This window comes from Streptomyces fungicidicus (genome assembly GCF_003665435.1).
GTDB classification, from domain to species: Bacteria; Actinomycetota; Actinomycetes; order Streptomycetales; family Streptomycetaceae; genus Streptomyces; species Streptomyces fungicidicus.
On record NZ_CP023407.1, the window covers coordinates 4247652 to 4303827 of the forward strand.

56 protein-coding genes (2 of these 56 only partly in view) are annotated in these 56176 nt (G+C 72.6%); 33 read left to right on the forward strand and 23 right to left on the reverse strand.

Translation table 11 applies throughout. The annotated features are described in order from the left end of the window. The 4 genes from CNQ36_RS19440 to CNQ36_RS19455 all read left to right on the forward strand — a co-directional run. Positions 1-79, forward strand: the 3' portion of a protein-coding gene (locus CNQ36_RS19440; RefSeq protein WP_121546931.1) for an aldehyde dehydrogenase family protein. Its footprint begins 1382 nt before the window's first position; the window shows 79 of its 1461 coding nt (coding positions 1383-1461); the start codon falls outside the window, past its left edge; its stop codon occupies positions 77-79. A 61-nt stretch (positions 80-140) separates the two neighbouring features. Further along, the gene (locus CNQ36_RS19445; RefSeq protein ID WP_121546932.1) at positions 141-782 is read left to right on the forward strand and encodes a PadR family transcriptional regulator; all 642 of its coding nucleotides are present in this window, start codon (positions 141-143) and stop codon (positions 780-782) included. A gap of 73 nt (positions 783-855) precedes the next feature. After that, positions 856-1830, forward strand: coding sequence for an ATP-binding cassette domain-containing protein (locus CNQ36_RS19450; protein ID WP_163013303.1), 975 nt, complete (start codon positions 856-858; stop codon positions 1828-1830). A gap of 5 nt (positions 1831-1835) precedes the next feature. Continuing rightward, positions 1836-2594, forward strand: coding sequence for an ABC transporter permease (locus tag CNQ36_RS19455; protein ID WP_121548522.1), 759 nt, complete (start codon positions 1836-1838; stop codon positions 2592-2594). Between the two features lie 99 nt (positions 2595-2693). Here the strand turns inward: CNQ36_RS19455 and CNQ36_RS19460 are convergent, their stop codons facing one another. Next, a complete protein-coding gene (locus CNQ36_RS19460; protein WP_121546934.1) occupies positions 2694-3971 on the reverse strand; it encodes an ion channel protein in 1278 nt (425 codons plus the stop codon). A 101-nt stretch (positions 3972-4072) separates the two neighbouring features. On the opposite strand from CNQ36_RS19460, the gene CNQ36_RS19465 reads away from it, so the two are divergent. Together CNQ36_RS19465 and CNQ36_RS19470 are read left to right on the forward strand one after the other, a co-directional pair. Beyond that, a complete protein-coding gene (locus tag CNQ36_RS19465; RefSeq protein WP_121546935.1) occupies positions 4073-4834 on the forward strand; it encodes a MerR family transcriptional regulator in 762 nt (253 codons plus the stop codon). A 190-nt stretch (positions 4835-5024) separates the two neighbouring features. Beyond that, positions 5025-5921, forward strand: a complete 897-nt coding sequence (locus CNQ36_RS19470; RefSeq protein WP_121546936.1) for a DedA family protein — start codon at positions 5025-5027, stop codon at positions 5919-5921. 66 nt (positions 5922-5987) lie between these two features. On the opposite strand, the gene CNQ36_RS19475 is transcribed toward CNQ36_RS19470, so the two are convergent. Both CNQ36_RS19475 and CNQ36_RS19480 read right to left on the reverse strand, forming a co-directional pair. Continuing rightward, complete coding sequence (locus CNQ36_RS19475; RefSeq protein WP_121546937.1) at positions 5988-7682, reverse strand: threonine/serine exporter family protein; 1695 nt, start codon at positions 7680-7682, stop codon at positions 5988-5990. Positions 7683-7821: 139 nt separating this feature from the next. Next, a complete protein-coding gene (locus tag CNQ36_RS19480) occupies positions 7822-8313 on the reverse strand; it encodes an inorganic diphosphatase (protein WP_030828087.1) in 492 nt (163 codons plus the stop codon). Between the two features lie 79 nt (positions 8314-8392). On the opposite strand from CNQ36_RS19480, the gene dacB reads away from it, so the two are divergent. The 6 genes from dacB (at position 8393) to folE (ending at position 16090) form a co-directional block, all read left to right on the forward strand. Next, the gene (gene dacB, locus CNQ36_RS19485) at positions 8393-10033 is read left to right on the forward strand and encodes a D-alanyl-D-alanine carboxypeptidase/D-alanyl-D-alanine endopeptidase (protein ID WP_121546938.1); all 1641 of its coding nucleotides are present in this window, start codon (positions 8393-8395) and stop codon (positions 10031-10033) included. Positions 10034-10134: 101 nt separating this feature from the next. Further along, positions 10135-11268: a zinc-dependent metalloprotease gene (locus CNQ36_RS19490; protein WP_004928124.1), complete on the forward strand. Its 1134-nt coding sequence runs from the start codon at positions 10135-10137 to the stop codon at positions 11266-11268. Between the two features lie 191 nt (positions 11269-11459). Further along, positions 11460-12485 (forward strand): tRNA lysidine(34) synthetase TilS, encoded by a 1026-nt coding sequence (gene tilS, locus CNQ36_RS19495; RefSeq protein ID WP_121546939.1) that lies wholly within the window; start codon positions 11460-11462, stop codon positions 12483-12485. 68 nt (positions 12486-12553) lie between these two features. Further along, entirely contained in the window at positions 12554-13114 is a 561-nt protein-coding gene (gene hpt / locus CNQ36_RS19500) for a hypoxanthine phosphoribosyltransferase (protein WP_037723004.1), read from the forward strand. 187 nt (positions 13115-13301) lie between these two features. Then, the gene (ftsH, locus tag CNQ36_RS19505) at positions 13302-15341 is read left to right on the forward strand and encodes an ATP-dependent zinc metalloprotease FtsH (protein ID WP_040906502.1); all 2040 of its coding nucleotides are present in this window, start codon (positions 13302-13304) and stop codon (positions 15339-15341) included. Between the two features lie 143 nt (positions 15342-15484). Then, entirely contained in the window at positions 15485-16090 is a 606-nt protein-coding gene (gene folE, locus CNQ36_RS19510; protein WP_004928113.1) for a GTP cyclohydrolase I FolE, read from the forward strand. Positions 16091-16097: 7 nt separating this feature from the next. Here folE and CNQ36_RS19515 read toward each other — a convergent pair whose 3' ends face one another. The 5 genes from CNQ36_RS19515 to folP all read right to left on the reverse strand — a co-directional run bounded on the left by CNQ36_RS19515 (position 16098) and on the right by folP (position 19274). Next, complete coding sequence (locus CNQ36_RS19515) at positions 16098-16586, reverse strand: DUF3180 domain-containing protein (RefSeq protein ID WP_004928110.1); 489 nt, start codon at positions 16584-16586, stop codon at positions 16098-16100. A gap of 59 nt (positions 16587-16645) precedes the next feature. Next, positions 16646-17257, reverse strand: a complete 612-nt coding sequence (gene folK, locus CNQ36_RS19520; protein ID WP_004928107.1) for a 2-amino-4-hydroxy-6-hydroxymethyldihydropteridine diphosphokinase — start codon at positions 17255-17257, stop codon at positions 16646-16648. Then, entirely contained in the window at positions 17254-17613 is a 360-nt protein-coding gene (folB, locus tag CNQ36_RS19525; RefSeq protein WP_040906501.1) for a dihydroneopterin aldolase, read from the reverse strand. Before folB ends, folK begins: the two co-directional genes overlap by 4 nt. Before the next feature lie 237 nt (positions 17614-17850). Further along, positions 17851-18363 carry a nuclear transport factor 2 family protein gene (locus tag CNQ36_RS19530; RefSeq protein ID WP_121546940.1) on the reverse strand — a complete coding sequence of 171 codons (513 nt, stop codon included), beginning with the start codon at positions 18361-18363 and terminating at the stop codon, positions 17851-17853. After that, positions 18360-19274: a dihydropteroate synthase gene (gene folP, locus CNQ36_RS19535; protein WP_121546941.1), complete on the reverse strand. Its 915-nt coding sequence runs from the start codon at positions 19272-19274 to the stop codon at positions 18360-18362. Before folP ends, CNQ36_RS19530 begins: the two co-directional genes overlap by 4 nt. Positions 19275-19592: 318 nt before the next feature. Here folP and CNQ36_RS19540 point away from each other — a divergent pair, with 318 nt between their 5' ends. Further along, the gene (locus CNQ36_RS19540; protein WP_121546942.1) at positions 19593-20846 is read left to right on the forward strand and encodes a hypothetical protein; all 1254 of its coding nucleotides are present in this window, start codon (positions 19593-19595) and stop codon (positions 20844-20846) included. A 341-nt stretch (positions 20847-21187) separates the two neighbouring features. Here CNQ36_RS19540 and CNQ36_RS19545 read toward each other — a convergent pair whose 3' ends face one another. Both CNQ36_RS19545 and CNQ36_RS19550 read right to left on the reverse strand, forming a co-directional pair. Continuing rightward, entirely contained in the window at positions 21188-22522 is a 1335-nt protein-coding gene (locus CNQ36_RS19545; RefSeq protein WP_121546943.1) for a PH domain-containing protein, read from the reverse strand. After that, positions 22519-23049 (reverse strand): PH domain-containing protein, encoded by a 531-nt coding sequence (locus CNQ36_RS19550; RefSeq protein ID WP_121546944.1) that lies wholly within the window; start codon positions 23047-23049, stop codon positions 22519-22521. The genes CNQ36_RS19545 and CNQ36_RS19550 overlap by 4 nt, the downstream gene beginning before the upstream one ends. A 31-nt stretch (positions 23050-23080) precedes the next feature. Between CNQ36_RS19550 and CNQ36_RS19555 the strand changes: the two genes are divergently transcribed. Then, entirely contained in the window at positions 23081-24232 is a 1152-nt protein-coding gene (locus tag CNQ36_RS19555) for an NADH-quinone oxidoreductase subunit D (protein WP_121546945.1), read from the forward strand. Here the strand turns inward: CNQ36_RS19555 and CNQ36_RS19560 are convergent. Continuing rightward, entirely contained in the window at positions 24197-25255 is a 1059-nt protein-coding gene (locus CNQ36_RS19560) for an SAM-dependent methyltransferase (RefSeq protein ID WP_121546946.1), read from the reverse strand. The genes CNQ36_RS19555 and CNQ36_RS19560 overlap by 36 nt on opposite strands. 118 nt (positions 25256-25373) lie before the next feature. Between CNQ36_RS19560 and CNQ36_RS19565 the strand changes: the two genes are divergently transcribed. The 3 genes from CNQ36_RS19565 (at position 25374) to CNQ36_RS19575 (ending at position 27984) form a co-directional block, all read left to right on the forward strand. Beyond that, positions 25374-26576: a sensor histidine kinase gene (locus CNQ36_RS19565; protein WP_121546947.1), complete on the forward strand. Its 1203-nt coding sequence runs from the start codon at positions 25374-25376 to the stop codon at positions 26574-26576. 75 nt (positions 26577-26651) lie between these two features. Then, positions 26652-27323, forward strand: a complete 672-nt coding sequence (locus tag CNQ36_RS19570) for a response regulator transcription factor (RefSeq protein WP_121546948.1) — start codon at positions 26652-26654, stop codon at positions 27321-27323. Between the two features lie 31 nt (positions 27324-27354). Beyond that, positions 27355-27984, forward strand: coding sequence for an AAA family ATPase (locus tag CNQ36_RS19575; protein WP_121546949.1), 630 nt, complete (start codon positions 27355-27357; stop codon positions 27982-27984). Positions 27985-28002: 18 nt separating this feature from the next. On the opposite strand, the gene CNQ36_RS19580 is transcribed toward CNQ36_RS19575, so the two are convergent. Continuing rightward, entirely contained in the window at positions 28003-29109 is a 1107-nt protein-coding gene (locus tag CNQ36_RS19580; RefSeq protein WP_121548523.1) for a DUF5937 family protein, read from the reverse strand. 97 nt (positions 29110-29206) lie between these two features. Continuing rightward, positions 29207-30433 (reverse strand): threonine aldolase family protein, encoded by a 1227-nt coding sequence (locus CNQ36_RS19585; protein WP_228313017.1) that lies wholly within the window; start codon positions 30431-30433, stop codon positions 29207-29209. A gap of 183 nt (positions 30434-30616) precedes the next feature. Here CNQ36_RS19585 and CNQ36_RS19590 point away from each other — a divergent pair, with 183 nt between their 5' ends. From CNQ36_RS19590 to CNQ36_RS19635, 10 genes are all read left to right on the forward strand, one after another. Further along, positions 30617-31573: a Rossmann-like and DUF2520 domain-containing protein gene (locus CNQ36_RS19590; protein WP_121546951.1), complete on the forward strand. Its 957-nt coding sequence runs from the start codon at positions 30617-30619 to the stop codon at positions 31571-31573. A 70-nt stretch (positions 31574-31643) separates the two neighbouring features. Next, the gene (gene panC / locus CNQ36_RS19595; protein WP_121546952.1) at positions 31644-32642 is read left to right on the forward strand and encodes a pantoate--beta-alanine ligase; all 999 of its coding nucleotides are present in this window, start codon (positions 31644-31646) and stop codon (positions 32640-32642) included. Further along, entirely contained in the window at positions 32639-34369 is a 1731-nt protein-coding gene (locus tag CNQ36_RS19600) for an L-aspartate oxidase (RefSeq protein WP_176117884.1), read from the forward strand. Before panC ends, CNQ36_RS19600 begins: the two co-directional genes overlap by 4 nt. 5 nt (positions 34370-34374) lie before the next feature. Further along, a complete protein-coding gene (gene nadC, locus CNQ36_RS19605) occupies positions 34375-35349 on the forward strand; it encodes a carboxylating nicotinate-nucleotide diphosphorylase (RefSeq protein ID WP_121546953.1) in 975 nt (324 codons plus the stop codon). Between the two features lie 8 nt (positions 35350-35357). Beyond that, positions 35358-36155: a type III pantothenate kinase gene (locus CNQ36_RS19610; protein ID WP_121546954.1), complete on the forward strand. Its 798-nt coding sequence runs from the start codon at positions 35358-35360 to the stop codon at positions 36153-36155. Positions 36156-36515: 360 nt separating this feature from the next. Then, positions 36516-37097 (forward strand): hypothetical protein, encoded by a 582-nt coding sequence (locus CNQ36_RS35030; protein ID WP_121546955.1) that lies wholly within the window; start codon positions 36516-36518, stop codon positions 37095-37097. A gap of 27 nt (positions 37098-37124) precedes the next feature. Next, positions 37125-37301 (forward strand): hypothetical protein, encoded by a 177-nt coding sequence (locus tag CNQ36_RS19620; RefSeq protein ID WP_121546956.1) that lies wholly within the window; start codon positions 37125-37127, stop codon positions 37299-37301. Positions 37302-37465: 164 nt separating this feature from the next. Then, positions 37466-37843 carry a BlaI/MecI/CopY family transcriptional regulator gene (locus CNQ36_RS19625; protein WP_004928058.1) on the forward strand — a complete coding sequence of 126 codons (378 nt, stop codon included), beginning with the start codon at positions 37466-37468 and terminating at the stop codon, positions 37841-37843. A gap of 9 nt (positions 37844-37852) precedes the next feature. After that, positions 37853-38386: an amino-acid N-acetyltransferase gene (locus CNQ36_RS19630; RefSeq protein WP_004928055.1), complete on the forward strand. Its 534-nt coding sequence runs from the start codon at positions 37853-37855 to the stop codon at positions 38384-38386. Positions 38387-38585: 199 nt separating this feature from the next. Then, positions 38586-38921, forward strand: a complete 336-nt coding sequence (locus tag CNQ36_RS19635) for a histone-like nucleoid-structuring protein Lsr2 (RefSeq protein ID WP_004928054.1) — start codon at positions 38586-38588, stop codon at positions 38919-38921. On the opposite strand, the gene CNQ36_RS19640 is transcribed toward CNQ36_RS19635, so the two are convergent. Then, on the reverse strand, positions 38900-39763 hold the full coding sequence (locus tag CNQ36_RS19640; RefSeq protein WP_228313019.1) for an SCO3374 family protein: 864 nt from the start codon (positions 39761-39763) through the stop codon (positions 38900-38902). The genes CNQ36_RS19635 and CNQ36_RS19640 overlap by 22 nt on opposite strands. A 456-nt stretch (positions 39764-40219) precedes the next feature. Between CNQ36_RS19640 and CNQ36_RS19650 the strand changes: the two genes are divergently transcribed. Next, on the forward strand, positions 40220-42745 hold the full coding sequence (locus tag CNQ36_RS19650) for an ATP-dependent Clp protease ATP-binding subunit (RefSeq protein ID WP_004928050.1): 2526 nt from the start codon (positions 40220-40222) through the stop codon (positions 42743-42745). Positions 42746-42833: 88 nt separating this feature from the next. On the opposite strand, the gene CNQ36_RS19655 is transcribed toward CNQ36_RS19650, so the two are convergent. Next, positions 42834-43472 carry an HAD family acid phosphatase gene (locus CNQ36_RS19655; RefSeq protein ID WP_121546958.1) on the reverse strand — a complete coding sequence of 213 codons (639 nt, stop codon included), beginning with the start codon at positions 43470-43472 and terminating at the stop codon, positions 42834-42836. Between the two features lie 443 nt (positions 43473-43915). Here CNQ36_RS19655 and CNQ36_RS19660 point away from each other — a divergent pair, with 443 nt between their 5' ends. Beyond that, complete coding sequence (locus CNQ36_RS19660) at positions 43916-44632, forward strand: M23 family metallopeptidase (protein ID WP_040906489.1); 717 nt, start codon at positions 43916-43918, stop codon at positions 44630-44632. 20 nt (positions 44633-44652) lie between these two features. Here CNQ36_RS19660 and CNQ36_RS19665 read toward each other — a convergent pair whose 3' ends face one another. Next, positions 44653-45249 (reverse strand): TetR/AcrR family transcriptional regulator, encoded by a 597-nt coding sequence (locus tag CNQ36_RS19665; protein WP_206278474.1) that lies wholly within the window; start codon positions 45247-45249, stop codon positions 44653-44655. A gap of 138 nt (positions 45250-45387) precedes the next feature. Here CNQ36_RS19665 and CNQ36_RS19670 point away from each other — a divergent pair, with 138 nt between their 5' ends. Beyond that, a complete protein-coding gene (locus CNQ36_RS19670; protein ID WP_121546959.1) occupies positions 45388-46974 on the forward strand; it encodes an MDR family MFS transporter in 1587 nt (528 codons plus the stop codon). A 96-nt stretch (positions 46975-47070) separates the two neighbouring features. On the opposite strand, the gene cseC is transcribed toward CNQ36_RS19670, so the two are convergent. From cseC to CNQ36_RS19695, 5 genes are all read right to left on the reverse strand, one after another. Then, on the reverse strand, positions 47071-48417 hold the full coding sequence (gene cseC, locus CNQ36_RS19675; RefSeq protein ID WP_121546960.1) for a two-component system sensor histidine kinase CseC: 1347 nt from the start codon (positions 48415-48417) through the stop codon (positions 47071-47073). Positions 48418-48427: 10 nt separating this feature from the next. After that, complete coding sequence (gene cseB, locus CNQ36_RS19680) at positions 48428-49123, reverse strand: two-component system response regulator CseB (protein ID WP_121546961.1); 696 nt, start codon at positions 49121-49123, stop codon at positions 48428-48430. Positions 49124-49325: 202 nt separating this feature from the next. Beyond that, positions 49326-49976, reverse strand: a complete 651-nt coding sequence (locus CNQ36_RS19685; protein ID WP_040906487.1) for a hypothetical protein — start codon at positions 49974-49976, stop codon at positions 49326-49328. Further along, positions 49964-50503 (reverse strand): SigE family RNA polymerase sigma factor, encoded by a 540-nt coding sequence (locus tag CNQ36_RS19690; RefSeq protein ID WP_004928027.1) that lies wholly within the window; start codon positions 50501-50503, stop codon positions 49964-49966. Before CNQ36_RS19690 ends, CNQ36_RS19685 begins: the two co-directional genes overlap by 13 nt. 268 nt (positions 50504-50771) lie before the next feature. Continuing rightward, the gene (locus tag CNQ36_RS19695; protein ID WP_121546962.1) at positions 50772-51707 is read right to left on the reverse strand and encodes an HhH-GPD family protein; all 936 of its coding nucleotides are present in this window, start codon (positions 51705-51707) and stop codon (positions 50772-50774) included. A 130-nt stretch (positions 51708-51837) separates the two neighbouring features. Here CNQ36_RS19695 and CNQ36_RS19700 point away from each other — a divergent pair, with 130 nt between their 5' ends. Together CNQ36_RS19700 and CNQ36_RS19705 are read left to right on the forward strand one after the other, a co-directional pair. After that, positions 51838-53421, forward strand: a complete 1584-nt coding sequence (locus tag CNQ36_RS19700) for a sensor histidine kinase (RefSeq protein ID WP_121546963.1) — start codon at positions 51838-51840, stop codon at positions 53419-53421. Next, a complete protein-coding gene (locus CNQ36_RS19705) occupies positions 53418-54083 on the forward strand; it encodes a response regulator transcription factor (protein ID WP_121546964.1) in 666 nt (221 codons plus the stop codon). The genes CNQ36_RS19700 and CNQ36_RS19705 overlap by 4 nt, the downstream gene beginning before the upstream one ends. A 6-nt stretch (positions 54084-54089) precedes the next feature. Here the strand turns inward: CNQ36_RS19705 and CNQ36_RS19710 are convergent, their stop codons facing one another. Beyond that, positions 54090-54743 (reverse strand): phosphatase PAP2 family protein, encoded by a 654-nt coding sequence (locus CNQ36_RS19710; RefSeq protein WP_206278476.1) that lies wholly within the window; start codon positions 54741-54743, stop codon positions 54090-54092. A gap of 174 nt (positions 54744-54917) precedes the next feature. Here CNQ36_RS19710 and CNQ36_RS19715 point away from each other — a divergent pair, with 174 nt between their 5' ends. After that, positions 54918-55793 (forward strand): hypothetical protein, encoded by an 876-nt coding sequence (locus tag CNQ36_RS19715; protein WP_121546966.1) that lies wholly within the window; start codon positions 54918-54920, stop codon positions 55791-55793. Positions 55794-55836: 43 nt separating this feature from the next. On the opposite strand, the gene disA is transcribed toward CNQ36_RS19715, so the two are convergent. After that, positions 55837-56176, reverse strand: the 3' end of a protein-coding gene (disA, locus tag CNQ36_RS19720; protein ID WP_004928018.1) for a DNA integrity scanning diadenylate cyclase DisA. 785 nt of this gene lie beyond the right edge of the window; 340 of the gene's 1125 nt are visible here — the last part of the coding sequence; its start codon lies off the right edge, out of view — the gene reads right to left on this strand; its stop codon occupies positions 55837-55839.

Below are 56176 nucleotides of genomic sequence, written 5' to 3' on the forward strand. Positions count from 1 at the left end.
CGGCGACACGATGCTGGACGCCTTCACCACGACCAAGTGGATCTCGGTCCAGCACGGCAGGAGCGGCTTCCCCTTCTGAGCGCCTCCAACAGTGCGGGGCCGCTCCAGTCAGCGGCCCCGCGCGGCCTACCCTGGACCGCATGTCAGTGATCCGTCTCCTGGTGCTGGGCGCGGTGCGGCAGCACGGGCGGGCCCACGGCTACCAGGTGCGCAACGACCTGGAGTACTGGGGCGCGCACGAGTGGTCCAACGCCAAGCCCGGCTCGATCTACCACGCGCTGAAGCAGATGGCCAAGCAGGGACTGCTGCACGCGCACGAGATCGCCCCGTCCACGGCCGGCGGCCCGCCGCGCACGGAGTACGAGGTCACCGAGCGGGGCACCGAGGAGTTCTTCCGGTTGCTGCGCGAGGCCCTGACCTCCTACGACCAGAAGCCGGACGTGCTCTCGGCCGGACTCGGCCTCATGGTCGACCTGGAGCGCCGGGAGGCGCTCTCCCTGCTGGAGCAGCGGATGCGTGCGATCGGTGAGTGGCGCAAGGCCGTCACCGAGTACTACACGCCCGAGGAAGGGCCCGCGCAGCTCGGCCACATCGGGGAGATCATGGACTTCTGGGTCCACTCGGCCGACACCGGCGCCGCCTGGACCCGCGGCCTCATCGAACGCATCCGGGGCGGCGCCTACACCTTCGCGGGCGAGGGCGAGCCGTTCGTCGGCGTGCTGGCCGAGGGCGAGGAGAACCCGTACGCGACGGGGGAGCGGCATCCCGGGGATCGTCACTAATCAAGTTTGACCAATGGGGGGTGCGGGTATACGGTCGCCCGAGTAGTCAAGTTTGACTAACGAGGGAGTCCCAGTGTCCGACGCGGCGATCACCGTCGAGGAAGCACGCAAGACCTACGGCGGCAGCGGCGGCAAGAACGGCAGACCCGCACTGGACGGGCTCGACCTCACGGTCGCGCGCGGCACGGTGCACGGAGTGCTCGGGCCGAACGGCGCGGGCAAGAGCACCCTGGTGAAGATCCTGGCCACCCTGCTCCACCCCGACGCGGGCCGGGTCGAGGTGGCGGGCCACGACGTCGTGCGCGAGGCCTACGCCGTACGGCTGCGCATCGGGCTGCTCGGCCAGCACGCGGCGCTCGACGAGGAACTCGGCGGCCTGCAGAACCTGGAGATGTTCGGCCGCCTGCACCACCTGGGCGCCCGGCGGGCCCGCGCGCGTGCGGAGGAACTCCTGGAGCGCTTCGCGCTCTCCGGCACCGGGCCCAAGGCCGTCAAGCAGTACAGCGGAGGCATGCGGCGCCGTCTCGACCTCGCCGCGTCCCTGATCACCGAACCCGAGGTGCTCTTCCTGGACGAACCGACCACCGGCCTCGACCCGCGCGGCCGCGCGGAGGTGTGGGACTCGGTCCGCTCCCTGGTCGGCGGCGGCACGACGGTCCTGCTCACCACCCAGTACCTGGAGGAGGCCGACCAGCTCGCCGACCGCATCTCGGTCGTGGACGCCGGCCGGGTCATCGCCGACGGCACCGCCGACGAGCTCAAGGCGGCCATCGGCGGCGACCGCATCGACGTCGTTCTGCGCGACGCCGGGCAGCTGGCCGCGGCCGTCGCCCTGCTGCCCGTGCCGGAGGACGCGGTCACCGTGGACGCCGACCGGCGGCTGCTGAGCGCCCCGGTCACCGACCGCATGGCGGCCCTCGCCGGGGTCGTCCGCGCGCTGGAGGAGGCCGGCGTCGAAGCCGAGGACATCGCCCTGCGCGGACCCACGCTCGACGAGGTGTTCCTGCACCTCACCGGGGACGACGAACGAGTGAAGGAGGCCGCGTGACCACCATGACTCACACGCTGACCGACTCCTGGACCATGACCCGCCGGGAGCTCGCGCACTGGGGGCGGCAGCCGGTGGCGGTGGTGGTGAACCTGGTCTTCCCGGTGATGCTGCTGCTGATGTTCGGCTATCTGGTCGGCGGCGGCCGGGGGGTGACCGGGGAGTACCTCGCCTTCCTGGTCCCCGGCATGCTCGCGCTCACCATGGCCTTCGGCCTGGAGGGCACGATGATCGCCGTCACCCGGGACCTCGACAAGGGAGTCATCGACCGCTTCCGCTCCATGCCGATGGCCAATGGCGCGGTCCTGGTCGGCCGTTCCGTCGCCGACATGCTCCAGTCGGCGCTCGGTCTGGGCGTGCTGCTCGCCGTCGCCGCCGCGCTGGGCTGGCGCACCGAGGGCGGCCCAGCCGGCTTCCTGGGCGCCGTGGGACTGCTCCTGCTGTTCCGGTTCGCGATGCTGTGGATCGGCATCCACCTGGCGCTGGTCGCCGGGAAGCCGGAGCTGGTGCAGGCCGTGCAGATCCTGGTCTGGCCGGTCGGCTTCCTGTCCAACGCCTTCGCCACCCCGGACTCCATGCCCGGCTGGCTGGGCACGGCCGTCCAGTGGAACCCGCTGTCCCACACCGCCACGGCCGTACGCGACCTGTTCGGCGCTCCCGGCGGGCAGCCGGACCACGTGGGGGCCGCCGTCCTGTGGCCCCTGGCCCTGCTGGCGGTGTTCCTCCCGCTGGCGGTACGGCGGTTCACGCGGCTCGGCCGGTAGCGGCGCCCGTGCCGGTGGCCGGCGGCCGCGCTCCCGGAGAAGGGGACCCGGCCGCCGCCCACCACCGGCGTCGGCGCGCCGCACACGGGCGGGGCACGCTCAGCGCGCGGACGTCCCGTCCGCCCTCAGCCGCATGAACGGGCGGCCCGTGACGAGCAGCCAGGCCGGCAGGGAGGCGACGCACAGCAGGGCGAGGATGCCGGGGGAGACGACCAGGACGGCGGCGACGAACAGACTCAGCCAGCCCTGCCGGGTGACCGCCAGCAGGACGCCCAGCACGCCCGCCGCCACGCCCACCGCCGGGTGCACCCCGGACACCAGCGCGTGCGCGCACAGCCCGAGCGCCGTGCCGACGAACACCGCCGGGAAGATCCGCCCGCCCCGGAAGCCGCAGGACGCGGCGACGAGCATCGCGGCCAGCTTCACCACCGTCATCGTGGCGAACTCGCCCGCCGACCAGCCGTCCGGATCGCGCGCCAGCTCCGCGATCTGGTCGAGCCCCTTGAACAGGGTCAGCTGCCCGCCCAGGGCCGCCAGGGCCCCCAGCACCAGCCCGCCGGCCGGAAGCATCAGCATCGGGTGCCGCAACCGTCCGAAGGCCCCGTGGACGAACGGGAACGCGTACACGACGCACATGCCGAGCACCGCGCCCACCGCGGCCACCACCACGGACGCCAGCAGGTCGCCCCAGCCGGGCTGTCCGAACGGCGGCAGATGGAGGTCGAAGCTCGGCCGCGACACCAGCGTGATGGTGAGCGCCCCTGCCGCGCCGGCGGCCAGCGGCGCGAAGACGCTGTCCCACAGCTGCCCCTTGGTCCGCTCCCCGGCCAGCGCCTCGGAGATGATCAGCGCGGCGGCGACCGGCGTGCCGAACAGCGCGCCGATCGTCCCGGCCTCCGCCAGCGCCACCCAGCCACGCTCGGGGGCACCCGGGAAGGCCCGGGTGCCCACCAGGACCGCCAGCGAGACGTTCACGGCGATGATCGGGTTCTCGGGTCCCAGACTGGGTCCGCCGGCCAGCATGAGCGCGGTCGCCAGCAGCAGTCCGGGCAGCACGGTGGGCGGCAGCACGGGTGCGTCGAGTCCGGTGCTCGCCGGATCGGGGCCCGCGTGGCCCGGGACCTTCCACACCACCAGCCCGACCGCGACCCCGGTGGCGAAGAGCATCACGAACATCCACGGCACGGAGTACCTGCCGACGCCGAGCGCGTCCGGCAGGTTCTGCCAGAGCACGTACTGCAGCTGCTCGGCCGCCGTGCTGACCCCCACCAGGATCAGGCTCGCCACCATGCCCACGAGCAGCGCGGGGACGAGGGTCGGCAGCAGGGTGCGTGCCGTGGCGGCGGGGGATGCCTGTTCTGCGCTGTCCTGGGCCACGCGCACACGATAAGGGGGCAAAGGCGGCAAACCCGGAAGCGGCTTGCACCTCACGCGGCGTGAGGACCCACGCTGGAGCGCGTACCGAGAAGGGAGCGGAAGTGAGCTACTCCGTGGGACAGGTGACCGGATTCGCCGGTGTCACCGTGCGCACCCTGCACCACTACGACGACATCGGCCTGCTCGTCCCGAGCGGGCGCAGCCACGCGGGACACCGGCGCTACAGCGACGCCGACCTCGACCGGCTGCAGCAGATCCTGTTCTACCGCGAGCTCGGCTTCCCGCTCGACGAGGTCGCCGTCCTGCTCGACGACCCGGACGCGGACCCGCGCGCGCACCTGCGCCGGCAGCACGAACTGCTGACCGCCCGGATCGAGAAGCTGAGGAAGATGGCGGCGGCCGTGGAGCACGCCATGGAGGCACGCAAGATGGGGATCGATCTGACGCCCGAGGAGAGGTTCGAGGTGTTCGGGGACAAGGACCCCGAGCAGTACGCCGAGGAGGCGGAGGAACGCTGGGGCGGCACCGAGGCGTACGCCGAGTCGCAGCGCCGCGCGGCGAGCTACACCAAGGAGGACTGGAAGCGCGTCCAGGCAGAGGTCGACGACTGGCAGGAGCGGTACACCGCCCTGGTGGCCGCCGGAGGGCAGCCGTCCGGCGAGGCGGCCATGGACCTGGCCGAGGAGCACCGGCAGCACGTCAGCAAGTGGTACTTCGAGGTGCCGTACGAGATGCACACGTGCTTCGCGGAGATGTACGTCTCCGACGAGCGCTTCAAGGCGTACTACGACTCCATGAGGCCCGGTCTCGCCGAGCACCTCAGGGAGGCGATCCTCGCCAACGCCGCGCGGCACACCGCCTGAGCGTCGTGGCCCGGCTCACATCCGGGCCACGACCTGCGGGTTGCCTCCCGCACCACGGCTCACAGCTTTCTCCGGGGCGGGTCACAGGGCATCCTGGGTACCCCCGCGGAACCCGGGCCACGTCGGCTGCGTTCATAATTTGGGCAGCCAGCCCCCCACCCCGACCCCCAGCTGCAGGAGCCACATCCCCGTGACCACGCTTGCGCTCGGCCCTGAGTGGCTGAGCCCGGACTACCTCATCGAGACCTTCAGCCTGCCCGGCATCCTGCTGATCGTCTTCGCGGAGTCCGGACTCTTCGCGTTCCTGCCCGGTGACTCCCTGCTGTTCACGGCGGGTCTCTTCGTGGCCGAGGGCACCTACATCAGCCAGCCGCTGTGGCTGGTGTGCACGCTGATCGTGCTGGCCGCCGTGATAGGCGATCAAGTCGGTTACATGATCGGCAAGTTCTTCGGGCCCAAGCTGTTCAGCCGGCCGAACTCCAAGCTCTTCAAACAGGAGAACCTGGAGAAGGCCCACGAGTTCATGGAGAAGTACGGCCCGAAGGCGATCGTCCTCGCGCGCTTCGTCCCGATCGTGCGCACGTTCGCGCCGATCGTGGCCGGCGCCGGCCGGATGAAGTACCGCACCTTCCTCACGTACAACGTCATCGGCGGTGTCGCCTGGGGCTGCGGTGTCACCCTCGCGGGCTACTGGCTCGGGCAGATCGAGCTCATCAAGACCAACATCGAGCCGATCCTCATCCTGATCGTCCTCATCTCCGTGGTGCCGATCATCATCGAGTACCTGCGCGAGCGCGGGAAGAAGAAGCGCGCCGCCGCCGAGGCCCCGGCCACCGCCCCGCAGGCCCCGGTCATGGACGACGCCACGACCCAGCTGCGCCGCATCACCCCGACCGGCCCCCAGCAGCACTACGGCAACCAGGGCTACCCCCAGCAGCCCCAGCAGCACTACGGCAACCAGGGTTACCCCCAGCAGCCGCAGCAGCCCCAGCAGCCGTACGGCAACCAGGGCTATCCGCAGCAGCCCCAGCAGCCGTACGGCGACGAGCACTACAACCCCCAGCAGCCGTACAACCGCGGCCACTGAAACCCCCCAGGGGCGCGGGGAACTGCGCGAAAGGCCCCCGCGCCCCACCGCCGGACGGCACCCGCGTCAGAAGCCCCGCGTCCGCTTGGCGGCCCGCCGCTTCTCCGCGGAGCCGATCCGCAGGAAGAGCCGGGAGATCTCCGACCCGAGGTTCACCCCGATCGCGATGGCCATGGCCAGTGCCACGGCCTTCGTGAGGGACGTCAGACCCGAGTCGATCTCGCTCTGGGCGATGCCCAGCAGTCCGAAGTACGTGGCGGAACCGGGCAGCAGCGGCCCGATCGCCGCCGTGGTGTACGGCAGCGCGGAGGCGAACCGGTACCGGGCCATCAGCTGCCCGAACAGGCCCACCACGCCCGCCGCCACGGCCGTGGACGCCACCGGCGAGATCTCGCCCGTGTAGTGCATCGCCCCGTACACCACCCAGGCCACGCCGCCGTTCAGGGTCACCATCAGCACGGTGGACCGCTCCTGCTGGAGCAGCACGGCGAAGGCCAGCGACAGCGCCAGTGACGCGGCGATCTGGAGCAGCGGCTGCGGCTTGCCGCCGAGCGCCGCGTCCGGGACCAGGTTGGCGCCCAGCTGAACGCCGAAGTACAGCACCGTGAGCACCCCGGCCACGATGCCCACGAAGAAGTACAGGACCTCCAGCAGACGCGCGGACGCGGTGATGTAGAAGCCGGTCAGACCGTCCTGCACGCCCGCCACCAGGGCCCGCCCCGGCAGCAGCGCGAACAGCCCACCGGTGATCACCGCGGACGCCTTCACGTCCGCGTGCGCCAGCGTCAGCGCCACCCCGATCGCGGCCGGCGGCATCGCGGCCGCCGTGAACTGGTAGAACTCCGGCAGCCCGCGTCCCGCGCACAGCCAGGCCAGCCGGTCGCCGAGCATCGCGCCGATCGCGGCGGCGACGAACACCAGTGCGCCACCGCCGACCAGCACCGAGGCCGCTCCCGCGAGCAGCCCGCTCGCCGCGGTCAGCGTCCAGCCGGAGTACGGATGCCGGTTGCGGCGGATCTCCGCCAGCCGCCGGTAGGCCTCCTCCAGCGAGACATGGGTCTCGACGTCGCTGAGGTCGTCCACCAGCTGGTAGACCGCCGCCAGCCGGGTGTAGTCGGGGCTGCGGCGGCGCACCGTACGGGAGGCCGACACCGGGTCGTCGACCAGGGACGGCTGGTAGGAGATCGCCAGCAGGGTGAAGGTGACGTTGGGCTCGCAGCGGTCCAGGCCGTAGGAGCGGCACACGGCGAACATCGCCGCCTCCACGTCCTCGGCGCCCTCACCGCCGGCCAGCAGCAGCTCCCCGATACGCAGCGTCAGGTCCAGCACGCGGGGCACGGCCGGCCCCGTCTCGTCGTGCCGGTGCGGCGCCTCCGGTGCCGGCCGCTCGGTCACCGGCATGCGCAGCATCGCGCGCATCCGGTCCTGCCACGGCACGTCCTGGGCCAGCCGGACCAGCGGTATGCCGCTCGCGGGAGTGAACGCCGCCGCATGTTTCGCGTTGTACGTCCTCGGCGTGCTGAACGCCGACCCCTCCCCGTCGGCCGGCGGCGGCGGGGCCACGTCCAGGCCGTCCGGGACGGCGAACTCGGACGTCGTCTCGGACTCCGAGCCGGTCTTCGGGACGGCCAGCCCGCGCGGTACGGCGAACTCGGACGTCGTCGACGAATCGGGCTCGGCCGGCGCCGCTACAGCCGCCGGAGGCGTGTACGCGCTCCTCGCCTCGTCCGAATCCGGTTTGCGGTCCTCCGCGTCCTTCACCTGCTCCGCTCTCCCTGTACGACACCGTCCGGGCGACGTCCGTAAGCCTGCCCCCTACCGCCTCAGTATGCGCACGGACAGCAGAACGGGCCGCACGCCCACGCGTACGGCCCGTTCCGCGTTCCGCGGCGGGAGGGGCTCAGTGGCCGCCCGTCTCCTTGAAACGCTTGTAGGACCGCTCGATCTCCGCCTCGGCGTCCACCCGGCCGACCCAGTTGGCGCCCTCGACCGACTTGCCCGGCTCCAGGTCCTTGTAGACCTCGAAGAAGTGCTGGATCTCCAGGCGGTCGAACTCCGACACGTGGTGGATGTCGCGCAGGTGCTCCACCCGCGGGTCCGTCGACGGGACGCACAGCAGCTTGTCGTCGCCGCCGGCCTCGTCCGTCATCCGGAACATGCCGATCGCGCGGCAGCGGATCAGACAGCCCGGGAACGTCGGCTCGTCCAGGATGACCAGCGCGTCCAGCGGGTCGCCGTCCTCGCCGAGGGTGTTCTCGACGAAGCCGTAGTCGGTCGGGTAGGCGGTCGAGGTGAAGAGCCGACGGTCCAGGCGGATCCGACCCGTCTCGTGGTCCACCTCGTACTTGTTCCGCGAACCCTTCGGGATCTCGATCGTGACGTCGAACTCCACCGGACGCTCCTCCATGATCAGCACATAGTTCTGGTGGTTAAGTGTCCCTCACGCAGGTGTGTGATCGCGAAAGGGGCTGGTGGTCGTGCCAGAGCGGAGGCCTTGGCGGGCCGCGGGACCGCACGTCGTGCGGATCGCGGACGCCGTCCGGCCGCGTCTCGCCCGGGCCGCGGAGACCGTACGGCCGCGTCTGGCGCGCGTCGCCGCGGCCCTCGGGCCACGGTTCGGGCGGCCGGACCGGCCCGGATCACCGCAGGTCCCGCGCGTCGCGCGGCCGAGGACCTGGCAGTTCACCGCGACCGCCGCCACCGCCGGTCTGGCGCTGGCCGCGGGAGTGGTGACCGCCGCCGGTCCCTGGGACTCCTCGGGTCAGCGTACGGCCGAGCGGGACCGGGCCGTGGCCCTCGGCGCCGCGCGTGGCACAGATCACGGCGGCGCCCGCGCCAACGCCGGCACTCCGCCCCGCGGACCGCGGGCCGCCCCGCCTGCCGCCTCCGTGCTCACCGGCCTCGGCGGCACCGCCACCACCGTGAAGTCCGCGCCCGGCGGCACCGCCCTGGCCACCGTCCTCGACCCGCTGCTGAAGAACCCCGCGCTCGGCGACCGCTCCGCCGCCGTGGTCGACGTCGCCACCGGCACCCGGCTCTACGGCACCGGCCCGGGCACCGGGAAAGCCCTCACCCCGGCCTCCACCACGAAGATCGCCACCGCCGTCGCCGCGCTCTCCGCCATGGGCGCCGACCACCGCCTCACCACCCGGACGGTGTACGAACCCGACACCGAGGAGGTCGTCCTGGTCGGCGGCGGCGACCCCACCCTCACCGCGCGCAAGGACAAGGACGCCGCGGGAGGGCCGGCGAGCCTGCGCGAGCTCGCGGACCGGACCGCCGCCGCGCTGGCCAGGAAGGGCGTGCGCGAGGTGACGCTGTCGTACGACACGACCCTCTACAAGGGCGGCACGATCCACCCGATCGGGGTCAACCCGAACCTCGCCGCGGTCACCCCGCTGATGGCCGACGAGGGCCGCACCGACGGCTCCTCCAGCGGGCCGGCCGCGCGGGTCGCCGACCCGGCGGCGGACGCCGCGCGGAAGTTCGGCGACCTCCTCAAGGAACACGGCATCAAGACCACGCCCCCCGGCCCCTCGAAGGCCACCACCCGCGCCTCGACCCTGGCCACGGTCTCCTCGCCCCCGCTCTCCGCCCTCGTCGAGCGGATGCTGACCCACAGCGACAACGACCTCGCCGAGTCCCTCGCCCGGCACACCGCGCTCGCCACCGGCAGGCCCGCCGACTTCGCCGGCGCCGGCGAGGCGATCACCGCCCGGCTGAAGCAGCTCGGCCTCCCCGTGAAGGGGGTCGACGTCAAGGACGGCAGCGGCCTCGACCGGCGCGACAGGCTCACCGCCGACCTGCTCACCGCGCTGCTCGTCAAGGCCGGCGACCCGGCCCACCCCGAGCTGCGGTCCGCCCTGACGGGGCTGCCCGTCGCGGGCTTCACCGGCACCCTGGCCGGCCGCTACGGTGACGGCGCGGCCGGCGTCGTACGCGCCAAGACCGGCACGCTCACCGGCGTGAACACCCTGGCGGGCACCGTCGTCGACAAGGACGGACGCCTGCTGGCCTTCGCCTTCCTGGCGAACGCCACCACCGACCCCGCGGCCGCCCAGTCCGCGTTGGACAAGGCCGCCACAGCCCTGGCCACCTGCGGCTGCCGGTGACCCCGGCAGGGGCGCGGGGAACCGCGCGAGGGGGCCCGGGGGCTTCGCCCCGTCACCTCGCCGCCCTGCCCCCAACCGGCCCACTCACGTACCGTTGACGCATGACGAGCATCGGTGGTGCCGCTTCTTCCGGGATGGTCGACTGGAACCTCGCGGTCGCGACCGCGACCCGCCTCATGCGACCGGGCCCCGACGTGAGCCGCGACGAGGCCCGTGCCGTCGTCGCGGAACTGCGCCGGCACGCGAAGGCCTCGGAGGAACACGTCCGGGGCTTCACCCGTCTGGGCACCGAGGAGACCCACGACACCCCCGTCCTCGTCGTCGACCGCCCCGGCTGGGTCCGGGCCAACGTCGCCGGCTTCCGCGAACTGCTCAAACCACTCCTCGACAAGATGCAGGAGCGGCGCGGCACCGGCCCCGGCAACGCGGTCCTCGGCGCCGTCGGCGGCAAGGTCACCGGCGTCGAACTCGGGATGCTGCTCTCCTTCCTGGCCTCCCGCGTCCTCGGCCAGTACGAGACCTTCGCCCCCGCCACCCGCGACCTCCCGGCCGGCGCGAACGGCGCCGGGCGGCTGCTGCTCGTCGCCCCCAACATCGTCCACGTGGAGCGCGAACTCGACGTGGAACCGCACGACTTCCGGCTGTGGGTGACCCTCCACGAGGAGACGCACCGCACCCAGTTCACCGCCGTGCCCTGGCTGCGGGACCACCTGGAGGGCGAGATCCAGTCGTTCCTCGAGGAGACCGACGTCGACCCCATGACCGTCCTGGAACGCATCCGCGAGGCCGCGCAGTCGCTGGCCGGCGGGCGTCCCGAGGGCGAGGAGGGCGACGAGGGACGCTCCCTGGTCGAGGTCGTGCAGACCCCCGCGCAGCGGGAGATCCTCGGCCGGCTCACCGCCGTGATGTCGCTGCTGGAGGGGCACGCCGACTTCGTCATGGACGGCGTCGGCCCCGCGGTCGTGCCGAGCGTCTCCGAGATCCGCGAGAAGTTCCAGCAGCGCCGCGCCAAGGGCGCCTCCCGCCTGGACATGGCCCTGCGCAAGCTGCTCGGCCTGGACGCCAAGCTCCGCCAGTACCGCGACGGCGAACGTTTCGTGCGGGCCGTCGTCGAGGAGGTCGGCATGGACGGCTTCAACCGCGTCTGGACCTCGCCCAACACCCTCCCCACCAAGGCCGAGATCGCCAAACCTGCGGACTGGATCACACGGGTGCACCGCAAACCGGAAGCCTGAGCCCCGCGCCCCGTCATGCGCCGCGCACGGCCGACGGCAGACGGACGCCCCTCCAATCACCCGTCCGAGGGACCGTGAGTCCGGAGTAGGCGTGCAATGCTCGGGGAACGGCCCGGTTCTGTCACCATCTACACACTCTGAGTGACCGATCTCGGGCTCACCCCCCGAAAACTTCATGAAGGGAACCGGACATGGGTCCCCATCCTGCGGTCGCGGCGATACGCCTGGCGGTCCGCCGCGTCCTGACCGACATCCGCGACGGCCAAGGCCGGACACCGGGCCGCCCCCCGCACGAGCAGCCCCCCTCGCCGCTCGTGCTCGTGGCGTGTTCCGGCGGCGCCGACTCCATGGCGCTCGCCTCCGCCCTCGCCTTCGAAGCCCCCCGCCTCGGCGTCCGCGCCGGCGGCGTCACCGTCGACCACGGCCTCCAGGCCGGCTCCGACCTGCGCGCCGCCGAGGTCGTCCTGCGCCTGACCGAACTCGGCCTCGAACCCGCCGAGTCCGTCGCCGTCACCGTCGGCCGCGACGGCGGCCCCGAGGCCGCCGCCCGGGACGCCCGCTACGCCGCCCTGGACGCCGTCGCCGAGCGGCACGGCGCCTGCGCCGTCCTGCTCGGCCACACCCGCGACGACCAGGCCGAGACCGTCCTCCTCGGCCTCGCCCGCGGCTCCGGCATCCGCTCCCTGTCCGGAATGGCCGCGGTCTCGGGGGCCGACGGCCGTTACCGGCGCCCCTTCCTCCAGGTCGACCGGCAGACGGCCCGCAAGGCCTGCATGGCCCAGTCCCTGCCCGTCTGGGACGACCCGCACAACACGGACCCCGCCTACACCCGCTCCCGGCTCCGCCACGAGGGCCTGCCCGCCCTGGAGAAGGCCCTCGGCAAGGGCGTCGTCGAGGCCCTCGCCCGTACGGCCCAGCTCTCCCGTGACGATGCCGACGCCCTCGACGCGTGGGCCGGCCGGGCCGAGGCCGGCGTCCGCGACGCCGACGGCCGCCTGGAGTGCGCCAAGCTGTACGAACTGCCGCCCGCCGTGCGCCGCCGAGTGCTGCGCCGCGCCGCCATCGAGGCCGGCGCGCCGGCCGGTTCGCTGTTCGCCCGCCACATCGAGGAGGTGGACCGGCTGATCACCGGCTGGCGCGGCCAGGGGGCCATCAATCTCCCCGGCCGGGTCGTCGCCCGCCGGCAGGGTGGCAGACTGGTGATTCGGCAGGGCTGAATCCGGACCCCACCGACCCGTACGAGTCGCGGGGCGGACCGGACCGGCCGGTGGGACGACCGAAAGTGATGCGGGTGGACGCGAACGACATGGGTGCCGACCTCGAGAAGGTGCTCATCACCAAGGAAGAGATCGACGCCAAGCTGGTGGAGCTGGCAGCGAAGATCGACGCGGAGTACGCGGGCAAGGACCTGCTGATCGTCGGCGTGCTCAAGGGCGCGGTGATGGTGATGGCGGACCTCGCCCGGGCGCTGTCCACCCCCGTCACGATGGACTGGATGGCCGTGTCCTCGTACGGGGCGGGCACGCAGTCCTCCGGTGTGGTGCGGATCCTCAAGGACCTCGACACCGACATCAAGGGCCGGCACGTCCTCATCGTCGAGGACATCATCGACTCCGGACTGACACTCTCCTGGCTGATCTCCAACCTCGGCTCGCGCGAGCCCGCCTCCCTCAAGGTGTGCACGCTGCTGCGCAAGCCCGAGGCCGCCAAGGTCGCCATCGACGTGGAATGGGTCGGTTTCGACATTCCCAACGAGTTCGTCGTCGGCTACGGCCTGGACTACGCCGAGAAGTACCGCAACCTCCCGTTCGTCGGTACGCTCGCGCCCCACGTCTACGGCGGCTGAGCCCCGGCGCCCGGCCCGCCGTACGTGATCGGGAACCCCGGCGGGCTCCGCGGCGTTGGAGCATGCGTGGACGCGATTGCCGGCCGTCCTCCGCAGCGTCGGGGGACGAAGCTGGGGTACCGTCCGAAGAACAGCCTTTATCAAACTCACTATGGCAGGAGGGACGGGGCGGCACCGCTCCGTATGGATGGACGTGAAGCGATACTTCCGTGGGCCGGTCATGTGGATCGTGCTGGCCGTCCTTGCCGTGGTCGTGTTGATGCAGGTCGTCGGCTCGTCCGGCGGCTACAAGACGGTGGACACCGGCCAGGTCGTCCAGGCGATCAATGAGAACAAGGTCGACTCGGCCAAGCTGACCACCGGCGACGAACAGACCATCAAGGTCGAACTCAAGGACGGCCAGAAGGTCGAGGGCAGCTCGAAGATCCAGGCGAGCTACATCGGCGATCAGGGCGTCACGATTGCCAGCACGCTGCAGGACAAGTTCCAGAACAAGCAGATCCCCGACGGCTACACGGTGTCGCCGTCGAAGCAGAACCCGTTCGTGAGCATCCTGCTGTCGCTGCTGCCGTTCGTCCTCATCGTGGTCGTCTTCCTGTTCCTGATGAACCAGATGCAGGGCGGCGGCTCCCGGGTCATGAACTTCGGGAAGTCCAAGGCGAAGCTCATCACCAAGGACACCCCGAAGACGACGTTCGCCGACGTCGCCGGTTCCGACGAGGCGGTGGAGGAGCTCCACGAGATCAAGGAGTTCCTGCAGGAGCCGGCGAAGTTCCAGGCCGTCGGGGCGAAGATCCCCAAGGGCGTCCTGCTCTACGGCCCGCCCGGTACCGGCAAGACCCTGCTCGCGCGTGCCGTGGCGGGCGAGGCCGGTGTGCCGTTCTACTCGATCTCCGGTTCCGACTTCGTCGAGATGTTCGTCGGTGTCGGCGCCTCCCGGGTCCGTGACCTGTTCGAGCAGGCCAAGGCGAACGCCCCCGCCATCGTCTTCGTCGACGAGATCGACGCGGTCGGCCGCCACCGCGGCGCCGGCCTCGGCGGTGGTCACGACGAGCGCGAGCAGACCCTGAACCAGCTCCTCGTCGAGATGGACGGCTTCGACGTCAAGGGCGGCGTGATCCTCATCGCCGCGACGAACCGGCCCGACATCCTCGACCCGGCCCTTCTGCGCCCCGGCCGCTTCGACCGCCAGATCGCGGTCGACCGCCCGGACATGCAGGGCCGGCTGGAGATCCTCAAGGTGCACCAGAAGGGCAAGCCGGTCGCCCCGGACGTCGACCTCTCGGCCGTCGCCCGCCGCACCCCCGGCATGACCGGTGCCGACCTGGCCAACGTGCTGAACGAGGCCGCGCTGCTGACCGCGCGCAGCGATCAGAAGCTGATCGACAACCACATGCTGGACGAGGCGATCGACCGTGTGGTCGCGGGCCCGCAGAAGCGGACCCGGATCATGTCGGACAAGGAGAAGAAGATCACCGCGTACCACGAGGGCGGACATGCCCTGGTCGCGGCGGCCTCACCGAACTCCGATCCGGTCCACAAGATCACCATCCTGTCCAGAGGCCGTGCCCTCGGCTACACCATGGTGCTGCCGGACGAGGACAAGTACTCCACCACGCGCAACGAGATGCTGGACCAGCTCGCGTACATGCTGGGCGGCCGCGCGGCCGAGGAGCTCGTCTTCCACGACCCCACCACCGGTGCGGCCAACGACATCGAGAAGGCCACCGGACTGGCCCGCGCGATGGTCACCCAGTACGGCATGACCGAGCGGCTCGGCGCCATCAAGTTCGGCGGCGACAACACCGAGCCCTTCCTCGGCCGTGAGATGGCCCACCAGCGCGACTACTCGGAAGAGGTCGCCGCGCTGGTCGACGAAGAGGTCAAGAAGCTCATCGAGACCGCGCACAACGAGGCGTGGGAGATCCTGGTCGAGAACCGCGACGTCCTCGACAACCTGGTCCTGGCCCTCCTGGAGCGGGAGACGCTGGGCAAGGAGGAGATCGCCGAGGTCTTCGCGCCGATCGTCAAGCGCCCGCCCCGGCCCGCCTGGACCGGCTCCTCGCGCCGTACGCCGTCCACCCGTCCGCCGGTCCTCTCCCCCAAGGAGCTGGCCCTGACGAACGGGGCGAACGGAGCGACGCCGGCCATCAGCACCGCCAAGAGCACCACGGCGGAGCCCGCCCCGGCGCCCGAGCGGACCCCGGAGGAACGCCCCGAGAGCTGACCCGAGGCTCCCGGTGGCCCCACCGGGCCCGGAATGGATGCCGCGCCCCCCTGGTTCTAGCCTGGGGGGCGCGGCGTTTGTGTATACCCGCAGTTGAGACGCGTGCCCCTCACGCGTGAGGACACAGGAACGAGGCACCTCTGATGACCGACCCCGTGACGCTGGACGGCGTGACCCCGATCGGCGAGTTCGACGAGAAGCGGGCACGGAACGCCGTACGCGAGCTGCTGATCGCGGTCGGCGAGGACCCGGACCGCGAGGGCCTGCTGGAGACCCCGGCGCGGGTGGCGCGGGCGTACCGGGAGATATTCGCGGGGCTGTGGCAGAAGCCCGAGGACGTGCTGACGACGACGTTCGACCTCGGTCACGACGAGATGGTGCTGGTCAAGGACATCGAGGTGTACTCGACCTGTGAGCACCACCTGGTGCCGTTCCGCGGCGTCGCGCACGTCGGGTACATCCCGGCCACCAGCGGCAAGATCACCGGCCTGTCGAAGCTGGCCCGGCTGGTGGACGTCTACGCCCGCCGCCCGCAGGTGCAGGAACGACTCACCACGCAGATCGCGGACTCCCTGATGGAGATCCTGGAGCCGCGCGGGGTGATCGTGGTGGTGGAGTGCGAGCACATGTGCATGTCGATGCGGGGGATCCGCAAGCCCGGCGCGAAGACGCTCACCTCGGCGGTGCGCGGTCAGCTGCGGGACGCGGCGACCCGCAACGAGGCGATGAGCCTGATCATGGCGCGCTGACGGCCGCTCACGCCGCCGGGGCCGCGCCCTGGCCGTTGTTGTCGTCGTCCTCCGGGAGCTTGCAGACGCGCTCCAGGAAGATGGCCGCCGCTATGACGCCGAGGGCGGCCAGCACCGAGAAGCCGGCGTAGATGGCCTGGTCGCGGCGGGCGGGGATGTCCAGGAACTCCAGCAGGAAGACGCCCGTGCCGCCGTACATCCCGGCGACGAGGGCGGCGACCAGGGCGCTGGCCTGCCCGAACACGACCGCCCGGGCCGCCATCAGCGGGTCGACGCCCTTGGCGTCGGGCTGCCGCTCGCGCTGGGCCTTGAGACGGGCGCGGATCGAGAGCGCGGTGGCCGCGAGGACCACCGCGATCAGCGCCAGCACGATGGGCGCGGCCACCGGCACGCTCGGCAGGGAGCCCACGGAGTTCCAGAGGCGGGCGCCGGCCCAGGACAGGATCCCGGCCACGACGAAGACGCCGGCCAGCACCCTGATGCGCAGCTCTTTCACGGTGTCCCTTCGCGTTCCCCGGACGGTGCCCCGGAATGTGGTCGTGTCGACCTTAACGGCTACTCGGGCAGCCGGAGTTCCAGGTCCTGGCGGGGCGTGACGCCTTCGCGGGTGACCGTGCCGAGGAGATCGGCGACGGGGCCGTGGCCGGGCAGCTCCGCCTGCGGGTCCACGTCGTGCCAGGGGGCGAGCACGAAGGCGCGCTCGTGGGCGCGCGGGTGGGGGAGCGTGAGCTGCGGGTCGTCGGAGTGGAGTTCCGCGTAGGAGACGATGTCCACGTCCAGGGTGCGCGGGCCCCAGCGCTCGTCGCGGACCCGGTGGAAGGCCTCCTCGACCGCGTGCGCCCGCTCCAGCAGGGAGGACGGCGGCAGGGTGGTCTTCAGGACCGCGACCGCGTTGAAGTACGAGGGCTGGCTGCCGGGCTCGACGCCCCACGGCTCCGTCTCGTACACCGGGGAGACCGCCTTGACCCGGATGCCCGGGGTGTCCTCCAGGGCGTCGACGGCCCCCTGGAGGGTCTCCAGGCGGTTGCCCAGGTTGGCGCCGAGGGAGACGACGGCCCGCTTCGGGTTCTGCAGGGTGGTGTCGGCGGCGTCGACCCGCTCGACCACGGAGGCGGGGACGGGCTGGACCGTCGGGTCGGTGTGGCCCTGGTGGGACGGCCTGGTCATACGCGGCTCCGGGTGATGGTGACGGTCACGTCGTCGAAGGGCACGGTGATCGGCGCGTCGGGCTTGTGGACGCACACCTCGACCTCCCGCACCATGTCGTGCTTCAGACAGACCTGGGCGATGTGCTCGGCGAGCGTCTCGATGAGATTGACGGGCTCGCCCCGCACGACGGCCACGACCTCCTCCGCGACGATCCCGTAGTGCACGGTCTTCGTCAGGTCGTCGTCCGCCGCGGCCGGCCGGGTGTCCAGGCCGAGGACGAGGTCCACGATGAAGGTCTGGCCCTCCTCGCGCTCCTTCGGGAACACCCCGTGATGCCCACGGGCCTTCAGGCCGCGCAGCGCGACACGATCCACGCGAATCACTCCTGCAGTCGTCGGTCCGGCCGGTCGGTGCCTGCGGATGGCGCACCGGCCTGCCTGTGAATCTACCCGCGCGCACCGACAGGGCCGGTGGCCCGGGGGTGCGGGAACGGTCCGGCGGCCGGAGGTTTCACCGTCCGTTTCCCCGGCGGAGGCCGGGCACTGCCCGCCCCGCGGTGTTCCGTGCGGGGGCGGGCAGTGGTCCCGGGTTCCTGGGTTCCGTCTACCCGCTCAGGCCGGAGCGCCGCCGTCCGTCTCGTCCTCGTCGTCCTCCTCCTCGGCGAGGACGGGGGAGGCGTGGTGGGCCCAGAGCTTCCAGCCCTCCGCGGTCCGCCGGAACACGTTGGTCGCCACGACGAGCTGGCCGACCAGCGGTCCCAGCTCCTCGCCGGCCCTGGGTGCGGGGCCGCCGCTGAGGATGTTCTCCGTGCAGGTCACCAGGGCGGTGTCGCCGGTGACCGAGACATGCGTGTCGGTCAGGAAGAACTGGATGTAGTCGGTGTTCGCCATGATCAGGGCGTACGACCTGAGGACCTCGCCGCGTCCGGTGAGCACCGGCCAGCCGGGGTGCACGCAGGAGACCACACCGCTGTCCGCGGGGTCGTGGTACGTCTCGTCGATGCCGAGGTCGCCCGGGGTGAGCCAGAGCGAGGCGACCTCTTCGAAGTCGCCCCTTTCGAGTGCCTCGTAGAAGGCGGTGTTGGCGGCCTCGACCTGCTCGACATCGGTGTGGGGTGCGCTCACCGGGCTCCTTCTGCGCCGTGCGCGCCGGGTACGGGGGGTGTCGGGTCGGCCGTGCGGGCCTGCTCTATCGCGCGGGTCACGCGTACGGCGTCCGCGGTCGCGCGCACCTCGTGCACGCGGACCGCCCAGGCGCCCGCGCGGGCGGCGAGCGCGGAGACGGCGGCGGTGGCGGCGTCGCGCTCCCGCGCGGGCGGGGGCGCGCCGTCCGGGCCGGCCAGGACACGGCCGAGGAACCGCTTGCGGGAGGCGGCGACGAGCACCGGGTGGCCGAGGTCCAGGACGCGGTCGAGACGGGCGAGGAGCGCCAGGTCGTGGTCGGCGCCCTTGGAGAAGCCGAGGCCGGGGTCGACGATCACCTTGTCGGCGGCGATGCCGCCCTCGAGGACGGCCTCCACGCGCGCCCGCAGTTCGTCGGCGACCTCCGACACCACGTCGGCGTAGACGCCCTGGATGGTGCCGCCCTCCAGGAAGCCGCGCCAGTGCATGACGACGAAGGGGGCGCCGGCGGCGGCGACCGCGGGGATCATGGCGGGGTCGGCGAGTCCGCCGCTCACGTCGTTGACCAGGGCGGCGCCGGCCGCGAGGGACTGTTCCGCGACGGAGGCGCGCATGGTGTCGACGGAGACGGTGACGCCCTCGGCGGCGAGGCCGCGCACCACGGGGATGACGCGCCTGAGCTCCTCGGCCTCGTCGACGCGGGTGGCGCCGGGCCGGGTGGACTCGCCGCCGACGTCGATCAGGTCGGCGCCCTGGGCGACCAGGTCGAGGCCGCGCTTGACGGCGGTCGTCGTGTCGAACCAGCGGCCGCCGTCGGAGAAGGAGTCCGGGGTGACGTTCACGACCCCCATGACCGCGCAGCGGTCCCAGTGAGGAAGGCCCGCGACCTGGCGGCGTCCGCTGTGGTTGCTCATATCTTCAGCGTAGGCCCAGGCACTGGCCGGGGTACGCCTCGGCCCCGGCGGCGCGCGCACCGGCCGCACGCGGCCAAGCCGGTGCGCGGGAGAGCGGCGGAACGCGAAAGGCGACCCGGGCCGGAGAACGCGCCCAGGAAAAGGATCTTGGTAATTGGTCAATACGTCTATTCACGTATGGCGCGAGTTCCCTGATGCCCTGTGAAAGCCCCGGCGTGGCTTTGTTTTTACGGGGCGGGGCACCATCATTCGCCTACGCGCGGTAAGTTTCTGGCCATGCCACGTGGACGTCACCGTCATTCCCCGCCCCTGCACAGGATGCTGCCCCCGTCGGCGATCGCAGGCGTCTCCGTCGTCTGCGCCCTGGGGCCCTGGGTGTTCACACAACCGATGGTGCTTCGTGTCCTGGCCGGGGCCGCCGCGGTCACGGCGGTCGTCGGTGCCGTCGTCATGCGGAACTGGGACGCCCAGGCGGGTAAGCGCGTCGCCGAACTCACGCGCGCGCGTGCGAGCGACGAGTGGCGTTTCGAGGAGCGGGTCGCCGAACTGGAGTCGGACCTCGAGGAATCGCGCGAACTGCGGGCGAAGCTGGAGCAGCGGCTGCGCGCCAAGCGCGGCGAACTCGCCGGGCTGCGCAACGAACACGCGGCCCTGCTGCGGCGGTACGCCGCGTCGGAGGTCGACCGGGCGAGCGTTCTGGAGGAACGCCGGGTACTCGAGATAGAGGCCGCGGTTCCGGCCCGCGCGCTGCCGGCGGGGCCGTCGGCGGAGCCGGGCGACGGGGCGGCCGGGGCGGCCGGGGAGTCCGTCGAGGCGGTCGCGGAGGAGGAGCCGGCAGCTCCCTCCGTCTTCTCGCCGGAGGGCTCGGAGCTGTTCCTGCGGGCCGGCGCGGCGCTGGCGCGGCTCGCCGGTGACGCCGATGCCGACGCCGATGCCGATGTGGATGTCGACGCGGACGCCGACGCCACGGAGGACGAGGCCGTCGCCTCCGCGGCGGCCGACGAGACGTCCGGGCCGGCCGGCGACGCCGCCCCCGCCCGGCCCGGTGACACGCCGGGGGCCGAGGGCTCCCCGGCGGACGACGGGGCCCCCGGGGGCCCCGAGGACGACGGTCCCGAACCCACGAAGAGGCCCGGGCGGGAGCAGGCGCAGGAGGACGAGGCCGAGGGGCGGTCCGAGGCGGTCGGCGAGCACGAGCGTACGACCGCCGCCCCCGCGCCGGCCGCTTCTCCCGACCGGCCCGCACGGCAGCCCTCCGGGCACTTCACCGTGCCGACGGCGGTGGCGGTCGTCCCGCCGAAGGCGCCGGTGCGGCGGCCGGTGTCCGACGGCGGCTTCGACTTCTTCGGGACGAAGAAGGACGCGGAGGGCACTGCCCTGGACTCCGTGCAGAACGAGGACCTGGCCGACGTCGTCGGCCAGGAGGCGCTCGCGCTGCACAAGGCGGAGGCCGAGGCGCGCTTCAAGCCCGCCGACGAGCAGGCGCGCGGCATCGGCCAGGTCATCGACCTGACGGCGCACGACGAGACGGAACACATCGACGTCCAGGGCCTGCGCAGCGCGGCGTCCTGACCCCCGCACACCCCGACGGGCCCCGCGCACCGCGCGGGGCCCGTCGCCGTTCGCCCCCACGGCCAACCGGCCTCCACGTCCCGGGCAACTGCCCCTGCGAGGGCCGACAAGCGCCCGCACGGCGCCCGTCCCGCGTGCCCTGAGCCGCCCGGTGCTCCTGCGTCCCGTGGGGCGCGTGCGGCGACCGGTACGGCACCACGGGCCCTCGCTCTCCGCGCCGCACGCCGTCCCGGCTTTCCGGCACATGGTGTGCTGCTTCGCGGGCTGCCGTGTGCCGCTGCTGGCTGTCGGTACGTACTGGCGGGGCCGGTGCTGGGGCGGTGCGGGTGCTCCGGGGGCGGTCAGGCCATCCAGCGGTCCGGGCGGGCGTCGCGGCGGCCGGTGCGGGAGCGTTCGGCCTGGGAGCGCAGGAGGGCCGCGGCCTCCCCGGCGTCGCGCAGGTGGGCCGTCACCGACTTGTTCGCGCCGGTGTCCACATGGACGTGCGCGACGCCCCGCGCCCGCTGCCACGGCCCCTGGGCCAGCCGCACGCTCTGCACCTTGGCGTGCGGCACCAGGGACAGGCTGCGCCGCAGCAGCCCGCGGCGGGTGGCGAACACCGCGTCGGTGACGGCGAGTCCGTACCCCCGCCACCACAGCGGAACGCACCACCGCGCGCGGCGCGGCGGCCGGGAGAACGCCTCGCGCGGGGGCACGTTCACCCCGGGCAGCACCCGCGCGACGACCGACTCGGCGAGCTCGCGCGGAGCGACGGGCAGCAGCAGCGAGTTGGACGACCCCGCCACGTCCAGTTCCACCCGCACCCACCCCCGCCGTCGCCACAGCAGCGGCTCGACCAGCCGCACCGCCTGCACCCGCCCCGGCGGCACCGTCCCGTGCGCCCGGTCCAGCAGCCCGTGGTCGATGCGCAGCCCGTCCGGCGACTCGCCCAGCGTCCAGTCGTACTCGGCGACGAACCGGCCCACGCTGCTCGCGCCCGCCGCGCCCAGCATCGGCACGGCCGCGGCGAGCACCGTCCACACGCTGTGGGTGGCCGTCCACAGCAGCGGCACCACGACGCCGGCGACGATGAGCCAGCCCCAGGTCGCCCCGGTCAGCAGCAGGGAGACGGCGAGGACGCCCGGCGGCACCCGCAGCATCTGCCGGGACGGCGCCTCACCCACCTCGTGCGCGGTCTCCGGCGCGAAACCCGCCGCCCGCGCCAGCAGTTCGGCGCGCAGCGCCCGTGCCTCGCCGGCCCCCAGGAACGCGAGCTCGTCCTTCTTGTCGGTCCCGATGACGTCCAGTTTGAGCTTCGCCACGCCGGCGACCCGAGCGAGCAGCGGCTGGGTGACGTCGATGGCCTGGATCCGCTCCAGCCGGATGTGCGCGGTCCGCCGGAACAGCAGCCCGGTACGGATGCGCAGTTCGCTCTCGGTCACCGCGAAGTGGGTGAACCACCAGGTCAGAAAGCCGTAGAGGGCCGCCGCCGGGATGAGCACGGCGAGGCCGATCAGCAGGGTGGTGGTCGTCAGCCGGGTCAGCTGGCGCTGCGCCTGGTCGGGATCGTGCAGCGCCCACCCGATGAGCACCGCGACGGGCGCCCACGCCCGCCTGAGCGGTGTGACGGGGTGCAGCCGCCTCTCGGTCACCGGCGGGCGGTCGCGCACGTCCCCCTGGACGTCCGGGGCCGTCACAGCCCCGCCGATCGGGCCTCGCCCAGCTCGGTGAGCCGGTCGCGCAGCCGTTCCGCCTCGGCCGGGTCGAGGCCGGGGATGGTGGCGTCGGTCGCCGCGGCGGCCGTGTGCAGCTGCACGCTGGCCAGCCCGAAGTGCCGCTCCGCCGGCCCGGAGGTGACCTCGACCAGCTGCATCCGCCCGTACGGCACGACAGTTTCCCGCCGCCACAGCACGCCCCGGCTGATCAGCAGGTCGTCGGCGCGCTCCGCGTACCGCCAGGAACGCCAGTTCCGCTCCAGCAGCACCCAGCCCCAGAGCAGCAGCGCCAGCGGCAGCAGCGCGAAGGCGGCCCAGCCGGGCCCGGCCAGCAGTCCCGGCACCAGCCCGGCGGCCAGGGTCAGCAGCCCCAGCCACACCACCAGCAGCAGCCGCCGCATCCTGAGCAGCCCGGGAGGCAGCGCGATCCACACCGGCTCCCCGCCGTCCGGGACCGCCGGCCCGCTCGTCGCCGCTGTCCCCGTTTCGTGCGGGCTCCCCGTCTCCATGGGGCCAGCGTACGTAGGGGAGACTGTGTTCATGACTCCTACGACGGAGACCATGGTCGGTATCGGCGGCGCGGCGGAGAGCACCGACATGGTGCTCAACATCGGGCCCCAGCACCCGTCCACCCACGGCGTGCTGCGGCTGAAGCTCGTCCTGGACGGCGAGCGCATCGTCCACGCGGAGCCCGTGATCGGCTATATGCACCGGGGCGCGGAGAAGCTGTTCGAGGCCCGTGACTACCGCCAGATCATCATGCTGGCCAACCGCCACGACTGGCTGTCGGCGTTCTCCAACGAGCTGGGCGTGGTCCTCGCCGTCGAGCGGATGCTCGGCATGGAGGTCCCCGAGCGGGCGGTGTGGCTGCGCACGCTGCTCGCCGAGCTGAACCGGGTCCTCAACCACCTGATGTTCCTCGGTTCCTATCCGCTGGAACTGGGCGGCATCACCCCGATCTTCTACGCGTTCACCGAGCGCGAGGAGCTCCAGCACGTCATGGAGGAGGTCTCCGGCGGGCGGATGCACTACATGTTCAACCGCGTGGGCGGCCTCAAGGAGGACCTCCCGGCGGGATGGACCACCCGTGCCCGCGCCGCCGTCGCCGACGTCCGCTCCCGGATGGACCGCTTCGACGACCTGGTGCTGGGCAACGAGATCTTCCGGGGCCGCACGCGCGGCGTCGGCGTGCTGTCCCCCCGCGCCGTGCACGCGTACGGCGTGAGCGGGCCCATCGCGCGCGGCTCCGGCGTCGACTTCGACCTGCGCCGCGACGAGCCGTACCTCGCCTACGGCGAACTGGGCGACGTCCTGAAGGTGGTGACCCGCGAGGAGGGCGACTGCCTCGCCCGTTTCGAGTGCCTCCTGGAGCAGACCCACAACGCCCTCGACCTCGCCGACGCCTGCCTCGACCGGCTCGCCGAGCTGCCGCCCGGTCCGGTCAACCAGCGGCTCCCGAAGGTCCTCAAGGCCCCCGAGGGGCACACGTACGCGTGGACCGAGAACCCGCTCGGCATCAACGGCTACTACCTGGTCAGCAAGGGCGAGAAGACGCCGTACCGGCTGAAGCTGCGCTCGGCGTCGTACAACAACATCCAGGCGCTCACCGAGCTGCTGCCGGGGACGCTGGTCGCGGACATGGTGGCGATTCTCGGGTCAATGTTCTTCGTCGTCGGCGACATCGACAAATAGGTCCGCCGCCCGCGCGAGCCCGACCGGCTGCACCAGCCACCCGAAGTCGCCGAGACCGCCCGGCGCGGTGAGCTCGGCGGCCTCCCCGGCGCCCGCCAGGGCGCGCACGTAGCCGGCGGGGTCGGTGGCGGCCAGGGTGAGCGGCGGGCGCGCGCCGCTCACCCCGAGGGCGCGCAGGGCGTCGCGCTGCGCCAGCAGCAGCGCGCCGGGGAGCGGACCGGCCGCGGCGCACGCGTCCAGGGCGACATGCGCGGTGAGGTCGCACGACCCGTCCGGCACGGGTGCCGTCTCCCGGCCCTCCCGGAACGCGGTGAGCGTCCCGAACGGCGGCCGCGACACGGCCGTGTGCGCGTAGTCCACGGCGACGGCCAGCCCCCGTGCGACCGTCCCGGCGGCCGCCGCCCAGGCGCGGTCCCGGGGCAGCCCGATCTCCGCGCGCAGCCCCTCCTCGCCGCCCGGTGGCCACCACCGTGCCAGCCACTCGGCGTCCGGGCCCGCGACCGGCTCCCCGAGCAGCTCCGTGCCGTCGTCCCGCACCAGCACCAGCCGCGGGACGCCCGCCGCGTCCACCTCGGCGACGTTCAGCGGCACGTTGTCCAGCCACTCGTTGGCGAAGAGCAGCCCCGTGATCCCCTCCGGGGGCTCCGCCCGCCACCCGATCCGGGGATCGAGCCCGGCGGGCCGGCCGGTGAGCTCGACCGCGTACGCACGCGTGCGGGCCGCCACCCCGGCGGGCAGCGCGGCGAGGACGCCGGTGACCAGTTCGCCCCGCCCGGCCGCCATGTCCACGAAGTCGAGCACCGCGGGCCGCCCCAGCGCCTCGTCGACCCGGCACAGCAGCCGCGCCACGGCGCCGGCGAACAGCCGCGAGGCGTGGACGGAGGTACGGAAGTGCCCGGCCGGGCCCTCGCCGGGCCGCCGGTAGAAGCCGCCCGGCCCGTACAGGGCCTCCTCGGCCGCCGCCCGCCAGCCCCGCGCGCCGCCCTCCGCGGCCCCCGCCACCTGCCCGTCGTCGCCTGTCACCGGGCCAGACTAAGCGCGCGGATATGCCCCGCCTCCACCTTGCGGAGTACACGTACCGACCGGGGATCGGCCCTCCGGTTGACCCCTGCACGCATCCGGCAAACCTACGCTGGGTTACGTGCAGCGCCTCTATGACTTCATCCGCAGACACCCGACGTGGGTCGACGGCTTCTGGGCCGTGGTCCTGTTCGGGATTTCGGTCCTCAGCGGAACGACCATGGAGGAGTCCCGGGGGACGGACCTGCCCGCCCTCACCGTGCCGGTCATGCTGCTGCTGTCGCTGGTCGTCACGCTGCGCCGCCGGATGCCCGAGCGGATGCTGCTCCTCGCCCTCGCGGTGGGCCTGGGACAGCTGATCGCGGACGTGGCGACGCTGCCCGCCGACTTCGCCCTGCTGGTGATCGTCTACACGGTCGCGGCGGTCGGGGCCCGCTGGGCCTCCCGCGTCGCGCTGACCGCCGGCCTGTGCGCCGCGCCCCTCGCGCAGCTGCGCTGGCCGACCGAAGAGGCGAGCACGGCGCAGAACCTCGCCATCATGGTCCTCCAGACCGTGCCCTTCGCCCTTGCCTGGGTGCTCGGCGACTCCATCCGCACCCGCCGCGCGTACTTCGCGCAGCTGGAAGAGCGTGCCGCCCGGCTGGAGAAGGAGCGCGAGGCGCAGGCGAAGGTGGCGGTCGCCGCCGAACGCGCCCGGATAGCCCGCGAGCTGCACGACGTCGTCGCGCACAACGTGTCGGTGATGGTGGTGCAGGCCGACGGCGCCGCCTACGTCCTCGACGCCGCCCCCGACCAGGCGAAGAAGGCCCTGGAGACCATCTCCTCCACCGGCCGCCAGGCCCTCGCCGAGATGCGCCGCCTGCTGGGCGTGCTGCGCACCGGCGAGCACCAGGAGGCCGGGGAGTACGTCCCGCAGCCCGACGTGCAGCAGATCGAGGATCTCGTCGAACAGTGCCGGGGCTCCGGCCTCCCGGTGGACTTCCGGGTCGAGGGCACCCCGCGCCCGCTGCCCAGCGGCGTCGAGCTCACCGCGTACCGCATCGTGCAGGAGGCGCTCACCAACACCCGCAAGCACGGCGGCCCCGACGCGGGCGCCAGCGTGCGCCTGGTGTACTTCGACGACGGCCTCGGCCTCCTAGTGGAGGACGACGGCAAGGGCGCGCCGCACGAGCTGTACGAGGAGGGCGGGTTCGACGGCCAGGGCCACGGCCTGATCGGCATGCGCGAGCGGGTCGGCATGGTCGGCGGCACCCTGGACGCGGGTCCGCGGCAGGGCGGAGGATTCCGCATCAGTGTGCTGCTGCCGCTCAAACCCGCGCATTGACGCCCGCGCACGCCCCTTGTTGACACCTGTCACGCCCCCTGCGGCTGCTGACGACCGAACGGAAGAAGAGGCCCGATGACGATCCGCGTGATGCTCGTCGACGACCAGGTGCTGCTGCGCACCGGGTTCCGGATGGTGCTCGCCGCCCAGCCGGACATGGATGTCGTGGCGGAGGCGGGCAACGGCGTGGAGGCCCTGGAGGTGCTGCGGTCCACCGCCGTCGACGTGGTGCTGATGGATGTCCGCATGCCCAAGCTGGACGGCGTGGAGACGACCCGGCGGATCTGCGCGGACACCGATCCGCCGAAGGTGCTGATCCTCACCACCTTCGACCTCGACGAGTACGCCTTCTCCGGGCTGAAGGCGGGCGCGTCCGGCTTCATGCTCAAGGACGTGCCGCCGGGCGAGCTGCTCGCCGCGATCCGCGCGGTGCACAGCGGCGACGCCGTGGTCGCCCCCTCCACCACCCGCCGGCTCCTGGACCGGTTCGCGCCGATGCTGCCCGGCACGGGCAAGCAGGCCGAGCACCAGGAACTGGGACGGCTCACCGGGCGCGAGCGGGAGGTCATGGTGCTGGTCGCGCAGGGCCTGTCCAACGGCGAGATCGCGGCCCGGCTGGTGCTCTCCGAGGCCACCGTGAAGACCCACGTCGGCCGCATCCTGACCAAGCTGGGGCTGCGGGACCGGGTGCAGGTGGTCGTCCTCGCCTACGAGACGGGTCTGGTGCGGGCCGGCGGACACGGCTGAACGCGCGGCCGCGCGTCGGTAGGGTGCGCGCATGCTTCTGTGGATCAACGGGCCCTTCGGGGGCGGCAAGACGCAGACCGCACATGAGATACGGCGCCGTCTGCCGGGCAGCGTCGTCTGCGACCCGGAGCATCCGGGGTTCGGCCTGAACCGCATGCTGCCGCCCGGACTGCGCGGCGACTTCCAGGACTTGAGGTCCTGGCGGCAGGGCGTGGTCGAGGTCCTCGACCTGACCCTCACCCGGCACGAGGGCGTGGTGATCGCGCCGATGACCGTCACCGATCCCGGGCACTTCGCGGAGACCGTGGGCCGGCTGCGCGAACTCGGCCACGACGTCCACCACTTCACCCTCCTCGCCGAGCGCGAGACGGTGCTGCGGCGGCTGCGGGAGCGCGGCCTCGGCCGCCTCCTCGGGTCGGTCCTGGGCAACGCCGCCCTCCGCCGGGAGAGCTGGGCGGTGCGGCGGCTCGACGACTGCCTGGAGCGGCTGCGCGAGCCGGAGTTCGCCGAGCACCTGTGGACGGACCGCGTCACGGTGCCGAGAACGGCCGACCGCATCGCCGTGCTCGCCGGCCTGACGCTGCGCCCCAACCACGAGGGCCGGCTGCGGACCCGGCTGCGGCAGGCGGGCGTGGGCATCCGGCACATCCGCCTCGACTGATACGCGGGGTGCGCGCCGTCAGCGCAGGATCCCCTCCAGGAAGTCGCTGCCGAGCCGCGCCACGACCGTCACGTCCAGCTGGTGCAGCACATACCGCCCGCGGCGGCGCGTGGTGAGCAGGCCGGCCTTCTTCAGCACGCCCAGGTGCCGGGATATCTCCGGCGCCGTCATACCGTGCGCCTGGGCCAGCTCACTGGTGGTGTACGCGCTGCGGGCGAGGTTCCGGCACATGCGCATACGGACCGGGTGGGACAGCGCGGTCATCCGCAGGGCCAGCTGCCCGACCGTCTGCGGGGCGGCCAGCTCCGGGGAGCCGACCGGGTAGTGCAGCACCGGCTGCCAGCCGTACCGGTGCAGCACCATCAGGTGCGGCCAGCCGAGGCTGGTCGGGATCAGCAGCAGCCCGCCGTCGCCCGTGGCCGTCCGGCCCTCGCCCAACTTGTCCACGGTGATCCGCCCCGCGGCCTCGTCGACCGTCACCGCGGGCGACACCGCCGTCAGCGCCCCGGCCGGCCCCTTGTGCCGGAGCAGGTCGGTCTTGTGGCGGGTGTCCGCTGCGAGCTGGTGCCGCAGCCGGGACCAGGTCTCGGCGAAGAAAGCCTCGTCGCAGTCCTCGAGGAACTGCCGGAGCCGGCCCCGGATCCCCGGCGGGTCGGACAGCAGCCGCTCGGTGAACTCCGTCTGGCGCGGCCCCCGCGCGGCGGCCAGCTCCAGCGAGCGGCGCCTCAGCCCCGCGTCGGTGAGCGGCCCGGCGCCCGGCAGGCCGTAGGGGAGCGCGCAGGTGAACTCCAGGGCGGCGTCCACGAACTGCTCGTCGGACAGCTTGTCCAGCAGGTCCAGGTCCTCCGCGAGGGTGCCGCCCGGGAGCGTGGTGCGGCCCGGAACGCCGGCGCACGGCAGGAACAGGTCCGAGAACGTGCTGCGCCACAGGAAGTCCGCCTCGCACATCCGGTCCGCGAGGTGCGGGTCCAGGCGTGCGGTCACGCCGGTCGCCCAGGCCTGCAGCCCCGGGTGGTGTCCCGGCTCGGACAGCGCGTGCAGCGCCATGCCCAGCTCCGCCAGCGGGGAGGGCACGACGGCGACCTGTTCCGGCCGCAGCCCCGAGATGTCGATGTGCACGCCCATGCCCACATGGTGCACGAGCCCTCGGGGGCGCTGCCCCCGAACCCCCGCTCCTCAAACGCCGGAGGGGCTGAAGTCAGCCCCTCCGGGGCGAGAGAGGTCAGGCCTGGACCAGCCGCCGGGCGAACTGCACCGCCGCCCCGCGTACGTCGTCGGCGGTCCACTCGAGGCCCGCCGCCCGCACGTACACCTCCGTGAAGGACAACCCCGGCCCCTTGGCGTCCCAGTGGTTCGCGAAGAGCACCGCCCCCGTCTCCTCCGCCACCGCGATCGCCACCTCGGCGGCCACCTCCGCCTCGTACGGCAGCCACACCTGGAAGTCGTGAGTGTGCGGCACCTCCGGATGCACCCGGAACCAGGGCAGCCCCCCGGCCTCCAGCCCCTCCCGCAGCGCCCCGGCCACCACGCGCGCGTGGCGGACGTACTCCGGCAGCCGGGGCAGTTCCCGCTCCAGGCCGATCAGCGCGGACAGCGCGGTCGGGAACTGCTGGAAGACGTTGCCCCCGTACCGGTGCCGCCAGGCCCTCGCCTCGTCGACCAGCGTCGCGGGCCCGGCGAGGGCCGCGCCGCCGAAGGCGTCGAGGGACTTGTAGAACGACACGTAGACGCTGTCCGCGAGACCGGCGATCTCCTCCAGCGGCCGCCCGAAGTGCTCGGTGCACTCCCACAGCCTGGCCCCGTCGAAGTGGACGACCGCCTCGCGTTCCCGCGCGGCGTCCACCACCCCGGTCAGCTCCTCCCAGGTGGGCAGCACGAAACCGGCGTCCCGCAGCGGAAGTTCCAGCATCAGCGCCCCGAAGGGCTCCTCGAAGTCGCGTACCTCGGCGGCGGTCGGCAGCCGGGGCTCGTTCGTGATCCGCACCGGACGCAACCCGCTGACCTGGCTGAACGCGTTGCGCTCGTACACCTCCGGGTGGCTGAGCGGATGCAGGGCCACCGCCGGGTCGCCGGTGCGGCCGGCCCAGCAGCGCAGGGCCACCTGCTGGGCCATGGTGCCGGTCGGGAAGAACGCGGCGGCCTCGGTGCCCAGCAGCTCCGCGACCCGCTTCTCCAGCGCCTCGACGACGCCGTTGCCGTAGATGTCGGACGTCTCGTCGAGGTCGTACACGTCGCCCGCCGCCGCCAGCAGGGCCAGCCGCTCGCCGAGCGGGGCGAGGAAGCCGAGGCGGGCGAGCACCCGCGGGGCGCTGCGCCAGGCGGCTATCCGCCGCTCGCGGGACGTCGGCGCCGCCGCCGTGCCCGCCGCGTCCCCCTGGCCCCGCTCGTCCTCGTGGCCCCGCTCGTCCCCGGTCCGTGCCTCGTCGGTGCCGTCCGTCGTTTCCGTCATGCCCGCGATCATCCCGCGTCCCGGCCCGCGCGGGCATCCACATTTCCGCACGCGGGTGTGGTGCGGCGGCGCACGGAAACCCACAGCCTGTGGACAACCGACCGCCCCCGGAACCGATCGCGTTAACATGACGAGAAATCGTCCGGTACCCCGAGCGGACTGGAACGGGAAGGCCCCCGCTGCGTGAACACAACCCCACAGCCAGACCCCCAGGACCGCCCCGCGCGGCTCACCGTCGGCGTCGTCGGCGCCGGACGCGTGGGCCCCGCCCTCGCCGCGTCGCTCCAGCTCGCCGGGCACCGCCCGGTGGCGGTCTCCGCCGTCTCCGAAGCCTCCCGCAGGCGTGCCGAGCAGCTGCTCCCCGACGTGCCGGTGGTGCCGCCCGCCGAGGTCCTGCAGCGGTCCGAGCTGGTCCTGCTGACCGTCCCGGACGACGCCCTGCCGGAACTGGTCTCCGGACTCGCCGACACCGGCGCGGTACGGCCCGGCCAGCTGCTCGTGCACACCTCGGGCCGCTACGGCGCGAGGGTCCTCGACCCCGCCCTGCGGGCCGGAGCCCTGCCGCTCGCCCTGCACCCCGCCATGACGTTCACCGGCACCCCCGTCGACGTGCAGCGCCTCGCCGGATGCTCCTTCGGCGTCACCGCCCCCGAGGAGCTGCGGCTGGCCGCCGAGGCCCTCGTCATCGAGATGGGCGGCGAGCCGGAGTGGATCTCCGAGGAGAACCGCCCGCTCTACCACGCCTCCCTCGCACTGGGCGCCAACCACCTGGTCACCCTGGTCGCCCAGTCCCTGGAACTGCTGCGCACCGCCGGAGTCGGGGCACCCGACCGGATGCTCGGCCCGCTGCTCGGCGCCGCCCTGGACAACGCCCTGCGCTCCGGCGACGCGGCCCTCACAGGCCCGGTCGCCCGCGGCGACGCCGGCACGGTCGCCGCGCACGTCACCGAGCTGCGGCGGCACGCGCCGGGGGCCGTCGCCGGCTATCTCGCGATGGCCCGCGCGACCGCCGACCGCGCCCTCGCCCACGGCCTGCTGAAGCCGGAACTCGCCGAGGACCTGCTCGGCGTCCTCGCCGACGAGGCCGCCGGGGCCGACGGCACCGGAAGCACCGGATCCACGCCGGGGGAGGACCGATGAGCGGCACACCCCGCCCCACCGCCCACCCCCGCCGCACGACGCCGCGCGCGTCCCGGAACGGAGCCGCCCGATGACCGCCACCCTGCTGCGCACCGCCGCCGAACTGCACACACGCGCGCGGAAGGGCCGCCGCGCCGTCGTGATGACCATGGGCGCGCTGCACGAGGGCCACGCGACGCTGATCCGCACCGCGCGGAAGGCGGCGGGCCCCGACGGCGAGGTCGTGGTCACCGTCTTCGTCAACCCGCTGCAGTTCGGCGCGGGCGAGGACCTGGACCGCTACCCGCGCACCCTGGACGCCGACCTCGACCTCGCCGGACGGTCGGGCGCCGACGTCGTGTTCGCCCCCGCCGTGGACGAGGTCTACCCGGGCGGCGAACCCCAGGTCCGCATCACCGCCGGCCCCATGGGCGCCCGCCTGGAGGGCGCGTCCCGCCCCGGCCACTTCGACGGCGTGCTCACCGTCGTCGCCAAACTGCTCCACCTCACCCGTCCCGACCTCGCCCTGTACGGCCAGAAGGACGCCCAGCAGCTCGCCCTGATCCGCCGCATGGTGCGGGACCTGAACTTCGGCCTGGAGATCGTCGGCGTGCCCACGGTCCGCGAGGAGGACGGGCTCGCCCTGTCCAGCCGCAACCGGTACCTCTCGCCCGCCGAGCGGCGCACCGCGCTCGCCCTCTCCCAGGCCCTGTTCGCCGGCCGCGACCGGCACGCGGCCCAGCAGGCGCTGCGCGCGCGGGCCAGCGCGGTGCCCACCACCCGTGCCCGTGCCGAGGCGCTCAGCGCGATCGGGGAGTCCCGCGCGGCGGCCGACGCGCACGCCGTCGCCACGACCGCCGGCGGACCGGCGGCCCTCCTGGCGACCGCCCGTCTGGTCCTCGACGAGGCCGCCCGCCTCGAACCGCCCCTCGCCCTGGACTACCTGGCCCTGGTCGACCCGTCCGACTTCACCGGGATCGGCGACGACTTCACCGGTGAGGCCGTCCTCGCCGTGGCCGCCCGGGTGGGCGCCACCCGCCTGATCGACAACATCACCCTGACCTTCGGATCCTTCGGAGACGCCGCGTGACCAGCACAGGCATACGCCCGCCCGTCGCCCGCCCCCGGCTGCACGCGCCGGCGCCCGGGTGGTCCATCGCCGCGGACGTCGTGGTCGTCGGCTCCGGCGTCGCCGGCCTCACCGCCGCACTGCGCTGCGAGGCCGCGGGACTGACGACGGTCGTCGTCACCAAGGCCCGCCTCGACGACGGCTCCACCCGCTGGGCGCAGGGCGGCATCGCCGCGGCCCTCGGCGAGGGCGACACCCCCGAACAGCACCTGGACGACACCCTGGTCGCCGGCGCGGGCCTGTGCGACGAGGAAGCGGTCCGCCTCCTGGTCACCGAGGGCCCCGACGCCGTACGCCGCCTCATCGCGACCGGCGCGCACTTCGACGAGTCGACCGACGGCGCCCTCGAACTCACCCGCGAGGGCGGCCACCACCGCCGCCGCATCGCCCACGCGGGCGGCGACGCCACCGGCGCGGAGATCTCCCGCGCCCTGGTCGAGGCGGTCCGAGCCCGGGGACTGCGCACCATCGAGAACGCCCTCGTCCTGGACCTCCTCACGGACGCCGGGGGCCGCACCGCCGGCGTCACCCTGCACGTCATGGGCGAGGGCCAGCACGACGGCGTGGGAGCCGTCCACGCGCCCGCCGTGGTCCTGGCGACCGGCGGCATGGGCCAGGTCTTCTCGGCCACCACGAACCCCTCCGTCTCCACGGGCGACGGCGTGGCCCTCGCGCTGCGCGCGGGAGCCGAGGTGAGCGACCTCGAGTTCGTCCAGTTCCACCCCACCGTGCTCTTCCTCGGCCCGGACGCGGAGGGCCAGCAGCCCCTGGTGTCCGAGGCGGTACGCGGCGAGGGCGCCCATCTCGTGGACGCCGACGGCGTGCGCTTCATGCAGGGGCGGCACGAGCTCGCCGAACTGGCGCCCCGGGACATCGTCGCCAAGGGCATCATGCGCCGCATGCGGGAGCGGGACGCCGAGCACATGTACCTCGACGCCCGCCACTTCGGCGCCGAGATGTGGGAGAACCGGTTCCCCACGATCCTCGCCGCCTGCCGCGCCCACGGCATCGACCCGGTCACCGAGCCGGTCCCGGTCGCCCCGGCCGCCCACTACGCCTCCGGCGGCGTCCGCACCGACTCCCACGGGCGCACCACCGTCCCCGGCCTCTACGCGTGCGGCGAGGTCGCCTGCACCGGAGTGCACGGCGCCAACCGCCTGGCCTCCAACTCCCTCCTCGAAGGCCTGGTCTACGCCGAGCGCATCGCCGCCGACATCGCGGGCGCCGGGGACGCCCTCGCCGCCCGCGTGCCCCAGCCGCTCCCGGCCGCCGAGCGGCCCGCGTACCCGCTGCTCCCCGCCGAGGCCCGCCTCACCATCCAGCGGGCCATGACCCGGGGCGCCGGCGTCCTGCGCTCCGAGGAGTCCCTCGCCGGGGCGGCCGACCGGCTCCACCGGCTGCACGCCGACGCCCGCGACGCCCTCGACGAGCACGGCAAGACGGCCGAGCCCGGCGTCGACACCTGGGAGGCGACCAACCTCCTGTGCGTGGCCCGGGTCCTGGTCGCCGCCGCGCGGCAGCGGGAGGAGACCCGCGGCTGCCACTGGCGCGAGGACCGTCCCGAACGCGACGACACGACCTGGCGCCGCCACATCGTCGTACGGCTGAATCCCGACCGATCGCTGGCGGTGCGCACCACCGACACCACAGACTTCCCCCCGACCCTCCCTCAGCCCCAGGAGCAGTGACAGCAGTGACCACCCCCGACCTTCCCCTCGTGTCCTCCGGCGGCTGTGGCGACGGCTGTGGCTGCGGCGCCGACGAGGAGACCTACCTGGAGTGCGGCCTCGACCCCGCGCTCGCACAGCTCCTGGCCGACGCGGGCCTCGACCCGGTCGAGGTCGAGGACATCGCCAACGTGGCGCTCCAGGAGGACCTGGCGCACGGCGTGGACGTGACCACGGTCGCGACCATCCCGGAGGACGCCGTCGCCACCGCCGACTTCACCGCGCGGGAGGCGGGCACCGTGGCGGGCCTCAGGATCGCCGAGGCCGTCATGTCGGTCGTCTGCACGGAGGAGTTCGAGGTCGAACGCCACGCGGAGGACGGCGACCGCGTCGAGGCCGGCCAGACCCTGCTCTCCGTCACGACCCGCACCCGCGACATCCTCACGGCGGAACGCAGCGCCCTGAACCTCCTGTGCCGCCTGTCCGGCATCGCGACCGCCACCCGCGCCTGGGCGGACGTCCTCGAGGGCACCGGAGCCAAGGTCCGCGACACCCGCAAGACCACGCCCGGCCTGCGCAGCCTGGAGAAGTTCGCCGTGCGCTGCGGCGGCGGCGTCAACCACCGCATGTCCCTCTCGGACGCGGCCCTGGTCAAGGACAACCACGTGGTGGCCGCGGGCGGCGTCGCCGAGGCCTTCACCGCGGTCCGCGAGCGCTTCCCGGACCTCCCCATCGAGGTCGAGGTCGACACCCTGCACCAGCTCCGCGAGGTCCTGGACGCCGGCGCCGACCTGATCCTGCTGGACAACTTCACCCCCGCCGAGTGCGCGGAAGCGGTGGCCCTCGTCGACGGCCGCGCCGCCCTCGAGGCGTCCGGCCGCCTCACCCTGGCCAACGCCAAGGCGTACGCGGACACGGGCGTCGACTACCTGGCCGTGGGAGCCCTGACCCACTCCTCCCCCATCCTGGACATCGGCCTCGACCTGCGAGCGGCGGAGTAGGACCGGCCATGCTGCTGACGATCGACGTAGGCAACACACACACCGTCCTGGGCCTCTTCGACGGCGAGGACATCGTCGAACACTGGCGCATCTCCACGGACGCGCGCCGCACGGCGGACGAGCTCGCGGTCCTCCTCCAGGGCCTGATGGGCATGCACCCGCTGCTGGGCGAGGAGCTCGGCGACGGCATCGACGGCATCGCCATCTGCGCGACGGTCCCGTCCGTGCTGCACGAACTCCGCGAGGTCACCCGCCGGTACTACGGCGACGTCCCCGCGGTGCTCGTCGAGCCGGGCGTCAAGACCGGGGTGCCGATCCTCACCGACAACCCCAAGGAGGTCGGCGCGGACCGCATCATCAACGCGGTGGCGGCGGTCGACCTCTACGGCGGCCCGGCCATCGTCGTGGACTTCGGCACGGCGACGACGTTCGACGCGGTGAGCGCCCGCGGGGAGTACATCGGCGGCGTCATCGCGCCCGGCATCGAGATCTCCGTCGAGGCGCTCGGCGTCCGCGGCGCGCAGCTGCGCAAGATCGAGGTGGCCCGGCCGCGGAGCGTGATCGGGAAGAACACGGTCGAGGCGATGCAGTCCGGCATCATCTACGGGTTCGCCGGTCAGGTCGACGGCGTGGTCAACCGGATGGCGCGGGAGCTCGCGGACGATCCCGAGGACGTGACGGTCATCGCCACGGGTGGGCTGGCGCCGATGGTGCTGGGGGAGAGCTCGGTCATCGACGAGCACGAGCCGTGGCTGACGCTGATGGGACTCCGCCTGGTGTACGAACGCAACGCGTCCCGCCTGTAGCCCGGCGTGGGTGCGGGCCGGGGGGTGTCGCGCAGCCCGGCGCTTACGGGGTGCCGCCGCGCCCACCCGTGCCGCCCTGCGGCACGACTGCCCGCGGAGACGGCGGGTGCGGAGGCGTGGCTGCCGGCGACGGCGGGGAGGGGGTGGGGCGGGGGTGGTCGCCCGCAGTGGCTGGCGCGTCCGCGCCCTGTACCCCTTCCAGCGGGGCCAGTCGCGCCAGTCCGAGGACGTCCACCCCCGCCCCGCCCCCGCACCACCCACCCACCCGCCCCACCCACCCACGCAGCCGAGCGGGTGGCACCCCCACGCCACACCCACCCCCTATGCGTTGTTTGTCTGATTAGCGCGTATCGTCGCGGCATGCCCACGCCCTACGGATCCCGCGGCGGCATGGCGTTCGGCGCGGAGGAACTGCGCGTGCTCCGCCGCGCTCTCGCCCTCGCCCTGCACCCCACCCCCGCCTCGGCCGACGACGTCCAGGACTGCCTCCGCCTCGTCGACTCCCTGGACGAGGCGACGCGGGAAAGTGCCCGGCTGCGCGCCTTCCTCCTGGCCGACCTGGGCCGCTACCGCGCCGCCCTCCCCGGTACCGCCGCCGGCTACCTCACCCTCCTGGAAGAGGCGCTGGGCGCCGGCTACCGCCCCCACCCCGACGACCTCGCCGCCCTCCGGGCCCTGCGCGGCAACCCCACCGCCGCCGCCCTCCTGCGCCACTGCCGCCGCACCCACCTCCTGGCCCTCCCCGGAGGCCGCGCGGCCGCGGACGACCCGGCGAAGAAGAAGGACCCGGCCCAGAAGCCCGCCACCCCGGCCCCCGCCCCCGCCCCCAGCCGCCCCGCCCCGTCCCCCCGGCCGGCCCGCCCCGTCCCCACCCCCGGCGAGGTCTTCCCCCGCCGCAAACCCACCCCGCCCCCTCCGAACGAGCACCTGGCCGCCGGCTGACGGCCCCCGCTGGCCTACCCTGGGTCCATGGACTACGTCTCCGCGCTCCTCCCCCCGGCCGTCATGGCCGTCCTCTTCGTCGCCGTGATCCGGGTGATCGTGAAGACCCAGGGTGGCGCCAACAAGACCAAGGAAGACGCCGCGGTCGACGCGGCCCTCGCCCGGGTCGAGGCCTCCCGCCCCACCCCCGGGACCGACGCCTGACGAGCCCCACCCACCGCACCCCTCCAGGGCGTACGACTCCAGGTCGTACGCCCTTTTTGTGCGCGTTCACCCCGCCTCGCGCCCGTCCGGCACGCCATTGCCGGGATCTCCCACTATTGTTCTGAGTTGTGCCTCGCCCATTGGGAGAACTCGAAGACGCGGTCATGACGCGGGTGTGGAAGTGGAACCGCCCGGTGACCGTTCGGGAAGTCCTGGAAGATCTTCAGAAGGAACGGTCCATCGCGTACACCACGGTGATGACCGTTTTGGACAATCTCCATCAGAAGGGCTGGGTGCGCCGAGAGGCGGAAGGCAGGGCCTATCGATATGAGGCGGTCTCCACTCGCGCCGCCTACGCCGCGGCGCTCATGAACGACGCGTGGTCGCAGAGTGACAACGCCGCCGCCGCTCTCGTCGCCTTCTTCGGCATGATGAGCGAGGAACAGCGCCAGGCTCTCACCGACGCGGTCCGCATCGTGCAGCTCCCGGAAAGCCCCGCCGGCGAGAACCCCGGCTCGGCGGAGGACGGGAGCGGACGATAGCGTCCGCACATGTCCGCAGACAGCCCCGAAGTCACCGCAAAAGCCATCACGGTCCGGCGGGCCCGTACCAGCGATGTCCCCGCCGTACGCCGGCTCCTTGACGCCTACGTCCGCGGGCGCATCCTGCTCGACAAAGCGACGGTGACTCTTTACGAGGACATCCAGGAGTTCTGGGTCGCGGAACGGGACGACAACGCGGAGGTCGTCGGCTGCGGCGCCCTGCACGTGATGTGGGAAGACCTCGCGGAAGTGCGCACTCTCGCGGTGAAGCCGGGCCTGAAGGGCGCGGGCGTCGGGCACCGGGTGCTGGAGAAGTTGCTGGACACCGCCCGCTGGCTCGGTGTTCGCCGGGTTTTCTGCCTGACCTTCGAAGTGGACTTCTTCGGCAGGCACGGCTTCGTGGAGATCGGTGAGACCCCGGTCGACACCGATGTGTACGCGGAGCTGCTTCGTTCCTATGACGAGGGCGTCGCGGAGTTCCTCGGTCTCGAACGCGTGAAACCGAACACCTTGGGCAACAGCCGGATGCTTCTGCATCTGTGATCTGCACGGGGTGCCCTATGTCCGAAACGCGCATGTTTCCGGGCCCGGTGCCGGCCGCGGGTCTCTCCCAGGGGTTTGTGTTTTTACGGCAAAAGCGGTTTGCTTTCCGCAGTACTGCAGTACTGGATATAACAAGGGGCGGCGATACGGCGGACGCCGGCACACCCCGGCCCTCAAGTTATCGATGAAAGGAAATCCGGTGGCACAGAAGGTTCAGGTCCTTCTTGTCGACGACCTCGACGGTGGCGAGGCGGACGAGACCGTGACGTTCGCGTTGGACGGCAAGACATACGAGATCGATCTCACCACCGCCAATGCGGACAAGCTCCGCGGCCTTCTCGATCCTTACGTGAAGGGCGGTCGTCGTACCGGAGGCCGTGCTTCGGGCGGGCGCGGAAAGGCGCGTGCGTCTTCCGGTGGCAGCCAGGACACCGCGGCCATCCGCGCCTGGGCGAAGGAGAACGGTTACGAGGTCAACGACCGCGGCCGGGTCCCCGCGTCCATCCGCGAGGCCTACGAGAAGGCCAACGGCTGACCGTCGGCCTCTGCCGCGGCGGCACCCGCCCGCCGCAGCCGGACCCGGTGGATCTGCGTCGCCACCGTGTTCACCAGCCGCACGAGATCCGGGGGACCGGCACTGTCACCCTCCGTACCCCTCGTGCCCATCGCCGACAGCGTCGGCAGCGAAGCCTCGACATCGCGTTCCGGCCCGGGGGGCCGCAGCCATACGGCGGCCCCCTGCGAACCGCCACGGCCCAGGGGAAGCGGCCGCCCGGCGACAGCACCCGGGCCGGAAGCGGCCTCCCCGCCGAACGCGGAAACCCCGCCGAACGCGGCCTCCTCACCGAACGCGGCCCCGCAGCCGAAAACGGCTTCCTCACCGGACAAGGGGCCCCCGCCGACCGCGGAAACCCCGCCGAACGCGGCCCCGCAGCCGAACACGGCCTCCTCACCGGGCAAGGCGCCCCCGCCGACCGCGACACCGCGACCGAACACGGCACCGGACGGCCAGGGTGCGTCCATGACACCCCCCGCCCCGACCGCCACGAGGTCCAGCTCCACCGCACCCCAGTCGAGCCACTCCAGCAGCCCCGGCAGCTCCTCCGCGCTGCCCGCCGCCACCAGCAGCCGCATCCGCCCGCCGCACAGCGCCACCGGGAAGCGCCGCCAGGCGGCCCCGGAAGAGCCGCCGCACGGCCGCCCCAGACGCTCCAGCGCCGCACCTCCCGCCTCCGCGGGCAGGTCCAGCACGTCGAAGCGCACACCGGCCGCCAGCCGCAGCGGCGCCCCGGGCACCGTGGGCCACCCCAGCGCGTCCTCGTACCAGAGGCGCAGTTCGCCGGCGCTCGCCGGGAGCGGCCGGCGGGGAAACGGCACTGTGGGGGCGACGGTCCGGACCATGCCCGGCGCAACCGCCGCGGAACCCCACGGGTTACGCTGGGTACTCCCACGTGAGCACAGGGTGTCGAACAAGGGGGCGCGAGGGGGTGAGGGGTGGTGCAAGGTTGTTCGCCCGTAGCGGAGGGGACCCGTGCACTCGGCATGGACTGTCAGTAGCAGCGGGTAAGACATCCCTAGTGGGAGGGGGCGACACGCAGGACGGGAGGCTCTCCGTTCGCCATGGGCGTACTGGCGAAGGGGGTAACTGCCTGGCCTGCGGGAACATCGTCTCGCACCATCGGGTTGGAGCAGATGTCGGCGTGAGCGGGGTCAGGAGGCCATCGACGGTGTCGGCAGTTGGAATGAGCGGTCCCCGCTTGCGGGACTAAGCTGCGGAAGGACAGGGAGGGGAAGTTCCCCCCACTGCCTGACCGCTCTGAGGAGCGATTAACGATGTTCGAGAGGTTCACCGACCGCGCGCGGCGGGTTGTCGTCCTGGCTCAGGAAGAAGCCCGGATGCTCAACCACAACTACATCGGCACCGAGCACATCCTCCTGGGCCTGATCCACGAGGGTGAGGGTGTCGCCGCCAAGGCCCTTGAGAGCCTCGGGATTTCGCTCGAGGCGGTCCGCCAGCAGGTGGAGGAGATCATCGGGCAGGGCCAGCAGGCCCCGTCGGGTCACATCCCCTTCACCCCCCGTGCCAAGAAGGTCCTGGAGCTGTCGCTCCGCGAGGCCCTTCAGCTGGGCCACAACTACATCGGCACGGAGCACATCCTGCTCGGCCTGATCCGTGAGGGCGAGGGCGTCGCCGCCCAGGTCCTGGTCAAGCTGGGTGCCGACCTCAACCGGGTGCGGCAGCAGGTCATCCAGCTGCTCTCCGGTTACCAGGGCAAGGAGACCGCCACCGCCGGCGGTCCTGCCGAGGGCACGCCCTCCACGTCCCTGGTCCTCGACCAGTTCGGCCGGAACCTCACCCAGGCCGCTCGTGAGTCCAAGCTCGACCCGGTCATCGGGCGCGAGAAGGAGATCGAGCGGGTCATGCAGGTGCTGTCCCGCCGTACCAAGAACAACCCGGTGCTGATCGGTGAGCCTGGCGTCGGCAAGACCGCCGTCGTCGAGGGCCTCGCCCAGGCCATCGTCAAGGGCGAGGTGCCCGAGACCCTCAAGGACAAGCACCTCTACACCCTGGACCTCGGTGCCCTGGTCGCCGGCTCCCGCTACCGCGGTGACTTCGAGGAGCGCCTGAAGAAGGTGCTCAAGGAGATCCGCACCCGCGGCGACATCATCCTGTTCATCGACGAGCTGCACACGCTGGTCGGTGCGGGTGCCGCCGAGGGCGCCATCGACGCCGCCTCGATCCTCAAGCCGATGCTGGCCCGCGGTGAACTGCAGACCATCGGTGCGACCACGCTGGACGAGTACCGCAAGCACCTGGAGAAGGACGCGGCCCTGGAGCGCCGCTTCCAGCCGATCCAGGTCGCGGAGCCGTCCCTGCCGCACACGATCGAGATCCTCAAGGGCCTGCGCGACCGCTACGAGGCGCACCACCGCGTCTCCATCACGGACGAGGCCCTGGTGCAGGCGGCGACGCTCGCCGACCGCTACATCTCGGACCGCTTCCTGCCGGACAAGGCGATCGACCTGATCGACGAGGCCGGCTCCCGGATGCGCATCCGCCGGATGACCGCGCCGCCGGACCTGCGCGAGTTCGACGAGAAGATCGCCGGCGTCCGCCGCGACAAGGAGTCCGCGATCGACTCGCAGGACTTCGAGAAGGCCGCCTCCCTGCGCGACAAGGAGAAGCAGCTCCTGGCCGCCAAGGCAAAGCGGGAGAAGGAGTGGAAGGCCGGCGACATGGACGTCGTCGCCGAGGTCGACGGCGAGCTGATCGCCGAGGTCCTCGCCACGGCGACGGGCATCCCGGTCTTCAAGCTCACCGAGGAGGAGTCCAGCCGTCTGCTCCGCATGGAGGACGAGCTGCACAAGCGGGTCATCGGCCAGGTCGACGCCGTCAAGGCGCTGTCGAAGGCGATCCGCCGTACGCGTGCGGGTCTGAAGGACCCGAAGCGTCCCGGTGGCTCGTTCATCTTCGCCGGCCCGTCCGGTGTCGGTAAGACCGAGCTGTCCAAGGCGCTCGCCGAGTTCCTCTTCGGCGACGAGGACGCGCTGATCTCCCTCGACATGTCGGAGTTCAGCGAGAAGCACACGGTCTCGCGTCTCTTCGGTTCGCCCCCCGGCTACGTGGGCTACGAGGAGGGCGGCCAGCTGACGGAGAAGGTGCGCCGCAAGCCGTTCTCGGTCGTCCTCTTCGACGAGGTCGAGAAGGCCCACCCGGACATCTTCAACTCGCTGCTGCAGATCCTGGAGGACGGTCGCCTGACCGACTCCCAGGGCCGGGTCGTGGACTTCAAGAACACGGTCATCATCATGACGACCAACCTCGGCACCCGGGACATCTCCAAGGGCTTCAACCTGGGCTTCGCCGCCGCGGGCGACACGAAGACCAACTACGAGCGCATGAAGAACAAGGTCCAGGACGAGCTCAAGCAGCACTTCCGGCCCGAGTTCCTCAACCGTGTCGACGACGTGGTCGTCTTCCCGCAGCTCAGCCAGGACGACATCCTGCGGATCGTCGACCTGATGATCGACAAGGTGGACGAGCGCCTGAAGGACCGGGACATGGGCATCGAGCTCTCCCAGTCCGCCAAGGAGCTGCTCTCCAAGAGGGGCTACGACCCCGTCCTGGGCGCCCGGCCGCTGCGCCGGACCATCCAGCGGGAGATCGAGGACTCGCTGTCGGAGAAGATCCTCTTCGGCGAGCTGCGTCCCGGTCACATCGTGGTCGTGGACACCGAGGGCGAGGGCGACACCGCGACCTTCACCTTCCGCGGCGAGGAGAAGTCGGCGCTGCCCGACGTCCCGCCGATCGAGCAGGCGGCCGGCGGAGCCGGCCCGAACCTGAGCAAGGACGCGTAGCCGCCGCGCTCGGCCGGAAGCACCAAGGGGTCTGCCCCGGGACATCCGTCCCGGGGCAGACCCCTTTTCCGTGCACGCCCGGGCGGGCTCAGGAGAGTTGGCCGTCGTAGTCCGGCAGCTTGAACGTCTTCTCCGCGTGGCCGCCCGACAGGTCGGTCGGGCTGTTGCCGATGTTGGCGATGATCGTGTAGCCCTTCGACTCGATGTCGGCGCGCTGGGCCGTCTTGTAGTCGGCGACGTTCTTGAACAGGTCGAGGAAGCCGCGGACGTAGAGCCCGGAGGACTCGTAGCCGGCGCGGTCGAGGTTCCACTCGGTGGGCGCGTGGATGATGCCGGGGCGGGCGGTCACGAAGAACAGCGCGACACCCCGCTCCTCCGCGTACCGGGCGACCTCCAGGACCGGCTCGTTGGCCGGCTGGGGGAAGCTGAAGCCGAAGTCGGTCTCCAGCGCGGTGTTGTCGATGTCGAGGACGATCGCCTGCTTCTCGCCCGGCCCGGTGTCGCCGATCCGCTGCTTCAGATAGGGCAGGGCCTGATCCATGACCGCCTGGCAGTCCCGCTGCCAGGTGTCGTAGTCGACGGCAGCCGCCGCGGCCGCGGCCCTCGTCGGGGAGCCGGCCGGTGCGGCGGGGGTGGATGCCTCGGCCGGTGCGGCCAGGGCCACCAGGGCGGCCGCGGAGACGGCGGTGACCGATGCGCGGCGGAGCCAGGAGTGTCGGCTTCTCATAGTCGTGGGGGGTCCTCTCACGTCCGTAACGCTGCCAACATGGCGTGTGCATGCTCGTCTGCGAGGGTGACGCGAGGTGAACCGTAGGGTTACCGGGCGGTAGGTGCATAGAGGCCTGCGCCACATTTATGGAAAGGCCGAACCCGGTCGCCGGTGACATGCTGCACAGGCGCCATGTCCGGTACTAGCCGGAATAGTGGCTGACACTCTCCAATAAAACGGACATTTGGCCACGCACTCTGATCGATCAGCTTCAAATAGGGGGTTTTGCCCGGTAAGGGTGCTGTGTCAAGAGATCTGCATCTCAGTGCTGGAGTACGAACTTTCGTCGTAGGTCACACCTTTGCGCCGTTATGGCCGGAGGGGCTACCAATGAATCACCACCGAGGCGCGGCTCCGTCCGCCGGGTGGTTTTCCTACGCCCCCTTCCTGATGAGGTCCGTATGTCCCAGCGCGTCACGTCCCGTTCCTTCCGCACCTCCCAGATCCGCACCCGCGCGGCCGTGCTGGCCGCCGGCCTGGGGGCCTCGGTCGTGATGGGAGCCGGGGTCGCGGCCGCCGCCGACACCACGGCCGCTTCCGGCGCCGCCGGCGCCGTCCAGGCGCAGGCCGCCGCTCAGGCCAAGGCCGCGAAGGCCCAGGCCGCGCAGGCCGAGAAGGCCGCCCAGGCGAAGAAGGCCGCCGCCGAGAAGGCGGCCAAGGCCGAGAAGGCGGCGAAGGCCGCCGCCAAGAAGAAGGCCGCGTCCTGGATCGACCCGGTGAAGAGCTACAAGCTGTCCGCGAGCTTCGCGCAGAACGGCGGCATGTGGGCGCACAAGCACTCCGGCCAGGACTACGCCGTCCCGACCGGCACCGCGGTGATGGCCGCCCACGGCGGCACCGTGGTCAAGGCCGGCGGCAACGGCGCCGGTGACGGTCCGGCCTACGGCAACGCCGTCGTGATCAAGCACGGCAACGGCACGTACTCCCAGTACGCGCACCTGTCGCAGGTCGACGTGAAGGTCGGCCAGGTCGTCAAGACCGGCCAGAAGATCGCCCTGTCCGGCAACACCGGCAACTCCAGCGGTCCCCACCTGCACTTCGAGATCCGCACGACTCCGAACTACGGCTCCGCCGTGGACCCGGTGAAGTTCCTGCGCGCCAACGGCGTGACGGTCTGACCCTCACCGGCGGACAGTGCCTAAGCGCCCCCGGACCCCCGGTGGGCCTGGGTGATCAGATCGATGGCGACCTCAAGGACGGCCTTGCGCTTCTCCTCGGGGTCGCTTTCGACGTCCTGGAGGACGTGCATCCCCGCATGCATGGTGAACAGCGCGCTGACGCAGCGCACCTGGTCGACCAGGTCGGCGTCCGGGTCCATGAGGATGTCGCGCAGCCCGAGCATGCGGGTCTTGAACATCTCGCCGATGCGCAGCTCGCGGATCGTCGCCTGGTTCTCCTGCATGAAGCGGAAGAGCGGGGCGGCGCCCATGAGCGCCTGGCTGTACCGGCGGATGATCTCCTGCTTGGTCTCCAGTGAGTGCGGCTGCTGCCGCCCCCACTCGATCAGGTCCTCCATCGGCCGGGAGAGGTCCTCGAAGATGCCGACGAGGATCTCTTCCTTCGTCTTGAAGTGGTAGTACAGCGCCGCCTTCGTGACGTCCAGGCGCTCGGCGATCTCGCGCAGTGAGGTCTTCTCGTAGCCCTGCTCCGCGAAGAGTTCGAGCGCCACGTCCTGGATGCGCTGGCGGGTGTTCCCGCGGCGCCGCTGTTTGGTGCCGTCCATGGTGTCGCCCATTCTCCCGCTCGCCCCCTCTTGACGAAAACTTACTTGACGCCCGGCTAGTTACAAGACTAGCTTCCCAGTGTAGTGAACTAGCCGGGCGGCAAGTAAGTAGCAGTGGCCGCGTGATCGTGGCCGGGGGAGAAGGACATCATGGTGGACACACCAGCGGCGGGGGCCGTGGAGACGGACGGCGGCAAACAGCCGAGGAGCGTGCGGGTGGTCCTGCTCGCCCTCATGATCGCGATGATGCTCGCGATGCTCGACAACATGATCATCGGTACGGCCATGCCGACGATCGTGGGCGAACTGGGCGGCCTGGAGCACCTGTCCTGGGTGGTCACCGCCTACACCCTGGCGACCGCGGCCTCCACGCCGGTCTGGGGCAAGCTCGGCGACATGTACGGGCGCAAGACCACGTTCATGACCTCCATCGTGATCTTCCTGATCGGCTCCGCGCTCAGCGGCATGGCCCAGAACATGGGCGAGCTGATCGGCTTCCGCGCGGTGCAGGGACTGGGCGCCGGCGGTCTGATGGTCGGCGTCATGGCGATCATCGGCGACCTGATCCCGCCCCGGGAGCGCGGCAAGTACCAGGGCATGATGGCCGCCGTGATGGCGCTGGCCATGATCGGCGGACCGCTGGTCGGCGGCACCATCACCGACAACTGGGGCTGGCGCTGGGCCTTCTACATCAACCTGCCGCTCGGCGTGATCGCCCTGGCCGCCGTCGGCGCCGTGCTGCACCTGCCGAAGAAGCGCGCCAAGGCCGGGATCGACTACCTCGGTGTGGCGCTGCTGACCGTCGGCATCACCGCGGTGGTGCTGGTCACCACCTGGGGCGGCACGGAGTACGCCTGGACCTCCGCGCGGATCATGGAACTGATCGGCCTCGGCGTCGCGTCCCTCGTCGGCTTCGTGTTCTGGCAGACCAAGGCCGCCGAGCCGGTGCTGCCGCTGCACATCTTCCGCAGCCGCAACTTCACCCTGATGTCCGTCATCGGCTTCATCACCGGCTTCGTGATGTTCGGCGCGACCCTCTTCCTGCCGCTGTACCAGCAGTCCGTGCAGGGGGCCTCCGCGACCAACTCCGGTCTGCTGCTCCTGCCGATGCTCGGCGCGATGCTGGTGACCTCGATGGTCGCGGGACGGGTGACCACCAACACCGGCCGGTACAAGGTCTTCCCGGTACTGGGCAGCGCGCTGATGATCGTCGGTCTGTATCTGCTGTCGACGATGGACACCGGGACCTCGCGGTTCACCTCCGGTGTCTTCATGGCCGTGGTCGGCCTCGGCATGGGCTGTCTGATGCAGATCACCATGCTGGTCGCGCAGAACAGCGTCGAGATGAAGGACATGGGTGTGGCGTCCTCGTCCACCACCCTCTTCCGCACCCTGGGTTCGTCCTTCGGCGTGGCGGTCATGGGCGCCCTGTTCAACAACCGGGTCCAGGACGTCATGTCCGAGCGGGCCGGCTCGCTGGGCTCCCAGGTGACCGAGCAGTCCGCCCAGCTGGACGCGGCGAGCCTGGCGAAGCTGCCGGAGGCGGCGCGGGAGGCGTACCAGTACGCGGTGTCCTCGGGCACCCACTCGGCGTTCCTCCTCGGCGCGGTGATCGCCGTGTTCTCGCTGGCGGCGGCCGTCTTCGTGAAGGAGGTCCCGCTGAAGGGCGCGGGCCCCGACAAGAGGGACAGCGACGACGGAGCCCCGTCCCCGGCGGCAGTGACCGAACCCGTCTGACGCCCCAGACACCCGAAGCCCCCGGAGGCCACCCGCCCCCGGGGGCTTTCGGGTCCCCGGGGCGTGGGCGCCGGGGGCGCCGTCGGTTCGTGGTCCCTACTGGCCCAGTACGGGATAGCTGCCGGTGTTGGTCGGGGCGTGTTCCGGTAGCCACAGGACGGCGGCCGCGCCTTCGGGCGGGGTGCTCTCCGGCGCCCCGGCCGGCCGTACGTTGCGGAAGGTCAGCCGTGCGCCCAGCACCCGCGCCTGCCCCGCCGCGATGGTCAGGCCCAGCCCGTGGCCGCGCCCGGCGCGGTCCGCGCTGCCGGTGCGGAAGCGGCTCGGCCCCTCGGCGAGCAGGGCGTCGGGGAAACCGGGCCCGTGGTCGCGGACCCGGATGACCCGGCCCTCCACGGTGACCTCGACGGGCGGCCTGCCGTGCCGGGCCGCGTTGGCGAGCAGGTTGAACAGCACGCGCTCCAGGCGCCGCGGATCGGTGGTGACCTCCGACTCGTGCACCACCCGCACGGTGGCGTCCGGGTCCTTCGCCGCCACCCGCCGGGCGACGAACTGGCCCAGCAGGATGTCCTGCAGTTCGGCCCGCTCGGAGGCGCTGTCCAGCCGGGCCACCTCCAGGACGTCCTCGACCAGGGTGCGCATCGCCCTGGCCCGGTCCAGCACCAGCTCGGTGGGCCGGCCCGGCGGCAGCAGCTCGGCCGCGGTGAGCAGACCGGTCACGGGGGTGCGCAGCTCGTGCGCGATGTCGGCGGTGACCCGGCGCTCGGCCTCCAGCCGCTGCCGCAGCGCGTCCGCCATCGCGTCCACCGCGCTGGCCAGGTCGTCGGTCTCGTCCCGCACCACCCCGCCGATCGCCTCGCGCACCCGGACGTCCGTCTCGCCCTTGGCGACCCGGTTGGCGGCGCTGGCCGCCTTCCGCAGCCGCCGCGACAGATGGCCCCCGATGAGCACCCCGAGCGCGCTGCCGCCCAGCACCACCGCGATGGAGCCGATCACCAGGGCCTGGTCGAGGTCCTTGAGGATGTCCGAGCTGTGGTCGGTGAAGCCGGAGTGCAGCGACATCACGTGCCCGTTCTTCAGCGGCACCGCCGCCCAGATGTCCGGCGACCCGTCCGGCCGGTCGGCCACATAGGTGGCCCGCCGCCCCGCCTCGGTCTTCTCCCGCAGCGCCTTCGGCAGCTCGGGATCGTCGATCTTGGTGTTGGGGAAGTTCAGCCGCCCCGACAGCTCGTAGTTGCGCTGGGCGATCATGATCCGCTCGTCGGCCAGATCACGCGCGTTGTCCAGCATCGACACCCGTGCCGCGTTGTGCACGACCAGGCTCAGCGCGATCGCCACCAGCGCCCCGACCAGCGCGATGGCCGCGCTGAGCTTCCACCGCAGACCCGCGCCTATGCCCATCCGGTCGACGCACGCCGCCACCAGGCGCCGGAAGTACCCCCTCATAGCGCTTCTCTCAGGCCTTCAGCTTGTAACCGAAACCGCGGACCGTCTCGATGCGGTCCTGGCCGATCTTCGTGCGCAGCCGCTGCACATGGACGTCGACGACCCGGGTGTCACCGCCCCAGCCGTACTCCCACACCCGTTCGAGCAGCTTGTCGCGGGAGAGCACCGTGCCCGGCGCCGCCGAGAACTCCAGCAGCAGCCGCATCTCGGTCGGCGTCAGCGCCACCGGCTGCCCCGCCCGGCGCACCTCCATGCCCCCGGTGTCGATCTCCAGTTCGCCGAACGCCAGCACACCCCCGGCGTCCGCCGCCGGTTCCTCCCGGCCGCCGTTCGCCCGCCCGAAGCGGCGCAGCACCGCGCGGATCCGGGCCACCAGCACGGCGCCGTCGAACGGCTTGGTCACATAGTCGTCGGCGCCCGCCTCCAGGCCCAGCACCACGTCGATGGCGTCGGCCCGCGCCGACAGCATGATCACCGGCACCATCGACTCGTCCCGTATGCGCCGGCACAGGCTCACCCCGTCCAGACCGGGGACCATGACGTCCAGCAGCGCGATGTCGGGACGGTCGGTGTGGAACGCCTCCAGGCCCGACAGCCCGTCGGGCTTCGCGGTGACCGCGAAGCCGTCCCGCTCCAGGGCCAGCTGGGTGGCCTCGCGGATGACGTCGTCGTCCTCGACGAACAGGACGTGGGTCTGGTCTGCCATCCCGGTGCTCTCAGTCCTCGTGTGCTCTCGGTCGGTGCGCGCCTGCGCCTGGCGGGCCGGCAAGGGTCCCTCCCGGGCCGGCGGGGGTGCTTCGCGGTCCCCCCACACGGACGCGGGGGCCGTGCGGCGGGTTCACCCGTGCCACCCCTTCACCCCTGCATCGGTCGGGGAGGCCCCGCCGGTTCACGTGGTGAGCCATGTCTCAGCTGTCGGGCACCGGAGTCGGCTCCGCGCCGGCCACCTGCCCGTAGTCGTTGTGGGTGCGGAACTTCTCGGCGAACCGGCCCGACTCCCAGCGGTACGTGATCACGTTCTCGCCGGACGGACTCGACACCGGGTCGCCCCGGTCGTACACCTGCTTGGTCACCACCAGGTCCCCGCGGTCGATCTCCCCGTACACCGGGGGCTCCTCGGCCGAGAACACGTTCACGTACGAGCCGCTCTGCTCCCGGTACACGTACGAGCCGACGCCCACCGCGTCCCCGCAGGTCAGCACGTTCACCACGACGTCGTCGACGGTCCCGCCGGTGAGGCTGCCGTAGCTGACGTCCACCGGGTACTCGTCGGCGACGCAGGGCTTCAGCTCCCGCTTGACCTCCGCCGAGACCTCCGGGTCGGCCTTGACCAGCCGGACCGCGTCCACCCGGTCGGGGGTCCGCGAGGGCTTGGCCGCCGCGGCGGGGGCGCTCGCCACGGACTCCGCGCGCGCCGGGCCCTCGTCCCGGGCGCCGGTGCCGCCCGTGCCGCAGCCGGCGGCGAACAGAACGACGGCGGCGAACACGGCCGTCACCGTGATCGCCGCCCGAGCGGTGCTCCGGGCCCATGCGGCCCCCGCGCCGGTCAAGCCGCGCAACGCTCCCGCTCCTCACGCTCCAGCGCGCGTGCGTCCAGATCGCGCGCCTCGAGCTCCTCGCGGAGCCGGGCGAGCGCCCTGTGCAGCGTGCTCTTGACCGTTCCGGCCGACATGCCGAGGGCGGCGGCCGTCTCGTCCGTGGACATCTGCTCCCAGTGTCGCAGCACCACGACACTGCGCTGCTTCGGGGCGAGCACCTTCAGGATGTCCATCAGCAGCGCGCGGTCCGCGTGCTGCTCGGTGGAGTCGTCCACGCAGGCGTCCGGGAGCTGCTCGGTGGGGACCTCCTCCAGCTTGCGGGCCCGCCACCACTCCGTCCGGGTGTTGATCATGACCCGGCGCAGATAGGCGTCGGCCAGCCGCTTGTCCTCGATGGTCTCCCAGCGGCCGTACGTCCGGGCGAGCGCGGTCTGCAGCAGGTCCTGCGCGTCGACGGGGTCCGGGACCAGGCGGCGGGCGCTGCGCAGCAGTGCGTCCTGCCGGGTACGGACGTACTCCTCGAACCCGAGCACCTCGCCCTGCGCCATGTCCTGCGCCATGGTGAACCGCCTCCCGCTCCCCGTCGCGGCCCGTCCGTGCGGGCCGGCCGCACTGCCTGTGATCCGTGGCCGTCGTGCCTTGCCGAGCACATGACCGAAGGTACGGAGGCGTTGTCACGGCACTGTCCGAAGCAGCCTGCGGGCAGCCCTCGGCTGTCCGTCGGTTGTGTAACGGAAGGAGGAACGGGGTGAAGCGGGCGGGCCCTCGCCGGGGGGAGGCTATGACCCTGGTCAGGTCAGGTCAGGTCAGGTCAGGTCAGGTCAGCGGCAGCCGGTACAGGCCACCCGGCAGCGGCTCCACCAGTCCGTCGGAGACCAGGCCGTCCAGGGCGCGGGCACGCTGCACCGGCTCGTGCCACACCCGGTCCAGCGCGGTCTGCGGCACCGGCGCGTGCGCCTCCCGCAGCACGGCCAGCAGCCGTCCGCGGACCTGGCGGTCCGTGCCCGCGTACGTCTGGGCGCGGCGCGGCGGGCCGTCGTGGGCCGGCTTGCCGGCCAGCCGCCAGGCGCACTGCGCGGCGATGGGGCAGCGCTGGCACGCCTCGTTCTTCGCCGTGCACACCAGTGCGCCCAGCTCCATCGAGGCGGCGGCCCACCGTGCGGCGGTCTCCGCGTCCTCCGGCAGCAGCGTGCGGGCGAGCCGGCGCTCGGCGGCGGTGGTGGCGTTCGGCGGGTACTGCGCACCGGTGACCGCGCGGGCGAACACCCGGCGGACGTTGGTGTCCAGTACCGCGTGCCGCTGCCCGTACGCGAACGACGCGACCGCGGCGGCCGTGTACTCCCCGATGCCGGGCAGTGCCAGCAGCTGGGCGTGGTCGGCCGGCACGTCGCCGCCGTGCCGTTCCGTTATGGCGACCGCGGCGCCGTGCAGCCGGAGCGCGCGGCGCGGGTAGCCCAGCCGGCCCCAGGCGCGGACCGCCTCGCCGGGCGCCTCCGCGGCGAGGTCGGCGGGGCGCGGCCAGCGGGCGAGCCACTGCTCGTAGACGGGCAGGACCCGGTTGACCGGGGTCTGCTGCAGCATGAACTCACTGACCATCACGCCCCACGCGCCGGCCTCCGGGCGCCGCCACGGCAGGTCCCGGGCGTGCTCGTCGAACCAGTCGATGACGGGGGCGTGCAGCGGCTCACCGGGAGCGCGCTCGGACACGGAATCGGCGGCGGTGCCGTACGGGGGTTTAGTGGGAGCAGTCATGGCCCTCCGATCCTCCCACGCCGGGACTCCCTTACGGGGGAAGCGCCACGGTGGTGAGCGGGGGAACGAGGAGCGGCCACCTGACGATCGACAGCAGTGGCACACCCGAGCCCGCTTGTAGCGTCGTGGCATGAAACGTGCCCGTCCCGCCGCGCCGGGCAGGGCCTGCCTGCTCTGGGCGGCCCTCGCGCTGCCGGCGGTCTGCGCCGACCGGATCGGGCTGAACGAGCCGCGACCGCCCTGGCAGCAGCTCGCCGGACTCGTCGTGCTCGCCGCCGCCACCGCCGTGGCCCGGCGGCGGCCGGCCGCCGCCTTCGGGCTGACGGCCGCGCTGAGCCTCGCCGTCACGCCCGCGCTGTTCAGCGTCTCCTACGGTCCCGCCCTCGCGGTGTTCGCCCTCCTGCTCGGGCTGCGGGCCGCGGCGACGGCCCCCGCGGCGCTGTGCTTCGCCGCCGTCGCCTGCGCCGGCACCCTGCGGATCGCGGTCGCGGGCCCCGACCCGGTGCCCGGGTGGCTGGTGATGACCGGCACCCTCCTCTTCGGCGGCGTCCTGCCCTGGCTCGGCGGGCGGTACTGGCGGCAGAGCCGCGCGCTCACCGAGGCGGGCTGGCAGCGGGCGGCCCGGCTGGAGGAGGAGCAGCGCCTCGCCGGGGAACGCGCCCGGCTGCGCGAGCGGGCCAGGATCGCCCAGGACATGCACGACTCCCTGGGCCACGAGCTGAGCCTGATCGCCCTGCGCGCGGGCGCCCTCCAGGTCGCCCCCGACCTCCCCGGCCACCACCGGGCAGCCGCGGCCGACCTGCGCGTGGCCGCCGCCGACGCCACGGACCGGCTGCACCGCATCATCGGCGTCCTGCGGGAGGACGACGACGAGCCCGCGCCGCTCGGCCCGGCCGGCGAGAACGTCGAACAACTCGTCGCCCGGGCAGCCGAGTCGGGACTGCCCGTGCGCTGGGAGAACGGCGGGCCGGACACGGCGGTGGCCACGGGCACGGTCGCCGAGCGGCTGCTGCACCGGGTGGCGAGGGAGGCGCTGACCAACGCGGCTCGGCACGCACCGGGCGCGCCCGTCGTCGTGGAGGTGACGGGGGACGACGTAGGGGGAGCGGCCGTCACCGTCACCAACGGGAAGCCGGCCGGGCCGGGTTCGCCCGCCCCCGGAGGCGGCTCGGGGCTGCGCGGACTGCGCGCCGCCGTCACCGCGGTGGGCGGCACCTTCGAGGCGGGTCCGCACGGCGACGGCTTCCGCGTCCGGGCGCACGTCCCCGCACGGGCGGCCACGGCCGCCGGGCCGCCCCGCGCCGCCTCCGCCCCCTTCACCCGGGCCCGCCGCCGTGTCGCCGCCGGTCTCGGTGCCGCCGCCGGCGCGGGCGCCGTCCTGGTCGGCGTCGCCTTCGCCTGGTACGCGTACTCCGAGACGCACTCGGTGCTGGAGCCCGCCGCGTACGCCGCACTGCGCCTGGGCACACCGGTCGCGGAGGCCGAGCCGGTGCTGCCCGACCTGCGCGTCCAGGACCCGCCGGCGGAACGCGCGCCCGCACCGCCCGTCGGAGCCGACTGCCGCTACTACCGCGCGAGCGGCGAGCTCTTCGTCTCCGTCGACCACTTCCGGCTCTGCTTCGACGACCAGGGGCGCCTGGTCGCCAAGAACGTGATCCCGCGTGTCGGCACGTCCGGCGAAGTGCGGGAGGAATACGAGGAGTTCGCACCGTGATCCGAGTCCTGCTGGCCGACGACGAGGCGATGGTGCGCGCCGGGGTGCGCGCCATCCTGGGGAGCAGCGGCGAGACGGAGGTGGTCGCCGAGGCGGGCGACGGCCGCGAGGCGGTCGACCTGGCGCGGGCGCACCGTCCCGACGTGGCGCTGCTCGACATCCGGATGCCCCGCCTGGACGGGCTCGCGGCCGCCGAGGAGATCGTCCGCGCCGTCCCCGGCACGGCCGTCGCCATGCTCACCACGTTCTCCGAACGCTCCTATGTGGCCCGCGCCCTGGGCGGCGGCGCCACCGGCTTCCTGCTGAAGTCCGGGGACCCGTACGAACTCATCGCGGGGGTGCGGGCGGTGGCGGGCGGCGCGGCCTTCCTCTCGCCCAAGGTGGCCCGGTACGTCATCGAGGGACTCGGCGGGGCCGACGGCGCCGGCCGGCTCGCCCGGGAGGCCGGGGCGCGGGAGCGCGTGGCGGTGCTGAGCCCGCGCGAACGCGAGGTCCTCGGCCTGGTCGGAGCGGGACTGTCCAATCCGGAGATCGCCGCCCGGCTGCATCTTGTCGAGGGCACGGTGAAGGCGTACGTCAGCGCGGTCCTGGACCGGCTCGGCGTGCGCAATCGCGTACAGGCGGCGATCGTCGCCCATGAGGCGGGCCTGGTGGCGGGATGAGCGCCCTCAGCGGTGCCGGTGCACGGCGTACGGGGGCACGGCGGGGGCCGCGGGTCGCGGTCCCGGCCCGGTGAGCCACCGCGCGGCGGGCGCCGACGAGGCGCGCACGGCCTCCGCGAGCCGGATCGCCGGACGGGTGCCGAGACGTACGACGGCGAGGGCGACGACCGCGCCCAGCAGCAGCCCCGCCGCCACGTCGTGCGGGTAGTGCACGCCGACGAACACCCGGGAGAACGCCATGAGCAGGGCCAGCGGGGCGGTCAGCAGCACGAGTGCGCGCCGGACCAGGACCAGTGCGAGGGCCGACGCGCCCGCGATCGTGGCGTGGTTGCTCGGGAAGGACCAGTCGCCGTGCGGCGGGCACTCCACCAGCGGCGGAGCGGCCCCGGTGACGGCCCGGCACGGACGCTCCTCCGTCACCCAGGACTTGAGCACCTCACTGCAGACGTACGCCACGGCAGTGGCCAGAGGTGCAAGTACCGCGATCGCGAAGGTGCGGGTGCCGGAGTGCCGGGCCCGCCACCAGCCGGCCACGAACAGCGCGACGAACACCAGCAGTCCGGCCTCCGTCCCGATCTCGGCGGTGAGCCGCACCCACGCGGGGGTGTCGTGCGCGTAGTCGGTGATGCCGCGGTAGAGCCCGCTGTCCACGAAGTCCATGGTCACGCACGGTAGGCGAGGTGGCGATACGGTCACACCCCGCGATCGTCGCGTGCCGTACCTGACGAAAGACAGGGGTGGTACGGCGGTTACCGGGATGATGATCCGGAAAAGTTGTGCGCGGAGCGGCGGGTGGGACGGGCGAACGTGCCGATCTCTCGTACAGTTTGCGCCGTGGGATCTCTGCGCAATCCGGTCGGGCCGCTTCCCTCCACGATCTACTGGCGTCGGAGGGCCGTACTGCTGTCCGTGCTGGCCTTGTTGGCGTTGTTGATCACCTGGGTCGTCCTCTCCGGCGGCGGTGGCGGCGGCGACGGCGAGAACGGTGCGAACGGCAAGAATCCCGTGCCCTCCATCACCCCGGGTCCGTCCGGTTCTGGGCCGGCGATCAGTCAGGCGCCCGGCGGGCGCGACGAGTCGGGGGACGGCGGATCCGACGGTTCCGACGAGCCGGGCGGCTCGGACGGGTCGGGTGGCTCGTCGTCGGGGTCCGGTGACGACGGGGCCAACGGCGACCCGGCGGACTCCGGTGGCGGCGAAGGCTCGGGCGGTGGTGCCGGCGACGGCGCGGGCGGCGGCTCCGGAGGCGGCACGTCGGCCGGGGTCGGCGCGGGCGACGCGCTGCCGGCCGGTTCGGGCTCCTCGCTGGCCAAGTGCTCGGCAAACGCGGTCAAGTTCACTCTGCGCAGCTCCCGCAACGCCTACGAGCCGGGACAGACGCCCACGTTCCTGCTCACCGCGCGGAACGTCTCCGGCAGCGACTGCAAGGTCGATCTCGGGCCGGAGAGCGCGGTGTTGACGATCACTCCGGCGAACGGCGACGACCCGTACTGGGCGTCCGACGACTGCCCGAAGGGTGCGCGGAGCCTGGTGTTCCGGGTGCCGGCGGAGGACAGCATCACCTACACCGTGAAGTGGGACCGCAAGGCGAGCGCGCCGGAGTGCGCGACGCCGAAGGCGGGGGCGGCCGGTGCGGGCACCTACCTGGTGGAGGCGAAGGCGCCGGGGTTCGAGAAGGTGCGGACGTCGTTCGTGCTGGAGGCGGACTAGGGCGCGACAGGCCCTGGCCGCCCGCGGCCGAGCGGGCGGTTCCCTAGACGTACCGCTCGAGGATCGAGCTCTCCGCCAGGCGGGACAGCCCCTCGCGCACGCTGCGCGCCCGCGCCTCGCCGACCCCGTCCACCGTCTGCAGATCGTCCACACTGGCCGCGAGCAGCTTCTGCAGCCCGCCGAAGTGCTCCACCAGCCGGTCGATGATCGCGCCCGGCAGCCTCGGCACCTTCGCCAGCAGGCGGAAGCCGCGCGGGGACACCGCGGAGTCCAGCGTCTCCGGTGAGCCGGTGTAGCCCAGGGCGCGGGCGACCGTCGGCAGTTCCAGGAGCTCCGCCTGGGGGAGCGCGTTCAGTTCGTGCAGGGCCTCGTCGACCGTGCGG

Coding starts and splice junctions, on each gene's coding strand:
- CNQ36_RS19445 (WP_121546932.1), top strand. CDS start 141: ATGTCAGTGATCCGTCTCCTGGTGCTGGGCGCGGTGCGGCAGCACGGG.
- CNQ36_RS19455 (WP_121548522.1), top strand. CDS start 1,836: ATGACTCACACGCTGACCGACTCCTGGACCATGACCCGCCGGGAGCTC.
- CNQ36_RS19490 (WP_004928124.1), top strand. CDS start 10,135: ATGACGAGCATCGGTGGTGCCGCTTCTTCCGGGATGGTCGACTGGAAC.
- tilS (WP_121546939.1), top strand. CDS start 11,460: ATGGGTCCCCATCCTGCGGTCGCGGCGATACGCCTGGCGGTCCGCCGC.
- hpt (WP_037723004.1), top strand. CDS start 12,554: ATGCGGGTGGACGCGAACGACATGGGTGCCGACCTCGAGAAGGTGCTC.
- ftsH (WP_040906502.1), top strand. CDS start 13,302: ATGGACGTGAAGCGATACTTCCGTGGGCCGGTCATGTGGATCGTGCTG.
- folE (WP_004928113.1), top strand. CDS start 15,485: ATGACCGACCCCGTGACGCTGGACGGCGTGACCCCGATCGGCGAGTTC.
- folK (WP_004928107.1), bottom strand. CDS start 17,257: ATGACCAGGCCGTCCCACCAGGGCCACACCGACCCGACGGTCCAGCCC.
- folP (WP_121546941.1), bottom strand. CDS start 19,274: ATGAGCAACCACAGCGGACGCCGCCAGGTCGCGGGCCTTCCTCACTGG.
- CNQ36_RS19540 (WP_121546942.1), top strand. CDS start 19,593: ATGCTGCCCCCGTCGGCGATCGCAGGCGTCTCCGTCGTCTGCGCCCTG.
- CNQ36_RS19550 (WP_121546944.1), bottom strand. CDS start 23,049: ATGGAGACGGGGAGCCCGCACGAAACGGGGACAGCGGCGACGAGCGGG.
- CNQ36_RS19555 (WP_121546945.1), top strand. CDS start 23,081: ATGACTCCTACGACGGAGACCATGGTCGGTATCGGCGGCGCGGCGGAG.
- CNQ36_RS19570 (WP_121546948.1), top strand. CDS start 26,652: ATGACGATCCGCGTGATGCTCGTCGACGACCAGGTGCTGCTGCGCACC.
- CNQ36_RS19575 (WP_121546949.1), top strand. CDS start 27,355: ATGCTTCTGTGGATCAACGGGCCCTTCGGGGGCGGCAAGACGCAGACC.
- CNQ36_RS19580 (WP_121548523.1), bottom strand. CDS start 29,109: ATGGGCGTGCACATCGACATCTCGGGGCTGCGGCCGGAACAGGTCGCC.
- CNQ36_RS19585 (WP_228313017.1), bottom strand. CDS start 30,433: ATGACGGAAACGACGGACGGCACCGACGAGGCACGGACCGGGGACGAG.
- panC (WP_121546952.1), top strand. CDS start 31,644: ATGACCGCCACCCTGCTGCGCACCGCCGCCGAACTGCACACACGCGCG.
- CNQ36_RS19610 (WP_121546954.1), top strand. CDS start 35,358: ATGCTGCTGACGATCGACGTAGGCAACACACACACCGTCCTGGGCCTC.
- CNQ36_RS35030 (WP_121546955.1), top strand. CDS start 36,516: ATGCCCACGCCCTACGGATCCCGCGGCGGCATGGCGTTCGGCGCGGAG.
- CNQ36_RS19620 (WP_121546956.1), top strand. CDS start 37,125: ATGGACTACGTCTCCGCGCTCCTCCCCCCGGCCGTCATGGCCGTCCTC.
- CNQ36_RS19625 (WP_004928058.1), top strand. CDS start 37,466: ATGACGCGGGTGTGGAAGTGGAACCGCCCGGTGACCGTTCGGGAAGTC.
- CNQ36_RS19630 (WP_004928055.1), top strand. CDS start 37,853: ATGTCCGCAGACAGCCCCGAAGTCACCGCAAAAGCCATCACGGTCCGG.
- CNQ36_RS19650 (WP_004928050.1), top strand. CDS start 40,220: ATGTTCGAGAGGTTCACCGACCGCGCGCGGCGGGTTGTCGTCCTGGCT.
- CNQ36_RS19655 (WP_121546958.1), bottom strand. CDS start 43,472: ATGAGAAGCCGACACTCCTGGCTCCGCCGCGCATCGGTCACCGCCGTC.
- CNQ36_RS19660 (WP_040906489.1), top strand. CDS start 43,916: ATGTCCCAGCGCGTCACGTCCCGTTCCTTCCGCACCTCCCAGATCCGC.
- CNQ36_RS19665 (WP_206278474.1), bottom strand. CDS start 45,249: ATGGGCGACACCATGGACGGCACCAAACAGCGGCGCCGCGGGAACACC.
- CNQ36_RS19670 (WP_121546959.1), top strand. CDS start 45,388: ATGGTGGACACACCAGCGGCGGGGGCCGTGGAGACGGACGGCGGCAAA.
- cseC (WP_121546960.1), bottom strand. CDS start 48,417: ATGAGGGGGTACTTCCGGCGCCTGGTGGCGGCGTGCGTCGACCGGATG.
- cseB (WP_121546961.1), bottom strand. CDS start 49,123: ATGGCAGACCAGACCCACGTCCTGTTCGTCGAGGACGACGACGTCATC.
- CNQ36_RS19690 (WP_004928027.1), bottom strand. CDS start 50,503: ATGGCGCAGGGCGAGGTGCTCGGGTTCGAGGAGTACGTCCGTACCCGG.
- CNQ36_RS19695 (WP_121546962.1), bottom strand. CDS start 51,707: ATGACTGCTCCCACTAAACCCCCGTACGGCACCGCCGCCGATTCCGTG.
- CNQ36_RS19700 (WP_121546963.1), top strand. CDS start 51,838: ATGAAACGTGCCCGTCCCGCCGCGCCGGGCAGGGCCTGCCTGCTCTGG.
- CNQ36_RS19710 (WP_206278476.1), bottom strand. CDS start 54,743: ATGGACTTCGTGGACAGCGGGCTCTACCGCGGCATCACCGACTACGCG.